This is a genomic window from Rhodoplanes sp. (assembly GCF_013377085.1).
Classification (GTDB): Bacteria; Pseudomonadota; Alphaproteobacteria; order Rhizobiales; family Xanthobacteraceae; genus Rhodoplanes.
The window spans coordinates 115344-171173 of record NZ_JACAAX010000003.1; the positions used below are offsets into that span (position 1 = coordinate 115344).

Below are 55830 nucleotides of genomic sequence, written 5' to 3' on the forward strand. Positions count from 1 at the left end.
ATGATCTTCGAGAAGGACGTGGCGGTGCCGGTCGGCGACGGCACGGTGCTGCGCGCCAATGTCTTTCGCCCCGATCGCGAGGGCCGCTTTCCGGTGGTGATGGCGCACGGGCTCTACGGCAAGGACGTGCATTTCGCCGATGGCTTTTCGCCCCAGTGGGAGCGGCTGAACGCGCTGCATCCGGACCTGTTCAGGACCGGCACCAGCGGCCGCTTCCTGCGCTGGGAGACGGTCGATCCCGAAACCTGGGTGCCGGACGGCTTCGTCGTCGTGCAGGTCGACTCCCGCGGCTCGGGAAAATCGCCCGGCTATCTCGACCCGCGCTCGCCGCGCGAGATCCAGGACTATTGCGAGGCGATCGAATGGGCCGGCACGCAGCCGTGGTCGAACGGCAAGGTCGGCCTGATCGGCATCTCCTACTACGCCTTCACGCAATGGGCCGTCGCCGCGCTGCAGCCGCCGCATCTCGCCGCCATCGTGCCGTGGGAGGGCTTCGTCGACTACTATCGCGACGCCTACCGGCACGGCGGCATCTTCAGCAACGGCTTCACCTCGGCGTGGTGGCCGCGCCAGGTGCTGGTCAACCAGCACGGCAACGGCGGCACGCGCTATCGCGACCGCGACACCGGCCTGCCCAACACCGGCCCGGCGCTGTCGCCGGATCTGCTCGCGGGCAACCGCACCGACTATGTCGGCGAGTTCCTGCGCCACCCGCTGTGCGATGCCTGGTACCGCGAGCGCACGCCGGATCTCTCCCGCATCACCGTGCCGGTGCTCTCGGCCGGCAACTGGGGCGGACCGGGGCTGCATCTGCGCGGCAATATCGACGGCTATCTGGGCGCCGCGAGCCCGCAGAAGTGGCTCTCCGTGCATGACGGCACGCATTTCGAGAGCTTTTACCTGCCCGCCTATGTCGCGCTGCAGAAGCGCTTCTTCGACCGCTTCCTGAAAGACGAGCGCAACGGCTTCGACGACGAGCCGCGCGTAAAGCTGTCGATCCGCAGCCCGTACGGCGCGATGCGGCGCGACGAGAGCGAGCTCCCGCTGGCGCGCACGCAGTGGATGCGGATGTATCTCGACGCGCAGGCGCGTGCGCTGCGCGCCACGCCGCCGGCGGCGGGCTCCGCCGTCTCCTACGACGCGCAGGGCGACGGCATCGACTTCGCCACCGCGCCGTTCGAGCGCGACACCGAGATCACCGGCTTCGTCTCGGTGCGGCTGTGGATCGCCTCGTCGACGACCGACATGGACATCTTTGCGGTGCTGCGCGCCTTCGGGCCGGACGGCAGCGAGGTGGTGTTCGACGGCGCCCACGAGAAGACGCCGGTGAGCCGCGGCTGGCTGCGCGCCTCGCATCGCCGGCTCGACCCCGGGCGCTCGCGGCCGTACCGGCCCGTGCCGGCGCATGATCGCATCGAGAAGCTCGAGCCGGGTCAGGCTTACCCCGTCGATCTCGAAATCTGGCCGACCAGCGTGGTGCTGCCGAAGGGGTTCCGGCTGGTGCTGACCCTGATGGGCAAGGACTTCGAGTATCCCGGCATCCCTGGCCGGATGCGGCACGACCATCCGCAGGACCGTGGCGGCCCGGAGTTCTCGGGCTCCAGCACGATATTTTCGGGCGGCGAGCGCGAGTCGTTCCTGCTGCTGCCCGTGATCCCGCCGCGGTGACGCGGCCGCGCTAACGCCGCGTTTCGGGCGAACGTTTCACCTTCGTCATTCCGGAAGCGTTGCGGAGCGACGCTGTCCGGAATCCATAACCCCGGTCTGGGACTATGGATTCCGGACAGCGTCGCTGCGCGGCGCCCCGGAATGACGGCGAGCTGATCACCCGACTCCCGTGTCACGCCGCCGTGGCGCCGTAGACCCGCGCAAAGGCCGCGTCGTCGAAGTGTCGGGCCGGCACGTCCAGCACCAGCCGGCCGGCGCGCAGCGCGACGATGCGGTCGGCGTAGTCGCGGGCGAAGTCGACCTGGTGGAGCGCGCACAACACGCCGATGCGGTGCTCGCGCGCGATGTCGCGCAAGACCCCGATCACGTTGGCGGCAGAGCTCGGATCGAGGCTCGACACCGGCTCGTCGGCGAGCACCACGCGCGACTGCTGGGCCAGGACGCGGGCGATGGCGACGCGCTGCTGCTGGCCGCCGGAAAGAGAATCCGCGCGCTGATAGGCTTTCTCCAGCAGGCCGACACGGTCGAGCGCGGCGAGCGCGATCTGCCGGTCCTCGGCCGGGAACAGGCGGGTCGCGACGCGGAGCGTCGAGACATGGCCGAGCCTGCCGGCCAGCACGTTGTCGAGCGCCGAGAGCCGGCCGATCAGGTTGAACTGCTGGAAGATCAGGCCGATTCTTCGACGCACCTCGCGCAAGCGCGAGCCGCGGAGATCGTCGAGCCTCGTGCCCAGCACCGCGACATGCCCGGCGTCGGCCGTGACGAGGCGGGTCAGGCAGCGGAACACGGTCGACTTGCCGGCGCCCGACGGACCGACCAGCGCGACCAGCTCGCCGGGGTGCACCATGAAGGAGACGTCGTCGAGCGCCAGCGTCTCCCGGTAGCGCTTGGTGACGCCGGCGAGCGACAGCGCCGGCGGCGCGAGCGGTTCGGCGTGCGTCTCGGCGAGCGGCGTGCCCATGATGGGCTCCGCGGTGAGCGGCAGATGCGGATGCGCGGTCATGGAGAATGCTCCTCAGACCAGCCGGCGGCGCAGCCAGGCCGAGAGCTGGTCGATCACCGTCACCATGATCAGCACGATCGCCGAGAGGGTGAGCAGCTTCTGGAAATCGAGTAGGTCGATGGCGGCCTTGATCTCGATGCCGATGCCGCCGGCCCCGACGATGCCGAGGATGGTCGAGGTGCGCACGTTCGACTCCCAGACATAGAGCGATACCGAGGCGAGGCTCGGCAGCACCGAGGGCAGCATCGCATAGGTGACGATCTTGGTGCGGTTGGCGCCCGACATCGCCGCCGCCTCGAGCGGCGCCCCCGGGATGGTCTCGATCGCCTCGGCATAGAGCTTGGTGATGACGCCGACCGAGTGGACGATCATGCCGAGCACGCCGGCGAACGGGCCGAGCCCGACCGCGGTGACGAACAGCAGCGCGAACACCACCGTGTCGATGGCCCGGAACGCGTTGACGATCCAGCGCACCGGGAACGACAGCACGGGCGAAGGCGTCACGTTGCGGGCGACGAACACGGCGAGCGGGAAGGCGATCAGGGTCGCGGCGACGGTGCCGACGGTGGCGATCGCCACCGTCTCGACGGCCCGGTAGGCGAACACGTCGAGGTCGTCGAGATAGGGCGGCCAGCCCTTGCCGGCCCATGCGACGAGGCGCGGGAAGCCGCGCACCAGCGCCGCCGGATCGACCTCGGCGAGGCGCAGGCAGGCGACGAAGGCGCCGGCGAGCACCAGCGCGACCAGCGCCCGCGCGATCACGTCGCGCGAGAGCGGATCGAGCCGCGGCTCGATGTAGCGGCCGTCGGCGCCGCGGACGGGAAGATTGGACAAAGGGGGACTCCTGGACTGGTCGTTCCGGGCCGGCGCAACGCGCCGGACCCGCAATCCAGCCGCCGTGACGGTGTCTGCCGCTGGAGTCCGGGTTCGCGAGCCTTCGGCTCGCGCCCCGGACCGACCTTCATCTGATTACGACGCTTTCAGCACGCCGAGGTCGCGGCCCATCTTCTCCAGAACCTCGTAGGGCGCGTGCTCGGCCGGCACGAAGCCGGTGTAGGGCCAGGGCAGCAGCTTGCGCTCGTCCTCGTTCAGCCCGGTGAGGGCATCGCGCAGCTTCACGCGCATCTCCTCCGGAAAGCCGCGGCGCACCGCCACCACCTCGTTGGGCAGCGGATCCGACTGCCACACCACGGTGTTGGAGTCCTCGCGGATGGTGCCGTTGCGGATCATGGTGTTGCGGTGAATGTCCCAGCCGGTGGCGAGGTCGACCTGGCCGTTGGCGGCGGCGACCTGAGCGGCGGCGGCCGAGGCGCCCTCGGCATAGCGGCCGAAGAAGGTCTTCGGCTCGATGCCGCGCTGGCGGAACCAGTGGGTCGGCACCATCCAGCCGGTGGTCGAGCCGACGTCGAGCATCTGCATGGAGAGGCCGCGGGCGCCCTCCGGCCAGCTCTCGATCTTCAGGCCCGGGCGGGCGACGATGACGGCCCGATAGGTCGGCTCGCCGTTCACCAGCATGGTGCAGGCGATCTTCGCCTCGCCCTTGGCGCGGGCCAGCACGTAGCCCCACGGACCCATCTGGGTGGCGTCGATCTGCTCGCTCGCCAGCGCCACCGAGATGCCGGCCCAGTCGTTGGCGACCGTGAGGTCGAGCCCGACGCCCATGCGGTCGGCGACGAGCCGATAGAGCGGCTCCCACACCTTCCGGGTCTCGGCCTGCGTCGCCTGCTGGGGCGCGAGGCCGATCTTGATGGTCTGGCGCGTCTGGCCCAGCACGGCGGGGGCGGCCAGCGCGGTGCCGGCGGCGACCGTGGTGGCGAGGAAGCGGCGGCGGTGCATCATGTCTCGGCGTCTCCGGATGAACGGGCCCGGGACGCCTGCGGCCGACGGCCCGCGCGGGCTGCTGGCGCGCCGGCATTCGGGCGACTTGTCTAGTCTAGGTGGACAAGCTGACGGACATGTGACACCCGGCCGCGGCGGCTGCGCCGGCCGGTGCCGATTGCCGTCGCATGCCGCCGTCGCATGCCGCCGTCACGGACTGTCGATGCGGATGCGCAGCTTGCCGTTCGGGAAGACCGCAGTGCCGAACAGGATCGGGGCGCCGTCGCGGTCGGCGTCGACATAGCTCATCACCATCACGGGCGAGTCGAACGGGATCGCCAGCGCGCGTGCCTCGTCGGCGCGCGGCAACCGGCAGTCGATCCAGGTCGAGGTGCGGAAGAAGCTCGGATGGCCGAACTCGGCGAGCGCCGGCGTGTAGCTGCGCAGCCGCTTGAACGCCGCGTCGATGCCGAGGAAGCGCGTGCGCTCGAACACATGGTAGCAGTACGCGGCGACGCCGGAGCCGGCCCGCCGCAGCGTCTCGACCATCAGGAGCTCGGTGCCGGGCGCCAACGCCAGAAGGCCGGCGAGCTCGGCATTGGCGGTGCGCAGCGAGGAGCGCAGCAGCCGGCCGTCCGGGCTGGCGCTGAGCCGCTGCTCGAACTCGCTCCATTTCGATTCGCGGGTGACGGCGTACTCGACCGGACGCTGCGCCACGAACACGCCCTTGCCCTGGCGGGCCACCACCAGACCGGCGGCCGCGAGCCGGGCGAGGGCGGGCCGCACCGTGTGGCGGTGAACGCCATAGGCGTGCGCGAGCTCGGCCTCCGACGGCAGCCGGTCGCCCGGACCGTAGAAGCCGGTGCGGATCTCGAAGGTCAGGTCGATCTCGATCTGCCGCCAGACCGGAACGGGTTCGCCCCGGCGCACGCGGCGGCGCGGCAGAACCAACATGTCGCCTCCCTGCGGTGCCGGACGGGTTGTGGCACGGAACGGCGTCGCCGGAAACCGCCGGCTGCGCGGCGCGCGAAGGTCGCGCTACGGCGCGGCCTTCACGCCGATCATCTTGCGCAGCAGGTAGACGAGGGCGACGCGCTCCACCGGCTCGAGCTCGCCCATGGTCAGCTCGGTGATCTCGTGCGCGCACGGCACCATGCGGTCGAGCGCCGCCGCGCCCTGCTGTGTGAGATGCACGATCACCTTGCGGCGGTCCTCGCCGTCGTTCGACAGCACGACGAGACCGCGCGCCTTCAGCCGGTCGATGATGCCGCGGATGGTGCCCTGGTCCACCGCGGTGGCGCGCACCAGCGCGCTCTGCGAGCTCGGGCCCTGCTCCCGCAGCGTGCACAAGGTGACGAACTGCACCGCGGTGAGCTGCGGATCGGCGGCGGTGTGCTGGAAGATCGCGACATGGCGCTGATAGGCGCGGCGCAGCAGGTGCCCGACCTGCTCGCGGAAGTCATAGCTGCCGCGCACGGCAGGCGCCGGTCGCTTTCCGCGCGGCGGTTGCGGCGGTGCCGAAGCCTTGGCGGACATGCGTGACGGCTCTCCCGTGATGCCGGACAGGCGGGCGTTTGCGTCGCGGCGGGCCGACGCGGCGCAACCGGACGGCGCACACGCCGCCGCCGCCGCACCCCCAACAATAGTGTACACGCTTCGCTCTGCACAAGACGCCGCGGCTTGACGGCGTGACCGGATTCCGGTCCGATTGCTCTGCTCGTCACCATGGCCTGCACAAAATATGTGAGATCGGGGCGGACTTTCCGGTTGGTCCGCCCGGGTCGGCCCGATAAAGTGAGTACACTCTTCTTTGACCACCGGTCCGGTGGCGTGTCGGTGCCCGAAACGCGGCCCGCCGCCGCGCCACGAGACAGGAGCGAGATCGGGCATGCGCCTGCGACGTGACGAGTCTTCTCGGCTCGGTCGTGACCGCGGACGCAAAACCATCCATCGTCGCGGCGCCTGGCGCCCGCGGCGCTCAGCGGCAACCCCCACCGTGAAGAGATCGATGATGTCGTTGTCCAAAACATTCCGATCCGTTCTGTCCGCGGCCGTTCTGCTCGCCGCCGCGCCGGCGCTCGCCGAGGAAATCTCGGTGACCCAGTGGGGCACCAGCATGTACGGCGCGCCCTATGCGGTGGCGATGTCGGAGGGCCTGTTCAAGAAGGCGGGCGTCGACATCACCTCGATCATCGGCTCGGGCGGTGGCGGCACCACGGTGCGCAACCTGCTCGCCAGCGAGACGCCCTATGGCGACGTCGCCATCGCGGCGGCGCTCGCCGCGCAGCGCCAAGGCCTCGACGTGATCATCGTCAACACCGGCACGCGCTCGACCGCCGAGGCGTCGCTGGTGACGATGCCGGATTCTCCGATCAAGTCGCTCAAGGATCTCGAGGGCAAGAAGGTCGCCGTGACGTCGCCCAAGGGCGTCTCCGAGATGCTGCTCTTGATGGCGCTCAAGGCCGAGGGCGTCGACGCTTCGAAAGTCGAGCGCGTCGCCTCGGGCGGCTACGTCAACGGCCTCACCATGCTGGAGCAGGGCGCGGTCGCGGCCGCCGCGCTGATCGAGCCCTTGTCGATCATGCGCGCGGCGAAGTACCGCACCGTCGCCAACTACGGAAAAATCCTGCCGCCGATGACGACCTCGGTCGGCATCACCACGCGCGCCTTCGCCAAGGCCAATCCCGACAAGCTGAAGGCCATCATCGCCGGCCGCGCCGCCGGCGTCGAGGCGCTCTATGCGGACCCGGCCAAGGCGGCCGAGATCATCGGCAAAGCGTTCAAGCTGGAGCCGGCGATCGCCAAGGTCGCGGTCGACAACATGCTGGGTCCGCGGATGTGGAGCACCGGTGCGTTCGATTTGGCCGAGATGGACCGCACGGTCGACGGCCTGCGCCTGATCGGCGAGATCACCGACCCGGTCGACTGGTCGAAGCTGATCGACCCGTCCTTCCTGCCGCCCGCCGCCCAGGGCGCGAAATGAGCGTCGCCCTCGCGGAGCCCGCGGTCGTGGCCGCCGTCGCCGATCCTCACGTGCGCCTCACCGGCGTCACGCGGGTGTTCAGCCGGCGCGGCTCGACCGAGAGCGTGCACGCGCTCGGGCCCATCGATCTCGATCTGATGCGCGGCGAGTTCTTCTCCGTGGTCGGTCCCTCCGGCTGCGGCAAGTCGACCCTGCTGGACGTGCTGGCGGGTCTAGCCAAGCCGACCGAGGGGACGGCCGAGTTCGAAGGTCGCCCGATCGACGGCGTGCCGGCCGGCGTCGGCGTCGTCTTCCAGGAGGATGCCTCGTTCCCCTGGCTCACGGTCGAGGACAACGTCGCCTTCGGGTTGCGTCGCGCCGGCGTCGATCCGGCCGAGATCGCGCGACGGGTCGACTACGCGATCGGCTTCGTCGGCCTGCGCGGCTTCGTCGACGCCTATCCGGCGCAGCTCTCCGGCGGCATGCGCCAGCGCGTCTGCATCGCCCGCACCCTGGTGACGCAGCCGCGCCTGATCCTGCTCGACGAGCCGTTCGGCGCGCTCGACCAGCAGACCCGCCTGCTGATGGGCGACGAGCTTCTGCGCCTGTGGCGCGAGACCGCCGCCACCGTGCTGCTGATCACCCACGCGCTCGACGAGGCGGCCATGCTGTCCGACCGCGTCGGCGTGATGTCGGCCCGCCCCGGCGTGTTCATCGACATCGTCGAGACCGGCTGGGACGCCGAGCGCGACAGCCGCATCGTCTCGCATCCGCGCTTCGGCGATCTCACCGGCCATCTGTGGGAGAAGCTGCGCACCGAATCCCTCAAGCACCTGCGCGACGGGTGAGCGGGGATGCATCCGATCGCTTCCCACGCTTTCAGCCTTTCTCGGCCTCATGGTGAGGAGCGCTCCGGCGGAGCGCGTCTCGAACCATGGGCCGCCCGTCCTTCGAGACGCGGCCTGCGGCCGCTCCTCAGGACGAGGCGGAGCGAGTCGCCAATCACGGGTCGCAGCCGATGACCCGCGCCGGCTGGATACGCCTTCTCGTCATTGCCGCCGCCGTGGCGGTGCTGGAGATCGCCTGCCGGGTCGGCTGGATCCCCGTCACCGTGGTGATCCCGCCCTCCGCCATGGCGACGAGCCTCTATGACATCATCGCCTCCGGCACCCACTGGAACGACATCCTGGTGAGCCTGCGCAGCGTCGTCGCCGCCGCCGTAATCGCGGTTCTGCTCGGCTTCCTGGTCGGCGCCGTGATCCATGCATTCCCGGTGGTGCGCGGCGCCGTCGAGCCGCTGCTGGCGAGCTACTACGCGGTGCCGACATTCATGTTCTATCCCGTCTTCATCATTCTGTTCGGGGTCGGGTCGGGCGCCATCATCGCCATCGCGGTGCTGCTCGCCATCGTCGCGATGATCTCGGCGACCCTGACGGGCCTCGACCGCATCCCGACCGTGCTCGGCAAGACGGCGCGCATCATGCGCCTCGGCCCGGTGGAGCGCGCCTTCCGGATCAGCCTGCCGGCGGCGATGCCGTATCTGTTCACCGGCGTGAAGCTCGCGGTCGCCTACGCCTTCATCGGCGTCATCGCCTCGGAGTTCATCCTGTCGGGCGCCGGCATGGGCTACGCCATCGCCTACGCCTACAACAATTTCAACAATCGCGAGATGTACGGCCTGATGCTGCTGATCGTGCTGGTGGTGACGGTGGTGAACACGGCGCTCGACACGGTCGACCGCCGTCTCCAGGCCCGGCTGAGGCGTTGACATGAAGAGCGCCATCGGGTCCGCCGCCGTCCTCCTCGTGCTCATGCTCTTTTGGCAGGGGCTGCACCTCGCCGTCGCCAACAGCTCCCTGCCGTCGCCCGTCACCACGCTGGTTCAGCTCGTCGCGCTGTTCGGCGATCCGGACTTCTGGAAGCAGACCTCGCAGACCGCGCAGGCGTTCGGCGCCGCCGTGGTGCTCTCCACGGTCGGCGGCATCGCGCTCGGCGTGCTTTTGGGGATGAACCGCACCGCCGGCAGCGTCTCCGAGCCGATCTTGGTGAACCTCTACTCGCTGCCCAAGGTGACGCTCTATCCGGTCGTGCTGCTGGTGTTCGGGCTCGGCATCTCGGCCCGCATCGCCTTCGGCGTCATGCACGGCATGATCCCGCTGACGCTGTTCACCATGAACGCCATCCTGCAGATGAAGCCGGTCTATCGCCGCAGCGCCGCCGTGATGGGGCTGTCGCCGTGGCAGACCTCGGTGACGGTCGTGCTGCCGGCGATCCTGCCCGAGGTGATCACCGGGGCGCGGCTCGGCGTCTCGCTCTGCCTGCTCGGCGTGCTGATCGGCGAGATGTTCGCCGCGCGCAACGGGCTCGGCTACATGGTGATGCACGCGATGGAGCGCGGCGACATGGCGACCGTGCTGGCGGTCGCGCTTTTGCTGGCGATCTTCGCCCTGCTGGTCAATTCCGCGCTGCTCGCCCTCGACCGGGCATGGCGCCACTGACGCGGCGCTCCGGCCGGCCGTGGGCCCGCGCGCGCCGCGCGTGGACACGCGGCCCGGCCGGGTCGCACCCCTGACACAGACTCAGCGGAAAGGTTCGACCATGTACGACAGCTTCGCCGTCGATCGCCTGATCGATCTGTGGCTCACCGAGGACATCGGCTATTGCGACCTGACGGCGCAGACCATGATCGAGCCGGACGAGACAGGGCATTTCGCCATGAACGCCCGCCAGCCCATGACGGTCGCCGGCATCGACATCGCGGCCGCGGTGTTCCGCCGCTACGAGCCGCGCCTCGATGTGGTGGTCAAGGTGAAGGACGGCGACACGGCGCAGAAGGGCGACATCCTGCTCACCGTGAAGGGGCCGGCACGCGGCATCCTGACGGGCGAGCGCACGGCGCTCAACATCGTCCAGCACATGTCGGCGATCGCCACCGAGACGGCCCGCTATATCGCCATGGTCTCCCACACCAAGGCGCGGCTGATCGACACCCGCAAGACGACGCCCGGCCTGCGGATGATCGAGAAGCACGCCGTGACGTGCGGCGGCGGGCTCAACCACCGGCTCGGCCTCGACAACGGCGTGATGATCAAGGACAACCACATCGCGGTCTGCGGCGGCATCGCGCCGGCGGTGGCGCGGGCCAAGAAGAAGCTGCCGACGCTCACCAAGATCGAGGTGGAGTGCGACCGGCTGGAACAGGTGACCGAGGCGCTCGCCGCCGGCGCCGACGTGATCATGCTCGACAACATGTCGTGCGAGGAGATGAGCAAGGCCGTCAAGCTGGTCGCCGGCAAGGTGCCGCTGGAGGCGTCGGGCGGCATAAGGCTCGACACCATCAAGGCGATCGCCGAGACCGGCGTCGACTACATCTCCACCAGCAAGATCACCCAAGCGGCCCCGGCCGTCGACATCGGCCTCGACGAGGCGTGAGGCGGGTATCGATCGATGCTTGTTGATGCTCCCCACCCAGGCACGGCGCCTGCTCCCCTTCTCCCCGCGCGCGGGGAGAAGGTCGGGATGAGGGGGCGTCTCCTTATCCCCGAAGCGCCCCCTCACCCGGAGTCCGCGCTGGGCGCGCGGACTCCGACCTCTCCCCGCGCAGCGGGGAGAGGTGAAGGGGACATGCGGGAGTTCCTCCGATGACTCCGGGCGTCCTGTTCTTCGTCGTCGGGCCGAGCGGGTCGGGCAAGGACACGCTGCTGGACGGTGCGCGCGCGGCGCTGGGCGGCTCGGGCCGGTTCGTGTTCGCGCGGCGCGTGATCACGCGGCCGGCCGACGCCGGCGGCGAGGCGCACGAGGCCGTGGACGCGGCGACGTTTTCGCGCATGAAGCAGGCGGGCGCCTTCCTGATCGACTGGTCGGCGCACGGGCTTTCTTACGGCGTGCCGGTGGGCGTGCTCGACGAGCTCGTTCGCGGCAAGCATGTCGTCGCCAACGGCTCGCGCGCCGTGGTGGCGGAGCTGCTATCCCGCGTGCCCGATCTGGTCGTCGTCGAGATCACGGCGCCCGCAGACATTCTGGCGGCGCGTCTCGCCGGGCGTGGGCGCGAGACGGACGAGGTGATCCGCGCCCGGCTCGATCGCAAGACGCCGGCGTTTCCGGCGAACGCGACCGTGGTGCGGGTGGGGAACGAGTCCACCCCGAACGTAGGCATCGAGCGTTTCGTCGCCGCGCTGGAATCCCAGACGGTGCGGCTGCGGCTGACCAAATTGCCGATCGCGGCGGGGCAGCGGGCGCTCGCCGTGCTGCCGTGCGATTCCTCCGTGGTGTCGGCCGCCGATTATATCGGCCCCGGCCGGATCGACCTCGCGGCGCGCGGCAAGAGCGTGCGGGCCGAGGTGGCGCTCGCCGAGCCCGGGCTGGTGCCGGCGGACGCGGTCGGTCTCACGGACGAGGTGTTCAAACGGCTCGGCCTGCCGGAGGGAACCCCGGTCGTTCTCACCCGCACGCCGACGCCGGCCAGTCGCGCAGCGTTGCGCAAGAAGATCCGCGGTGGAGTGCTGGACGAGGCCGACTATGCGCGCGTCGTCGGCGACATCGTCGAGGGCCGCTATCCGGACAGCGAGGTGGCGGGCTTCCTGGTCGCCGCCGACCGCGGCCTCGACGACGCCGAGGTTCTGGCGCTGGCGAAGGTGCGGGCGAGCTTCGCCTCGAAGATCAAATGGGACGAGCCGATCGTCGCCGACAAGCATTCGATGGGCGGCATCCCGGGCTCGCGCGTCACCATGGTGCTGGTGCCGATCATCGCGGCGCACGGCCTGGCGATCCCCAAGACGTCGTCGCGTGCCATCACGTCGGCGGCCGGCACGGCGGACGCGATGGAGACTTTGGCGCGCGTCGATCTCGATGCCGACGACGTGCGGCGCGTGGTCGGCGCGGCGCGCGGCTGCATCGCCTGGAACGGCCGCCTCAACCATTCGACCCTCGACGACGTGATGAACGCCATCACGCGGCCGCTGGGCCTGGAGTCCAGCCGCTGGTCGGTCGCCTCGATCCTGTCGAAGAAGCTGGCGGCCGGCGCCACTCACGTCGTGGTCGATCTGCCGCACGGGCCGCGCGCCCGCATCAAGAGCGCCGCCGAGGCGGCGACGCTGGCGCGGCTGTTCGAGAGCGTCGGGGCGGGACTGGGGCTGTTCGTCGAGGCGGTGCCGACCGACGGCACGGCGCCGATCGGCCGCGGCATCGGTCCGGCGCTGGAGGCGCGCGACGTGCTGTGGGTGCTGGAGAACAACCCCGAGGCCCCCTCTGATCTGCGCGAAAAGGTGCTGCACTTCGCCAGCCGCATCCTCGCCTGGGATCCTTCGGTCGGTGGACCGGAGGCGGCGCGTCGCCGCGCCGAGGATCTCCTGTCGTCCGGTGCCGCGCGGGAATCGCTGGACCGGATCATCCAGGCGCAGGGCGCGCAGGCCGAGCCGGTGCGGCCGGGCCGGCTCACCGCCGCGGTCGTGGCGGAGCGCGCCGGCATCGTCGCCGACATCGACGGCTTCGCGGTCGCCGGCATCGCCCGGGTGGCGGGTGCGCCGCTCGACAAGAGCGCCGGCATCGATCTTCGCGCCCGCCTCGGCGACACGGTGTCGGCCGGCGATGCGCTGTTCGTGATTCACGCCGGCGCCGCCTCGGATCTCGACGCGGCGGCGCGGCTCGCGGCACAGTTCTCCGGCTTCACCATCGCCGAGGCGCGGGCGGCGTCCGCCGGCTGACGGACAGCGCGACCGCTGCCGCCGCCGCGGCAAGAACGAGCACCCACGCCGACGAGCCCAGCGTGAAGAGCGTCGCGGCGGCGATCAGGCTCCACAGCGCCGGGATGATCATCAGGACGATACGCGCACCGCCGCCGATCGCGGCGAGCAGCGCCAGCGTGGCGAGCGCAGTCGGATCGGGGACGAGGCCGAACACCTCGGCGGCGTCGAACGGGCGGCCGAAAAGCGGTGCCAGCAGCGGCCAGCCGAGCACGATCGCGACGAGCAGGGCGGCAGCCGCGATCGCGCCGGCGCTTCGTGTCGCCGGAAACGAGAGCCGTCCCGAGAGTCCGGCTGCGATCAGCACCACGCCCTGCAGCGCAAAGGCCGGTGCCGCATAGAGGGCGCCCCAGTTGATGGTGGCGTAGCGCTCCCACAAGAAAGCCCAGGCGACGAGGGTCCACAGCACGCCGAGGGCGGCGGGGACCAGTCGTTCACGCCCACGCATCGGCACCAGCAGCAGCGCCGCAGCCGCGAGGCCGAGTGCGATCGTCACGACCTGGGCCGGCCACATCGCGGCATTGTACGCGGCGAGCAGCCGGACATAGACCCGCGGCGAGAACATCAGAAAATCGGACAGCTCGTAGGTCCACCACTCGGACATTGTTCAGTGTCCTGACGATTACCCGGCGGTCATTCCGGGACGATGCGAAGCATCGGACCCGGAATCCAGCCACGAGTGCCGACCCTGTCGATGGAGCCCGGGTTTGCCCTTTCAGCGCGCCCCGGAATGACGGCGAACGGAGCTGCCGCATCAAGCATCAGATGTGCCCGATCGCTTCGGCGATGCGGCGGCGGAAGGCCTCGTCCGGCAGGGGGCCGGCGGCGGCCGCGAGGTTCTCCCGCACATGGTCGACCCGCGTGGTCGCCGGAATCGCGCAGGTGACGGAGGGGTGCGAGACGATGAATTTCAGCACGAGCTGCGCCCAGCTCATGGCGCCGATTTCGGCGGCCCAGCCGGGCAGGGGATGGCGCGCGAGTTTTCGGGTCAGCTCGCCCTCGCGGAACGGCCGGTTGACGATGACGGCGATGCCGCGCTCGCGGGCGAGCGGCAGGATGCGGGCCTCCAGCTCGCGGTCGACCGGGTTGTAGGTCGCCTGGACGAAATCGAGCGGCCGGCTCGCCATGATGGCCTCCATGTCGCGGTGGCGGCGGCCTTCCGACGTGGTGATGCCGACATGGCGGATCTGCTTCGCCTCCTTCATGGCGAGCAGCGTGTCGAGATGGGCCTCCCACGAGAGCAGGTTGTGCACCTGGACGAGATCGAAGCGCGGCACGCCCCAGGACGCGAGCGACTGGGCGATCTGCGGCGGCCCGTTGCGCGGGCTCGACGTCCACACCTTCTCGGCCGAGAACAGCGCCTCCGGCCGTCCGAGCTTTTGCAGGGCATAGCCGATGGTCGGCTGCGACGAGCCGTACATGGGCGAGGAGTCGATCAGCCGCCCGCCGGCCGCGAAGAACGCCGCCACCACGGCGGCGCACTCGTCCCGCAGCGCGGCATCATTGCCGACATTGAAGGTGATCCAGGTCCCGAGTCCGACCACCGGCAGCGCCTCGCCGCTCGACGGGATGCTTTTGGTCAGTGGAGCCGGGGCGGGGGCGGCCGGCTGGGCGCCGCCTGCACGCGACAAGGCGGCGATACCGCCCACCGCCATCGCGCCCGTCAGCAGGGTTCGCCGTGTGTGCATCGCGGCCTCCGATTTGGCCCATGATAGCCCAGGCGCGGGAGAAGCGGACAGGCGGTCGTCCTTCACCTCTCCCCGCGTGCGGGGAGAGGTCGGGGCCCGCGCGAGAAGCGCGGGCTCCGGGTGAGGGGGCGCTTCCGTATCCACGAGACGCCCCCTCACCCGTCTCGCCGCTCCGCGGCGAGCCACCCTCTCCCCGCGTGCGGGGAGAGGGAGCGCATGCGCTCTGCCTTCTCCCTGGGCGGTGGCTGCCTCTTCGCACTGCAAACGGCAGTTTGTTGCCGCTGTTCGCGGCAGGTTCGCGGCGTTCTCACGATCGCGTGGACGATGCGCTGCAGCATCAAACAAACAGTCGATCGGGGCGATCTTTTTCGTTAGTATACGAATGAAGAGCGCGCCCGAAAGAGTCCTGCCCGAGACCATGACGTTACGCGACCCGACCATCCGCCTGACCGTCAACGGGGAGACGCATGCGTTGCGGCTGCCCGGGGCGACGCCGCTGCTCGCCGTGCTGCGCAACGATCTCGGCCTCAACGGCCCGAAATTCGGCTGCGGCATCGGCGAATGCGGGAGCTGCACCGTGCTGGTCGACGGCGTCGCGGCGCGCGCCTGCGTGCTGCACATCGCCGACGTCGACGGCCGCGATATCCGCACGCTGGAAGGGCTCGGCACGCCGGAGGCGCTGCATCCGGTGCAGGCGGCCTTCGTCGAGACGGCCGGCGCGCAGTGCGGCTACTGCCTCAACGGCATGATCATGACGACGGCGGCGCTGCTCGACGCTAACCCCGATCCGAGCGAGGAGCAGATCCGCGAGGCGCTGCGCTTCAATCTGTGCCGCTGCGGCACCCATGTGGAGATCCTCGCGGCCGTGCGGCTCGCTGCCGAGCGGCTCGCCGCGCAGCGCCTCGCTGCGGGCCGGTCCGCTGCGCAGCGTCCCGCTGCGCCGGGGAGGCGCCGGTGATGCTGCAGCCGCAGGGCCTGAGCCGTACCGATTACCTGACGCGGCCCGGCAGCCTCGCCGTGGTGCGGCCGCAGGCCGGCGCCGGTCCGGATGTCGCTGCCGCCGATCCCGAAACGCTCGAGCCCTTCGTGCTGGTGGAGGCGAGCGGCGCCGTCACGGCGTTCAACGGTCATGTCGATCTCGGGACCGGCATCCGCACGGCGCTGGCCCAGATCGTCGCCGAGGAGCTCGACGTCGGGTTTGGGCGCGTGTCCATGGTGCTGGGCGACACTGCGGTGACGCCCGACCAGGGGCCGACCATCGCCAGCGAGACCATCCAGATCACGGCGCCCGCCTTGCGACGCGCCGCCGCGCAAGCGCGGCAGTTCCTGGTCGCGCGCGCCGCGGCGAAGCTCGGCGTGCCGGCGCAGGATCTGGTCGTCGAGGACGGCGTCATCGGCCGGCGAATGGCGGCCGCGGGCGGCTCCGGCGAGACCGTGGCCGACGCGCCGCCGAGCGGCGACAACCGCTTCGTCACCTATGGCGAGCTGTTGGCCGACGACTGCATCCGGCTCGCGCTCGCCGACGACGTCGCGGTCAAGCCCGTGTCGGAGCATCGCATCGTCGGCCGCTCGCAGCCGCGCGTCGACCTGCCGTCGAAGGCGACCGGCGGCCTCGTCTATGTCCACGACATGCGCGTGCCCGGCATGCTGCACGGCCGCGTGGTGCGGCCGCCCTATGCGGGCGTCGATGTCGGCGACTTCGTCGGCACCAGTCTGCTGAACGTCGACGAAAGCTCGATCGCCCACATCCCCGGCATCGTCGCCGTGGTGACGCTCGGCGATTTCATCGGCGTGGTCGCCGAGCGCGAGGAGAATGCCGAGGCGGCGCTGCGGGCGTTGCGGGTGGCCTGGAAGCCGACGCCGAAACTCCCCGATCTCGACGACCTCGCCGGGGCGCTCAGCAAAAATCCGTCGACGCCGCGGGTGCTGCTCGACACCGGTGACGTCGATGCGGCGCTGGCCGGGGCGGTCAAGCGCATGCCGCGGCAGTATGTCTGGCCGTATCAGATGCACGGCTCGATCGGTCCGTCCTGCGCGGTCGCCGATTATTCCGGGGGCCGGGTGCGGGCGTGGTCCGGCACCCAGAACCCGGTTCCGCTGCGCGCCGATCTGGCGAAGCTCCTCGATCTGCCGCAAGACGCCGTCGAGATCGTTCGGCTGGAGGCGGCGGGCTGCTACGGCCGCAACTGCGCCGACGACGTGACGGCCGACGCGGCGCTTCTCTCGCGCGCGGTGGGACGGCCCGTGCGGGTGCAGCTCACCCGCGACCAGGAGCACGCCTGGGAGCCGAAGGGCGCGGCGCAGCTCATGACGGTCGACGGCGGGCTCGACGCCTCCGGCGGCGTCGCAGCCTACGATTTCCAGACGCGCTATCCGTCCAACGCCTCGACCACGCTGGCGCTGCTGCTGACCGGCAAGGTCGCGGCCGGCCCGGTCGTGCTGCAGATGGGCGACCGCACCGCGATCGGCCCCTACGACTTCGATCACAAGCGCATCGTCTGCCACGACATGCCGCCGATCGTGCGGGCCGCCTGGCTGCGCGGCGTCTCGGCGTTGCCCAACACGTTTGCGCACGAGTGCTACATCGACGAGCTGGCGGCGGAGGCCGGCGTCGACCCGATCGCGTACCGGCTGCGCTATCTGAAAGAGTCTCGCGCCCGCGACCTCGTCCAAAAGCTCGCCGAGCGGGCGCAGTGGGAGCCGCATGTCGGGCCGCGGCTGCGTGAGGACTCTGAAGGCGTCATGCGCGGGCGCGGCTTCGCTTACGCGCTCTACGTCCACTCGAAGTTCCCCGGTTATGGTGCCGCGTGGTCGGCCTGGGTCGCCGACGTCGCGGTGAACAAGCACACGGGCGAGGTGGCGCTCACGAAGATCACGGTCGGGCAGGACTCCGGCCTGATGATCAATCCGGACGGCGTGCGCCATCAGATCCAGGGCAACGTCATCCAGTCGACCAGCCGGGTGCTGAAGGAGGAGGTGACGTTCTCGGACATCGCGGTGGCGAGCCGCGAGTGGGGCGCCTATCCGATTCTCTCCTTCCCCGAGCTGCCGCCGATCGACGTCATGATGGTGCCGCGGCCGGACGACGAGCCGCTCGGCGTCGGCGAGTCCGCCTCGGTGCCGAGCGCCGCCGCCATCGCCAACGCCATCTATGATGCGACAGGCGTCCGTTTCCGCGAGCTGCCGCTCACGCCCGAGCGGGTGCTCGCGGGCCTGCGCGCCGCCGGCGTCTCCCCGCAGGCGTCGGCGGCCGCGCTGGCGCTCCCGGCATGCGCGTCGTCCGGAAAACCCTCACGTCTGAAGACCGTGGTGATGCCGCTCGTGGCCGCCGCGCTCGGCGCCGTCGGCTCGCTCGGCGTCATGACGCTGCCGTGGCGGGGCGCCATTGCGCCGATCCCGCGGCCCGACCCGGCGGTGTTCTCCGCCGCCACCATCGAGCGCGGCCGCGTGCTCGCCCATCTCGGCGCCTGCTTCGTCTGCCACACGGCGGAGGGCGGCGCGCCGCTCGCCGGCGGTCTGAAGATCGAGACGCCGTTCGGCGTCATCACGGCGACCAACATCACGCCCGACGTCGAGACCGGCATCGGCGCGTGGTCCTATCCGGCCTTCGAGCGCGCCATGCGCGAGGGCCTGCACCGCGACGGTCGCCATCTCTATCCGGCGTTTCCTTACACCTCCTATGCGAAGACCAGCGACGCGGATCTGCAGGCCCTCTATGGGTTCCTGATGTCGGTCCCGGCGGTGCGCAGCGTCACGCCGGCGCCGGACTTCAAGTTTCCGTTCAATCAGCGGCCCCTGATGGCGCTGTGGAACACCATGTTCCATCGGGCCGCGCCGTTCGTCGCCGATCCGGCGCGCTCGGCGCTGTGGAACCGCGGCGCGTATCTGGTGGAAGGGCTCGGCCACTGCTCGGCCTGCCACACGCCGCGCAACGCGATGGGGGCCGAGGAGAAGGGCGCGCTGCATCTTTCCGGCGGCATCGCCGAGGGCTGGGAGGCGCCGGCCTTGACGCGGGCGAGCCGCGCGCCGGTGCCGTGGGACGAGACGGCGTTCTACGATTATCTGCGCACCGGCTGGTCGCGCCACCACGGCGCCGTCGCCGGCCCGATGGCGCCCGTGGTCGCCGAGCTGAAGGCTTTGCCCGACGACGACATCCGCGCCATGGCGCACTATCTCGCCTCGTACGGCGATGCGCCCAAGAGCGCGGCCGAGATCCAGGCCCTGGCCGCGGCGCGCGAGGCCGCTACGGCCGTGCGCAAAAGCACGCCCGTGTCGGTGCCGGGCAGCCGCATGTTCGACGGCGCCTGCGCCATGTGCCACGAGCCGGGCCGGGGGCCGGCGCTCTACGGCACAAAACCGTCGCTGGCGCTGGTGACGGCCGTGCAGTCGGCGACGCCCGACACGGTGGTGCGCGTGATCCTGGAGGGCATCCATCCGCCGGGGCTGGGCACGCTCGGGGCGATGCCGTCCTTCGCCGACCATCTGTCCGACTGGCAGATCGCCGAGATCGCCCGCTACGTCCGCGGCCGCTTCGCCCCGGAACGTGCCGCCTGGCCCGACCTCGACGCCGCGGTGGCGCGGCTGCGGGCCCATGCGGGGGCGCGATGATGAGACGAGACGGCGCGGCGTGCACGGTCGTCACCTCTCCCCGCTGCGCGGGGAGAGGGTAAGTGCAGCGCCGTGCCGTACCGTACCTTGACAAGGATCGTGCGATGCAAGATCATTTGTACACTAACAAATGGCCGGTCGGGCGAAGCCGCGCGCGGCGCGACGCTCGGGTCGCGTGCACGATGCGATCCTGCGCCATGCTGACGGGCGACGCGCCGAGCGGCCGGACCTCACGAGAGACGACACGATGACGATTCAGCCCCCGCCGGCCGCCGACCAGAAAATCCGCTGCGACGCCTGTCCGGTCGCCTGCTGGATCCGCCCTGGCATGGCCGGCGCCTGCGACCGCTACGCCAACCGCGACGGCGAGCTGATCCGGGTCGATCCGCATGTGATTCTGGAGCGCACGCTCGACCAGGGCGGGCGGGTCGTGCCGTTCACGCAACGCAAGAGCGAGTGGGCCGGCGAGATCGTTCCCGAGGACACGCTGTTCGTCACTGCCATCGGCGCCGGCACCACCTATCCGGACTACAAGCCGGCGCCGTTCATCGTCTCGGCCGAGGTCGACGGCGTCGACATGGTGACGGTCGTTACCGAGGGCATCTTCAGCTACTGCGGCGTCAAGGTGAAGGTCGACACCGACCGCTTCCTCGGCCCCGAGCAGGCGACCGTGCGGGCGCAGGGCGAGGCGGTCGGCCACGTCACCACGGGCGAGTACGGCTCGCAGATGCTGTCGCTCGGCGGCGTGCATCATCTCACGGGCGGCTCCAAGAAGGAGGGCCGCGTCACCTGCGACACGCTCCTGGAGCTCTCCAACGGCAAGCCGGTGGAGCTGACCATCGAGGGCGGCTCCACCATCGTGGTCGAGGCCGGCAAGGCGCCGATCATCAACGGCGTTCCCGAGGAGCGCATGCGGGTGGGTTGCGGCTCGGCCACCATCGGCATCTTCGCCAAGCAGTGGTTCGGCAAGGTCGACGACGTGGTGGTGGTCGACGACCACATCACCGGCGTCCTGTCCGAGCACGCCTCCGGCAAGGTTTTGGGCGTCGCGCCGACCGGGATAAAGATGCGCGGGCGGCGCTCGACGCCGGGCCGCTATTTCCAGGTCGCCGATCCCGGCACCGGCTGGGGCGGCACCAGCATCACGGACCCGCTGTCGATTCTCGATCCCTTCGACAAGACCGTGGCGAAGCCCGGCATGACGCTGTTCATGGTGTCGACCACGGGCGAGCACGCCGCCTTCTTCCGGCTCGACGACAACCTGAAGCCGGTCGAGGCCGAGATGCCGGAGGCGCTGCGCGCCTCCACCGAGCGCATCAAGGAGAACTGCGAGCCGGCGCTCTCCACCGTGCTGTTCATCGCCGGCGCCGGCGGCTCGCTGCGCGCTGGCGTCACCGAGAACCCGGTGCGGCTGACGCGCTCGGTCAAGGACACGCTGACGCGCGTCACCTGCGGCGGCGCCCCGGTCTATGTCTGGCCGGGCGGCGGCATCACCTTCATGGTCGACGTCACGCGGCTGCCGGCCAACGCCTTCGGCTACGTGCCGACGCCGGCGCTGGTGGCGCCGATCGAGTTCACGCTGAAGCTCGAGGACTACGCGGCGCTCGGCGGCCACATGGACCACGTCCGCCCGCTCTCGACGCTCGGCGATCACGAGAGCCGCCTGGTGCCGCAGATCCAGGGGAACGTGTGGCCGTTCGGGCCCGAGGGCCCGCGCTGGGGACGCGAATGAGCGCGGCGGCGCCGGCCGTTGCGGACAGCGCGGCGCGGCGGCCGCTCGCCCGCCTGCTGCCCGACGGCCGTCGTCTGCACCTGCAGGACGGGCCGATCGATCTGATCATCGAGGCGTTCGGGCCGCCCGACGTGATCGAGACCGCGTATCGCGCAGCGCTGGGGCGGCTCACTGGGCTGTTGGACGAGCTGTGCGGCGAGCTTCCTGCGCTCAGACGACCTTTATCATCGACACACCATCAGCACAGGGAGTCCTGCCCCCCACCCCCGACCCCTCCCCGCTACGCGCTTCGCGCGCGGGAGGAGGGGAGGCGAGGCGCTGCGGCTCCCCTCCCCCCATTCGCGTCAGCGAATGGCGGGGAGGGGTTTGGCGCGCGAAGCGCGCCGGGGGTGGGGGGCTTTTGCCCCGAGCCGCAGGGCGAATTGTCCGGCCCTGTGGCCCGCCGGATGGCTGCGGCCGTCGCGCCGTATTCGAAAAAGATGTTCATCACGCCGATGGCGGCGGTGGCCGGCAGCGTCGCCGACGAAATTCTGTCCGCCATGCGGTCCGCCTGCGGCGACGCGTTGATCCGCGCCTATGTCAACAATGGCGGCGACATCGCGCTCTATCTGTCGCCCGGCACCCGCTTTACCACCGGCCTGATCGACCGTCCCGACAAGCCGAGCCTCTTTGCCACCGCCGCCATCGAGGCGGCCGATTCGGTGCGCGGCATCGCCACGTCGGGCGCCGGCGGGCGCAGCTTCTCGCTCGGCATCGCCGACGCCGTGACGATCCTTGCACGCGACGCCGCGAGCGCCGATGCGGCCGCGACGGTCGTCGCCAATGCCGTCGACATCGCCCATCCGGGCATTCTTCGCGTGCCGGCGCGTGATCTGCAGCCCGACAGCGACCTCGGCGACCGCCTGGTCACGCGCAGCGTGCCATCGCTGGCGGCACCCGAAGTCGACGCGGCGCTCGACGCCGGCGTCGCGGTGGCGCAATCGCTTCTCGACGAGGGCCTGATCGCCGCCGCCGCTCTGCACCTGCAGGGCACGACGCGGCTGGTCGGCTCGCTGATGCAGAATTCCGTTCCTCATCTCTCCCAGCCAACCTAACAGGGCATCCGTCCATGGCCGAAGTCTTGGTCCGAAAACGTCTCGTCACGGTGGAAGAGATCTTCCACGAAGGCGGTCCCGTCTCCGACCGGGTGATCAAGCGCGGCGCCGCCGTCGCCGTCATCAAGAACCCGTTCGCGGGACGATATGTCGAGGACATCGCCTTCTTCATGAAGGACCTCGAGCCGCTCGGCGTCTCGCTGGCGCAGCAGTTGCTCGATGCGCTCGGCGGCGACGCCAAGGCGGTCGAGGGCTACGGCAAGGGGGCGATCGTCGGCACGGCGGGCGAGATCGAGCACGGCGCGCTGTGGCACGTGCCGGGCGGCTACGCGATGCGCGACGTGCTGGGCAGCACCAAGGCGATCGTCCCCTCGACCAAGAAGGTCGGCGGTCCGGGCACGCGGCTCGACGTGCCGATCACCCACATCAACGCGTCTTACGTGCGCACGCACTACGATGCCATGGAGGTCGGCGTGCCGGACGCGCCGCGCGCCGACGAGATCGCGCTGGTGCTGGTGATGACCATGGGCGGACGCGTGCATGCGCGCCTCGGTGGCCTGTTGGCGCATCAGATCGAAAAATGGGATGGACTGCGATGAGTGCAAAGATCCGCAAGCTGGTGACGGTCGTCGACGAGACGTTGACCGAGATGGGCCGCGAGGTGTCGCCGCCGGTGCGCCGCGCCGCCGCCATCGCCGTGATCGAGAATCCCTACGCCGGCCAGTATGTCGAGGACCTGTCGCCACTGATCGAGATGGGCGAGGAGCTGGGAAAAATCCTCGCCGAGCGCGCCGTGGCGGCGCTCGGGGTGCCGGGCGACACCTGCGAGAGCTACGGCAAGGCGGCGCTGGTCGGCGTCGACGGCGAGCTGGAGCATGCGGCGGCGCTGCTGCATCCGAAGATGGGCGCGCCGGTGCGCAAGGCACTGGGCAAGGGCGCGGCCCTGATCCCGTCCTCGAAGAAGCGCGGCGGTCCCGGCGCCGAGCTCGACATTCCGCTCGGCCACAAGGACGCGGCTTTCGTGCGCAGCCATTTCGACGGCATGCAGGTGTCGATCAACGACGCGCCGCGTCCCGGCGAGATCATGGTCGCGGTCGCGGTGACGACCGGCGGACGCCCGCTGCCGCGCGTCGGCGGTCTCAAGACCAGCGAGATCAAGGGCGAGGACGGTCTGCGCTGAGGGTGATGACGCCGAGCGGAATGGCATGTGGGTGGTCATTCCGGGGCGCGCCGAAGGCGCGAGCCCGGAATCCATACTCACAGACCGGGGTTATGGATTCCAGGCTCGCGGGCTTTCAGCCCGCGCCCCGGAATGACGGAGGCGGGGTGTTCACTCTGATCGCGTCTCACGAGGGCACGGCATGAAGAAGGTCACGACCCAAAAGCCTCGCGCCGGCGCCTACTGCCTGGACGAGCAGGTCGGCTTCATCCTGCGCCAGGTGAACCAGCGCCACACCTCGATCTTCGCCGAAAAGATCGGCTGCGACCTCACCTCGATGCAGTGGGCCGTGTTGTCGAAGCTGCGCGAGATCGGCGCGACGTCGCAGAATCAACTCGGCCGCGACACCGCCATGGATGTCGCCACCGTCAAGGGCGTGGTCGACCGCCTCACCGGCCGCGGCCTGTGCCATATCGCGCCCGATCCCGACGACGCCCGCCGGCGCCTCGTCTCGCTGACGCCGAAGGGCTCCGCGCTGGTCGACGCCCATGTCGCCCAGGCGCGCGCCATCACCGACGAGACCCTGGCGCCGCTGTCGGCGAAAGACCGCGCCACCTTCATGGCGCTGCTGACCAAGCTGCGGTGAATTTCGTCATTCCGGGGCGCTGCGAAGCAGCGAGCCCGGAATCCATAATCACAGACCGGGGTTATGGATTCCGGGCTCGCGGGCTTTCAGCCCGCGCCCCGGAATGACTGCTTCTGTCACACCACCGCCGGCACGGTCGTCGCCGGCGGCGTGTTGCGGCTGCGGGTGGTGCGCACGATGCCGTCGATGATGGTCATGCCGATGCCGGGCAGGTCGCCGAGCCGGATCGACTCCAGAAAATCCTTGCCGGCGGAATGCTGCGCCTTGTCCATGATGACGAAGTCGGCGGCGCGGCCGACCTCGACCAGGCCGCAGTCGAGCGAGCGCATGCGCGCCGTGTTGCCGGTGGCGAAGCAGAAGGCGATCTCGGCCGGCACCTCGCCGAGCGCGGAGAGCATCGACACCATGCGGATGATGCCGAGCGGTTGCACGCCGGAGCCGGCGGGGCCGTCGGTGCCGAGGATGATGCGCTCCATCTGGTTCAGCTCACGGGCGGCGCGCAGCGTGTAGAGCGCGGCGCGCTCGTTGCCGTTGTGGACGATCTCCAGGCCACGGCGGCAGCCCTCGCAGATGCAGCGGATCTCGCGGTCCGGCAGCGCCGTGTGGCCGCCATTGATGTGGCCGACCACGTCGGTGTCGGCCTCCAGCACCATGTCGGCGCCGATCAGGCCGGAGCCCGGGATCGACGGGCCGCCGGTGTGGATGGTCGACTGGATGCCGTATTTTCTGGCCCACGCCACCATCTGGCGGGCGTTGGCGCCGTCCTTGACGCCGCCGAGCCCGACCTCGCCCAACAGCTTGACGCCGGCGGCGGCCAGTTCCCGAAAATCCTCCTCGACCATGCCGTGCTCCAGCACCGGCGCGCCGGCGTGCAGCTTGACGCCGGCGACCCGGAACGCATCGAAGCAGCGCTGCGCCGTGATGGCCATCGCCTTGAGGCCGACAATGTCGCGCGGCCGCCCGGGCGTGTGCACCTCGCCGGCCGAGATCATCGTGGTGACGCCGCCGTGCAGGCTGGAATCGATCCAGCCGAGCTGATTCTGGCGCGGCGTCCAGTCGCCGGCGACCGGATGCACGTGGCTGTCGATCAGTCCCGGCGTCACCACGGTGCCGTGCGCGTCGACCGTCGTGGTCGCGCCTTCGACGTCGACGTCCTTGGCGCGGCCGATCGCGGTGATCCTGCCGTCCACCGCGACGATGGTGTCGGCGTCGAGGATCGGGTTCTCCATCGCGCCCGACAGCAGCAGCCCGATATTGCGGATCACCAGCTTGGTCGGGCCGGCGGCTCCCGCCGGAGCATCGTGAGCCATGTCTTCTTCTCCTCGTTGCAGGGCGGACCCGTTCGTCTGCGTATCGGCCGCACGGGCCGTTGACAAGGTCGTCCGGGCTCCGCCATATTGTTAGTACACTAACGATCTCCGGCCGCCAAGCCGTACCCCTGGAATCCCTCGAAGGTTCGACCCATGAGCAATGTCTTCGAAGAGCAGGTTCTCGACGTCCGTCACTGGACCGACACGCTGTTCAGCTTCTCGACGACCCGTGACCCCGGCTGCCGCTTCAAGAGCGGCCAGTTCGTCATGCTGGGCCTGCCGGCCGAGGGCCTGCCGGGCGAAGGCCGGCCGCTGATGCGCGCCTACTCGATCGCGTCGCCGCACTATGCCGACGTGCTCGACTTCTTCTCCATCAAGGTGCCGAACGGGCCGCTGACCTCGAAGCTGCAGACGATCAGGCCGGGCGACCGCATCATCGTCGGCCGCAAGGCGACCGGCACGCTGGTGATCGACAACCTGAAGAGCGGCGCGACCCTGTATCTGCTGGCGACCGGCACCGGGCTGGCGCCGTTCCTCTCGACCATCCGGGATCCCGAGACCTACGAGCGATTCGACAAGGTCGTGCTGGTGCACGGCGTGCGGACGATCGCCGAGCTCGCCTATCGCGAGCTGATCGAGACCGAGCTGCCGAACGACGAGTTCCTGGGCGAGCTGATCACCGAGAAGCTCACCTACTACCCGACCGTGACCCGCGAGGAGTTCCGCAATCGCGGCCGCATCACCCATCTGATCACGTCCGGCAAGCTTTTCGACGACATCGGCCTGCCGGCGCTCGACCCCGGTCGCGACCGGGTGATGATGTGCGGCAGCCCGGCGCTGCTCGCCGACATGACGCCGATCCTGGAGCAGGCCGGCTTTGCCGAGGGCAACACCGGCGAGCCGGGCGACTACGTCGTCGAGAAGGCGTTTGCCGAGAGGTGAGGCGGCTGTCCGGTCGTTCCGGGGCGGCGCGCAAGCGCCGAGCCCGGAACCCATAACCCCTGTCTTTCGTGAGCCGCCGGCACCGGGGATATGGATTCCGGGCTCGCGGACCGGCGGTCCGCGCCCCGGAATGACGAAAGGTGCAAAGCGCTCCGCCGTAAGGTGACGGAGTACAGCGGCACGCGAGGTCCCACCGCCCCGAACGGCTGCAGTCGTCCCTTCGTTCTTCTCACACCGCCAGATAGGCATCGCGCACGTCCGGGCGCGCGTCGAGCTCGGCGAGCGTGCCGGTGAACTGAACCCGGCCCTTCTCGAGGATCACGGCGCGATCGGAGATCAGCCGGGCGAAGTGCAGGTTCTGCTCGGAGAGCAGGATCGACAGGCCCTCCTGCTTCATCGCCAGGATGGCGGCCGCCATCTGCTCGACGATTTTCGGGGCGAGGCCTTCCGACGGCTCGTCCAGCAGCACCAGCGACGGATTGCCCATCAGGGTGCGGGCGATGGTGAGCATCTGCTGCTCGCCGCCGCTCATCCGGCCGCCGGGGCGCTTGCGCATCTCGGCCAGGTTGGGGAACAGGCTGAAGAGCTTCTCGGGCTCCCAGGTCGGCGCCCCCTCGCGCGGCGCCTGGCGGCCGACCAGGAGGTTTTCCTCCACGGTCAGGTCCGAAAAGATGCGGCGGTTCTCCGGCACGAAGCCCAGCCCGCGGCGGGCGATCTCGTAGGTCGGCAGATGGGTGATCTCGTCGGCGTCGAACCACACCGTGCCGGTGCGGCGCGCCACCATGGCCATGATCGACAGGAACGTGGTCGACTTGCCGGCGCCGTTGCGGCCGAGCAGCGCCACCACCTCGCCGGTGTGCACCGTGAAGTCGACGTCGAACAGGATGTGGGCCTGCCCGTAGAAGGCGTTGAGACTGACGACGTCGAGCTGGGAGGTTCTGGGCCAGTTCATCGGTGCGCCTCCTCTGCGGCCGCACCCGGCGTGGCTGCGCCCAAATCCTGGTGGCGGGCGTCGTAGACCAGCCCTTCGCCGAGATAGATGGCCTGCACCTCGGGGTCGCGGCGCACCTCGGCCGGCGGCCCCTCGGCGATCAGCATGCCGCGGGACAGCACCATCATGCGGTCGGCATGCTCGAACACCACGTCCATGTCGTGCTCGGTGAACAGCACGCCGATGCCCTCGCGCCGGGCGATCTCGGCGGTGAGCCGCATCAGGCCGATGCGCTCCTTCGGCGCCATGCCGGCGGTCGGCTCGTCCATCAACAGGAGTTTCGGCGTGTTGGCGAGCGCGATGGCGAGCTCGAGCCGCTTGAGGTCGCCGTAGGCGAGCTCGGCGGCGGCGCGCTCGGCGTAGGATCCCATGCCGACCAGGTCGAGCAGCCGGTCGGCCTCGGCGGCTTGCGCGGCGCCGCCGTGGCCCCACCAGCGGGCGAGCGAGCGGGCGTGCGACAGCAGCGCCACCTGCACGTTCTCGCGCACCGTCATCGAGCCGAAGGTCGCGGTGATCTGGAAGGTGCGGCCGACGCCCATGCGCCATACGGCGCGTGGCGGCAGTCCGCGGGTCGAGACGCCGTCGATGCGGATCTCGCCGGCATCCGGTTTGATCTGGCCGTTGAGCATGTTGAAGCAGGTGCTCTTGCCCGCGCCGTTCGGCCCGATCAGCGCCAGGATCTCGCCGCGGTCGAGCGCGAAGGAGACGTCGCGGACGGCCTGGACGCCGGCATAGGACTTGGCGAGGCTCTCGACCTCCAGGAGGTGGGTCACGGCTTCGCCCTCCCGCTGACGGACTTCTTCGCGACGTCATCCGGGTCGGCGAACCGGCCGGAGATGCCGCCGGCGCCCGCCGCGGCCATCATGGCCGCCGCGCCCGGCGACGGCCTCGGGTCGCTGCGCCACTCGGCGAACCGCGCCCGCCAGTCCGACAGCGCGCCGACGATTCCCTTGGGGAAGGCCAGCACGATCACCACGATGGCGGCGCCGAGGATCAGCTTCGAATAGTCGGTCTGGCTGATCAGCCAGATCGACAGCGCCTTGAACACCACGGCGCCGGCGATCGGCCCCAGCACCGTCTCGATGCCGCCGAGCAGCACCATCACCAGCCCGTCGACCGAGGTCGGGATGCCCATCACGTCGGGGAAGACGCTGCCCTTGAGGAAGGCGAACAGCCCGCCGCCGAGGCCGGCCGCGGCGCCCGCCACCACGAAGGCGATCCACTGCACCCGCTTGCGGTCGATGCCGATCGCCTCGGCGCGCAGCTCGGAGTCGCGCGTGGCCCGCAGCGCGTAGCCGAAGGGCGAGAAGATCACCATGTGCAGGAACGCCAGCGCCGGCACCACGAAGGCCAGCGTCAGCCAGAAGAAGCCGGACGGGTGCGACGCGAAGGGGGCGGGCCAGATGCCGAGGATGCCGTTGTCGCCGCCCGTCACCGACACCCACTGGAAGGCGATCGACCAGACGATCTGCGAGAAGGCGAGCGTCAGCATGGCGAAATAGACGCCGGACAGCGACACCGCGAACCAGCCGACGATGGCGGCGCCGAAGGCGGCGAGCACCGGCCCGGCGAAGATCGCCAGCACCATGGGGAGGCCGGCGGCATGCACCCCGAAGGCGGCGCCGTAGCAGCCCAGCCCGAAATAGGCGGCATGGCCGAACGAGGCGAGGCCGCCGACCGTCATCAGAAGGTGCAGGCTGGCGGCGAACAGCGTGAAGATCAGGATCTCGCTGCCGACCGTGAGGGCGTAGTCGGACAGCCACAGCGGCTGCAGCGCGACGAACGCCACGACGATCCCGGCGATGATGAGCTCGGTCCGGTTGAGCGGCCGCCACGGCCGCACCGTGGTGCCGATCGCGGCCTGGGCGGGCGGCGGCATCTTGCCGAACAGGCCCCAGGGCCGCACCACCAGCACGATCGCCATCACGACGAACACCAGCACCAGCGAGATCTTCGGGAAGACCAGGATGCCGAAGGCGTTGAGCTCGGAGACGATGATGGCGGCGACGAAGGCGCCCGTGGTGGAGCCGAGCCCGCCGATCACCACGACGACGAAGGCCTCGACGATGATGCGGAGATCCATCGCGTGGTTGACGGCGTCGCGCGGGATCTGCAGCGCGCCGCCGAGCGCGGCGAGGAAGACGCCGAGCGCGAACACGCCGGTGAACAGCCATTTCTGATTGATGCCGAGCGCCGCCACCATGCCGCGGTCGAGGGTCGCGGCGCGCACCAGCACGCCCCAGCGGGTGCGATGGAACAGCACCCACAGGCCGGCCAGCACCAGCGGCCCGAGCACGATCAGGAACAGGTCGTAGGAGGGGATGCGCTTGCCGAACATCACCACGGCCCCGGCGAGGCCCGGGGCGCGCGGGCCGACCAGATCTTCCGGCCCCCAGATGATCAGCACCAGATCCTCGACCATCAGGGTGACGCCGAAGGTGGCGAGGAGCTGAAACAGCTCGGGCGCGTGATAGATGCGGCGCAGCAGCACCATCTCGAGCAGGCAGCCGAGCAGCGCCACGAACGCGGCGGCGGCCAGGAGCGCGAACCAGAATCCGAACACGCCGGTCAGGCGCTCGGTCAGCGTGTAGGCCACATAGGCGCCCAGCATGTAGAAGGCGCCGTGGGCGAAGTTCACGATGCGGGTGACGCCGAAGATGATCGACAGGCCCGAGGCGACCAGGAACAGCGAGGCCGCGCTGGCGAGGCCGGTCATGAACTGAACGAAGACGAGCTGCATCGGTGGTCACGGTCGGGTTGGCCGAGGGATTTCGGCAATCGTCCGCGACGCAGCCGCGGCTCGGGACGGGACGGCCCGTCGGTTCTTCCAATACGGTCTGTTGAATGATCGGCGATTGCGGCCCCGCCCATACCTCCCCCTGGAGGGGGGAAGTCGGACCGCGAAGCGGTCCGGGAGGGGGTGATCGGCGAAGCCGGTATGCGGGGCTTCACCCCACCCCGGTCGCGAGCTGCGCTCGCGCCCCACCCTCCCCCTCCAGGGGAGGGTGGTCATCGCGCCGCCGCTCAGTTTTGCGGACGCAGCTTCTTCACCTCGTCGTCGCTCGGCAGATACTTGGCGCCGTCCCGATAGCTGAAGTCGACCATCACGCCCTTGCCGTCCTTGACGGCGGTCTTGCCGACGAAGGCGCCGAGGGTCGACTGATGGTCGATGGCGCGGAACGTCACCTCGCCGAACGGCGTGCCGACCTTGAGGTTCTCGGTCGCCGTGATCAGCTTCTCGGTGTCGGTCGAGTTCGCCTTGGTGAGCACCGCGGCAGCCGACTTCATCAGGGCGTAGCCGACCACCGAGCCCAGCCGCGGATAGTCGTTGTACTTGGCTTGGTAGGCCTTGAGGAACGCCTGATGCTCGGGCGTGTCTATGCCGTACCAGGGATAGCCGGTGGTGAGCCAGCCTTCCGGCGTCTCAGCCTTCAGCGGATCGAGATATTCGGGCTCGCCGGTCAGGAAGCTGACCACGGTCTTGCCCTGGAACAGGCCGCGGGTGTTGCCCTCGCGCACGAACTTCACGAGATCGGGGCCGAACGTCACGTTGAGAATGGCTTCCGGCTTGGTCGCCTCGAGCGCCTCGGAGACGGCGCCGGCGTCGATCTTGCCCTGCGGCGGCCACTGCTCGCCGACCCACTCGATGTCGGGCCGCTTGGCCGAGAGGAGCTGCTTGAACACCGCGACGGCCGACTGGCCGTACTCGTAGTTCGGCGCCACCGTCGCCCAGCGCTTGGCCGGCAGCTTCGCCGCCTCCTCGGCCAGCATGGCGGCCTGCATGTAGTTGGAGGGGCGCAGGCGGAACGTGTAGCGGTTGCCCTTCGACCAGACGACCGCGTCGGTCAGCGGCTCGCCGGCCAGATAATAGATCTTCTTCTGCGCCGCGAAGTCGGAGATCGCCAGGCCGATATGGGAGAAGAACGCGCCGGTGAGCATCACCACGCCTTCCTTGGAGACCAGCTCGTTGGCCGCCGTCACGGCGTCGGCCGGCTTGCCGGCGTCGTCCTTGGAGATCACCACCAGGGTCTTGCCGTTGATGCCGCCCTTGGCGTTGATCTCCTCGACGGCGAGCTGCCATCCCTTGCGGTAAGGCTCGGTGAAGGCGGGCAGGCCCGAATAGCTGTTGATCTCGCCGATCTTGATGTCCTCGGCGAGGAGCTGGCCCGGCATCGCGAGGGCGAACGCGGCAGCGAGGATATGGCGGTAGGTCACGGTTTTCGGCACGGCGAGGGTCCCTCTTTTCGGTGCGATCGACCGGCCAGTGCGTGTCCGGTCTCCTGTGCGACCGGCCTCGCAGGCGGCCGGTCTTGAGCGGTCCTGGATACCGGGTCTCGGGCGCTCAATGCGTCGTCGAATCGGATCCGAAAGGTCCGCGATCGTCGCGAATTCATTTGCACACTAACGGTATCAACTCCGCGTCCGCGCGCAAGAACGAAACGCAGGCAGCGGCGGCGCATCATTGCATATTGTTTGGACGTGTCATCCGCCAAAAAACCCGCGGTTTCGCGCCGCGACAGCGACGGAATCGAGCGTGGCCGGCGGGGCGCTGCCTGATTTTGATCCAGCCGCGCTGCGCTGCAAAATTGGCGTCAGGGGCCGGATTTGCTGCGGCGTCCGGTCGCAAGTGGTCCGCGCAGGAGGCCGAGCCCGACCACGCCGGCGCTGACCGCGAGGCCGGTCAGCAGGGGATTGATGGGGAGGGGAACCAGCAGGCGCACCGCCACGGCAGCCGCCGTGCTGCCGATCATCGAGGCGATCGCCCACATGGCAGGCAGCCGGCCGGGACAGAAGATCGCCAGCGACAGCGGCAGGAACACGGCGGCCCCGCGCAGCGCCATCGACATGTAGTTCCAGTCCAGCACATAGGAGTCGAGGGCCGACAGCGCGATCAGCATCGCGGCCACCGTCACGGCGACGACGGTGGCGCGGTTGATGCGCAGCAGCGCCGCGTCGCTGCGCACGCCGACGAGGCCGCGGCCGATGTCGTTGGCCATCATGGTTCCGATGCCGAGCGCCAGGCCGGCGATCGATCCCACCACCGAGAGCAGGATGCCGGCCAGCCCGATGCCGCCGAGCCACCCCGGCAGATAGAGCATCAGATACATGGGCAGCGCCAGCACGGGCGCGAGCTCCGGATGGCGCGCATGCATGAGCATGCCGACCGCGATCGACGGCAGGCCGATCGGGATCGTGATCAGGGCCGCGGTGGCGGCCCCGACGGCGGCGACGCGCGTGTCCGAGGCCGCGTAGATCGCCTGCACATAGGTCTGGGTGCAGATCACGCCGACGATCAGCGACATCAGATTGTAGAGCGTCTCGCCGATGCCGCGGCCCCACAGGCTGAACCAGGGAAAGGCGGGAAACTGCGCGTCGAAATCCGGCATCTCGGCGAGCGACAGGCCGGCGGCGCCGCCGGCGATCCACAGCGTCGCCCACAGCACCGCCATCTTCAGGAGCCCCGAAACCCCGGCGCCCTTGAGGCCGCCGAAGGTCCCGTAGGCGAGCACGAGCGCGGCCAGCACGGCTGCGGCGATCAGCGGCGTCAGGCCGAACATCGCCACCATCAGGTGGATGCCGGCGAGCGCGCTCGCCACGGCGCTGAACAGAATCCCGAGCGACGATACCAGGCTGGCCAGCGGGCCGGCCGTCGGGCCGTAGGGGATCGCGAGATATTGCGGGATCGTCTCCAGCCCGCTCTTGCGCAGCGGGTGCGCGTAGAACACGGCGAGGACCAGCAGCGCGATGCCGGTGCCGAGCGTGAACCACCAGCCCGAGAGGCCGAAGGCGGCCGCCATCTGGGCGGTGCCGACCGTCGAGGCGCCGCCGACTGCGGTGCCCGAGATGCTGCCGGCGATCAGGATGGCGCCGGCCGAGCGGCCGTTCAGGCTGTAGCCCTGGGCGGAGCGGACCTTTCGCGACGACCAGGTGCCGATGCCGACGACGACCAGCACGGTGCCGGCGAGGCCGGCGAGCTGCAGAGCGGAGAGCGAGAGCATGCGGAACGCGGAGCTTGCGGGCGCGGGGGCGCGCAATTTTCACGTGCTCCGCCCGTGGGATGACGGCGCGACCATGCTCCCGCGGCCCCCGGCGGTCCAATGCTGTATTGCACTTTTTTAATCGCAGAAATGGATTAAACTCAAACGTCATTCCGGGACGCGCGCATGAGCGCGCGGGCCCGGAATCCATATCCCCGGCGCCGATGGTTTCTGAAACACAGGGGTTATGGGTTCCGGGCTCGGCGCTTCGCGCCGCCCCGGAACGACGGGTGTTGTGGAGCCCCGCATGGATCTCAAGCAGGTTCGCTGTTTCGTCGAGGTGGCGGAGCGGCTGCATTTCGGCCGGGCCGCCGAGCGGCTGCGGCTTGCCCAGTCGGTGGTCAGCCGGCAGGTGGCCCAGCTCGAGGAGACGCTGTCGGTGCGCCTCCTCGAACGCAACAAGCGGGCGCCGATCCGCCTCACGCCGGCCGGCGAGCTTTTCCTCGACGAGGCGCGGGCGGCGCTGGCGCAGTTCGACAAGGCGGAGCTGGTGGTGCGCCAGGCCGGGCGCGGCGAGCGCGGCCGCATCGAGATCGGCTACGTCGCGTCGGCGACCTATTCGGGCCTCTTGCCCTCCGCCGTGTTCGAGTTCCGGCGCGAGCGGCCGGGCATCACCGTCTCGCTCACCGAGATGGAGACCTGGCGCCAGCTCGAGGCGCTGTCGGAGGGCCGCATCGATGTCGGCTTTTTGCGGCCGCGGCCGGATACGCCGTCCGGCATCGTCGTGGTGCCGCAACTGCGCGAGCCGATCCTGGTGGCGCTGCGCGCCGACCATCCGCTCGCCGCCGGCGGCGGCCCGATCGCGGCGGCCCGGCTCGCCGGGGAGGACTTCATCGTGCCGCAGGCCGACGACCGCCTCGGCTTCGGCGGCCACACCCTGGCGATCGGCCGGGCCGGCAGCTTCACGCCACGCATCGTCCATCACGTGCGCGACTTCATCTCGGTCCTGAACCTGGTCGGCGTCGGCCTCGGCGTCGCCGCGGTGCCGTCCTCGCTGCAGCGGGTGCGGCTCGCCGATATCGCCTACCGGCCGCTTGCCGACTGCCTCGTCCATGCCGAGCTCGCCGCCGCCTGTCGGCGCAGCGGCAACGCCGCCGTGGTGCGCAGCTTGCTGAAGGTCCTGCGCCGGCGCGGCGAGACCGTGCTGCCGGTCGTGCTGGAATGACGGGGAAATTTTTCGCCCGCCCGGGCCTGGAGAGCAAACAAGCCGGGCGGCGAATCGGCCCGGCGTAGCCCGCTTGTTCTCCGTGTGCGATTTTGGTTGCCCGCCCGGCTTTGCGGCGGCAAACACGGGCGCCCCCTCCGGCTCCATCAGACCGATCCCGCCATGCCCGCCCGCTTCACCGCCCTCGTCGAGACCCTTCCCGCGACCGTGCCGTTCGTCGGCCCGGAAACCCAGGAGCGCGCCCGCGGAAAGCCGTTCCGGGCCCGCATCGGCGCCAACGAGAACGCTTTCGGGGCCTCGCCCGAGGCCATCGCGGCGATGGCCGCAGGCGCCGCCGAGGCGTGGAAATACTGCGATCCCGAGAACCACGACCTCGAGCGGGCGATCGCCGCGGCGCACGGCGTCGCGCCCGAGAACATTTTTGTGGGTGAGGGGATCGACGGCATCTTGGGGCTCGTCGTGCGCCTCTTGATCGAGCCCGGACAGCCGGTCGTCTCCTCGCTCGGCGCCTATCCGACCTTCAACTTCCATGTCGCCGGTTTTGGTGGGCGCCTCGTCACGGTGCCGTATCGCGACGATCGCGAGGATCCGCAGGCGCTGCTCGACGCCGTGCGGCGCGAGCGCGCCTCGCTCGTCTACATCGCCAATCCCGACAACCCGATGGGCACCTGGTGGCCGGCCGCCGAGATCGCCCGCATGGTCGACGCGATGCCGGACGACGCGCTGCTGCTGCTCGACGAGGCCTATGCGGAGTTCGCCCCCGACGGCGTCTCGCCGCGGCTCGATCCCGCCGACCCGCGGGTGCTGCGGCTGCGGACCTTCTCCAAGGCGCACGGCCTTGCCGGCATAAGGGTCGGCTACGCCATCGGGGCGCCGGCCCTGATCAAGGCCTTCGACAAGATCCGCAACCATTTCGGCGTCAACCGCATCGGCCAGGCTGGCGCGCTCGCCGCGATCGGCGATCCCGGCCATCTCGTCCGGGTCCGCGAAAAGGTCGAGTTTTCGCGCGCCCGCATCGGCGCGATCGCGCAACAGCACGGGCTCGCGCCGCTGCCGTCGGCGACCAATTTCGTCACGGTGGACTGCGGCCGTGACGGCGCCTATGCGCGCCGCGTGCTGAACGCGCTGATCGAGCGCGACGTCTTCGTGCGCATGCCCGGCGTCCCGCCGCTCGACCGCTGCATCCGCATCGGCTGCGGCCTGCCGGCCGAGCTCGACGTGCTGGAACAGGCGCTTCCGGGCGCGCTGGTCGAGGCCGCGTCTCGCGGCGAATAAGGCTCCGGGCAGTTCGTTCTCCGCCGTTCCGGGGCGCGGGCCGAAGGCGTCGTCCGCCCCGCGCGCTCAGGCGCCGTCGTCCTCGCGGCGTGGGCGCGGGCGCCGCTCCTGCGGCGGCAGGGTGCGGGCGAGATGCAGCACCAGGTCACGCGCCGCCGCATGGATGATGGCGCGCTCGGCTGCACCGATGCGCGATCCGGACCGCAGCTCGTGTCCGGCCGGCGCGCTGCGCGGCTTCGTCACGACGACACTGCCGCGGTTCGTCGCGACGGCAGACGGTCTCGACGGGGGTACGGCGTCATCGGCGTCCGGGTGCGCGGGTCCACGGTCGGGCTCCGTGCGGGCTGGTGTTTCCGCTCGAAACCGGCAAGTCTCGTGCCACACACGACGTAAGCCTGCGACCACGCGACCCATTCCAAGCTGCGGCTCCGGCGCCGAGGCCAAAGCCGACCCCGGTCGGTACGCCCCGGGTGATGACGGTTTCATGACGCCCGGAGAGAAGCCGCGCGCCGCGCCGCTTCATCTGGGCTGAAGCGGCTCTTCAGAACATTCAAATTTACCGATGTATGGGCGGCGCGCAAGCTGTCCGTCGCTCCCGGCCCCCCGGCGCTCCGTGTCGCGTCGCCCCGCCGGGGGCCGCCCAGTCCTGCCAGCCTCAGCGAGTGACCGCCATGATGCCCGTGATCGCGCCCTCGATCCTGTCCGCCGATTTCGCCCGTCTCGGCGCCGAGATCGCCGCCGTCGAGGCGGCCGGCGCCGACTGGATCCATTTCGACGTGATGGACAACCATTTCGTCCCGAACCTCACCTTCGGCCCGATGGTGCTGAAGGCGGTGCGGCCGCACACGGCGCTGCCGATCGACGTGCACCTGATGGTGCAGCCGGTCGACGCCCTGATCGAGGGATTCGCGGCGGCCGGCGCCGACCTGATCTCGGTCCATGTCGAGGCCTGCCCGCATCTCGACCGCAGCCTCCAGCTCATCCGCGCCAACGGCAAGCAGACCGGCGTCGTGCTCAACCCGTCGACCCCGGCCGCGGCGCTCGACTGCGTGTTGCCCGGGGTCGACCTCGTGCTGCTGATGACGGTCAATCCCGGCTTCGCCGGCCAGAGCTTCATCCGCCCGGTGCTGGAGAAAATCAAAACCGTACGGCGCATGATCGACGCCACCGGCAAGCCGATCCGGCTGCAGATCGACGGCGGCGTCACGCCTGCCACCATCGGCGAGGCGGCGGCGGCCGGGGCCGACACCTTCGTGGCCGGCAGCGCGATTTTTGGCGCGAAGGACTATGGCGAGGCCATCGCGGCGCTGCGCCGCGGCGCCGCCCTCGGGGCCGGGGCCGGGGACCTGCGGGTCGCCGTGTGAGGCCGATCACGGTCCGCCGGCGGCCCGGGGCGTAAATGGGGAGCGAGGAGCTTCCCGATGTCGCGCCGCTCGTCCGCCCTGGTGTTCGCCGTCCTGTGGACGGGGGCTATGCCGTGGACGGCCCTTCCGGGCGATATCGGGCCGGCGGCCGCGCTGATCGTTCTGATCGCGCTGATCATTCTGGGCGTCCTCGCCGGCCTGATCTGCTACCGACTGTCGGGGCCGACCTGGGTCGACGCCGACACTCGCTCGTCTCGGACCGGCGAGGCCCAGCGGCCGTCCGGCTCGCCGGGTTGCGGTTTATCAAAGCTGACGCATTCGTAGCCCCGCATGCTTGTCCGGCACGGCCCCCGAGGGCCGCGGAGGCGTGGCACGCGTGGATCTGATCACGATCATCGAAACCTTGGGCGATGGCCCCGTGCTGGCGCTCGGCGGCGTCGCCGTCGGGGCGGCCTTCGGGTTCGCGGCGCAAAGGAGCCGCTTCTGCCTGCGCGCCGCGTCGATCGAGTTCTTTCACGGCCATGTCGGCCAGAAGGTCGCGATCTGGCTGATGGCCTTCGCCACCGCGGTGGTGTGGACGCAAGCCTTCATCCTGCTCGGCCTGCTGGATGTCTCCGAGGCGCGCCAGCTCGCCCAGCGCGGCAGCCTGTCGGGCGCCGTCGTCGGCGGCCTGATGTTCGGCGCCGGTATGATCATGACGCGCGGCTGCGCCAGCCGCCTGCTGGTGCTGTCGGCGACCGGAAACCTGCGGGCGCTGCTCTCCGGCCTGGTGATGGCCGTGACGGCGCAGTCGGCGTTCCGCGGGGCGTTGGCGCCGCTGCGCGAAATCATCACGGGCTGGTGGACCATCGACGGCGCCGGCGCCCGCGATCTGCTGGTGGTGCTAGGCCTCGGCCACGGGCACGCGCTTGCGGTCGGGCTGGTGTGGTGCGCGGCGGCGTATTTCTATGCGGTGAAAAGCAAGTTGCCGGCCGGCACCTGGTTCACGGCCTCGGGCGTCGGCGGCATGGTGGCGGTCGGCTGGCTGTTCACCTATGGGATCTCGCAGGCGAGCTTCGCGCCGACCCGGATCACCAGCATCACGTTCACGGGTCCGTCGGCCGACACGCTGATGTTCGTGCTCGACCAGTCGCGGATGATCTGGAACTTCGACATCGGCCTGGTGCCGGGCGTCTTTCTCGGCTCGCTCGCCGGCGCGCTGCTGTTCAAGGAGTTCGAGCTGCAGGGGTTTCGCGATGCGCTCGGCATGCGGCGCTACATCGTCGGCGCCGTGCTGATGGGCTTCGGCGGCATGCTGGCGGGCGGCTGCGCGGTCGGCGCCGGCGTGTCGGGCGGGGCCATCTTCGCCCTGACCGCCTGGGTGACGCTCGCCTGCATCTGGGCGGCCGCCGGCATCACGGATTTCCTGATGGACCGCGAGGCCCCGCTGCCGGCCGCCGAGCCGGCCTCCGGCCGGGCCGGGTGATCACTCCGCCGGCAGCAGCTCCAAAAGCTTGTCGAGGCGGGCCCAGAAAAACTCCTCGCCCGGATAGCCTTCGATGCGGCCGATCTCGGCGTCGCCGATCGTGAGCACGAAGGTCGGGGTGTAGCGGATCGGGCGGGTGAGCTTCAGGCTCGATGTCGGCACGTCCCGCTTCTCGATCTCGCGGATCGGCGCGCGGCGGGCCTCCGGCGTCTTGCCGTAGACCGGGCCGATGCGCGCATCCCACTCCCGGCAATAGGGGCAGCCGACCTCGCGGACGTACACCAGCGCGACCGCGGGCGCCGCCGTCGCCACGCCGGCGAACGGCATGGCGACGGCGCCGCCGGCGATCAGCAGGGCAGTCCGGCGGCTCACGGGTCGCGGGCTCGATTGTCGCTGCGTCATGGATGCACGATATCTTATATTTGCAAAGACGGCTGCGTTCGGGTCACCATACGCATCATACGACGAATGGCTGCGGGGCACACCCGCGGTGTGGGGGGACTGCGCATGACCTTGGAGGTCGGGCTCGCCGCGGCCGCGATGGCGGGCCTCTTGTCGTTCCTCAGTCCGTGCGTGCTGCCGCTGGTGCCGCCCTATCTCACTTGGCTGGCCGGCGCGTCGCTCGACGAGATCGCCGGCGACGCGCCCCGTCCCGGCACCACGGCCCGGGCGTTCTTGCGCGCGCTGTTCTTCGTGGCGGGCTTCTCGGCCGTGTTCGTCGCGCTCGGCGCCAGCGCCTCGCTGCTCGGCCGGCTGCTGGTCGATCATCTGGCGCTGTTGTCGCGAATCGCCGGTGTCGTCATCGTGGTGCTCGGGCTGCATTTCGTCGGGCTGTTGAGAATCCCGCTGCTCTATCGCGAGGCGCGGTTCGGCCTGGGTGGCCAGTCCGCGGGACTTTTGGGCGCCTTTGTGATGGGGCTCGCCTTCGCGTTCGGCTGGACGCCCTGCGTCGGCCCGGTGCTCGCCTCGATCCTGCTGATCGCCGGCACCGAGGATTCGGCCGGGCAGGGCGCAGCACTGCTCGCCGCCTACGCGGCCGGCATCGGCGTGCCGTTCCTGCTCGCCGCCCTGTTCGTGCGGCCGTTCCTCGGCTTCCTCGAGCGGTTCCGCCGCCATCTCGGGGCGATCGAGAAGGCCATCGGCGTGATGCTGATCGTCACCGGCGTGCTGGTCTTCACCGGCGCCATGGCCGATGTCGCCGGCTGGCTGCTCGACGCGGTGCCGGCGCTGGGGCGCATCGGATGAGGTCAGCCGTAGCGGAAGCGCAAAAGCTGCTCGAAGGCGCGCAGCTCGATGAGAAAGCGATGCAGCAGCTCGCCGTCGCCGGCCGCAACCGCCGCCGGCAGGCGGTCGAGCGAGGCGCGGGCGCCGTCGACCAGGCGGCGGAAATCCGGATCGGTCTTCACGGCCGCCGGCGCCTCGCCGTCGCAGCGAGCAAAGGCTGCATCGCTCGCCGCCGCAGCCGACGTGATCGCGGCGCGCAGGCTGCCGTCGCCGAGATCGGGGGCACGCGTGCGGTGCTGGTCGAGCGCCGCATAGATGTCGACGAGCTCGCCCACGCAGTCGGCCAGCACGCGCCGGCCGGCGGCGCGGCGGGCCGCGGCGAGATCGGCGGCGAGCGCCTCGGTCTCCTGGCCGGCAGCTTGGAGGTCGCCGTCGTCGACTGCCGCCAGCGCCGCTTTTGCGCGCGCCGCATAGGGCTGGCCGAGGGATTTCATCAGCCGCTCCAGCGCCAGCGCGGCGAGATCGGCATTGCCGGTGCGGATGTAGCCGGCGGCGAGCCGGCGGTCGGCCAGCACGGACTCGTCGGCGGCGGGGAGCGGCGTTTGTGCGAAGACCGGGCCGGCTGTCGCGATGAGCAACACCGTCATGATCAGCACCACGACGGTCCGCAGCCTCCGATCGTCCCCGCGAAGGCCGGGATCCTGGGGTCGGGACAAGGGCTGGATCCCCGCTTGCGCGAGGATGAGCGGCGTGCTGGTGCGAGACCGACGAAATTGCGGTAGCATTCGAAAAAAGCTCATGAGGGAAACGTCCATGCTGTCACGCCGTCTCTTGCTCGCCGCCGCTCTGGCGGGTTCGGGCCTCGCCGGCCGGCCGGGTTTTGCCGAGGAGCTGACGCTCGGCGAGGACGGGCTGCCGCATGTCGAGTGGTTCCTGCAGAGCCTGCTCGAGCTCGCCGACGACGTCACGCTTGCGGGCCAGAACGGCAAGCGCCTCGCCGTGATGTGGGAGCTGCGCGGCTGTCCCTATTGCCGCGAGACCCATGTCAAGAATCTCGGCGACCCGGCGATCAGCGGCTACATCCGCGAGCACTTCGAGGTGCTTCAGCTCAACATCACGGGCGCCCGCACCGTGGTCGACTTCGACGGCGAGAAGCTCACCGAGAAGGCGCTCGCCGACAAGTACGGCGTGCGCTTCACCCCGACCTTCCAGTTCTTCGGCGAAAGCGCCGACGCCATGAAGGCGAAAAAGCCGCGCGATCGCGAGGTGGCGCGGGCGCAGGGCTATCTCGAGCCGAAGCATTTTGTCGCACTCTTCCGCTTCGTCGCCGACAAGGCCTACGAGAAGGGCTCTCTGCGGGATTACCTGCGCACGCAAGGGGCGTGAAGACTGCGGCATCTCTCTTCTTCACCTCTCCCCGCAAGCGGGGAGAGGTGAAGAGGGTGCCGCGTGCGCCCGGAATGACGGCTCAGGCGGATCCGTCCCCTCACTTGTTCACCGGCGACTCCGGGTCGAGCAGGAACGCCACCGCGTCCTTGATCTGCTCGATGGTGAGGAACTTGTTGTGCCCGAAGCGCGGCATGTTCGAGCATGCGAACACGGCCTGGGCGTTGAACACCCGCTCGTAGACCTCCTTCTGGGCCTCGGCCGAGTTGCCCTTCAGCTTGCCGTAGCCCAGCAGGCTCGGGCCGAGCGTGCCGTAGCTGATCTCGGCCGGCGCGAGCTGGTGGCAGGCGTAGCAGTTGCCGCCGTTGGCGAGCTTGGGGTTGTCGCCCATGCGGCCGCCGAAGCCGGAGAGCGCGATCTTCTCGCCCTCCTTCCAGTTGCCCAGCAGCTTGCCGTCTCCCGGATAGACGACGGTCTTCTTCTCTCGCACCAGGATGGCGTCCGCATCGGCCTGCGGTGGCGTGTTGCGATATTGCGAGCACACCCGCATGGTGTCGTCCTGCGTCACGCGCGCCTGCATGTCGGGCGGCAGGCCCGCCCAGGCAGCGGCGACGGCCTGCTCAAGGCGGTCGCGGCCGATGCCGGGCGCGACCTCGCCGGGCTTCGCCCCGGCAACGGGCTTTTCGTCGGCGGCCGAGACCGGAGCCGACAGGAGGAGAGCCGCGACGAATGTCGCGTAAAAGATCCTGATCATCGGGGGTCCTCAGCGCTTGATGGAGGGTACTTCGATGGTGCCGCCCTCGGCCTTCTTGGTGAGATAGGCGGCGAGCGCGACGGTGACGTCGGAGGCGTAGCCGACATCCGGCATGCGCATCTGCCAGAAGCAGTCCCAGATGCGGTGTTGCATGGTCCGCAGCGACGCCTGCGACACCCGGTAGGTCGGCCACGAGCCCATGGTCGCCCGGGCGTTCTTGGGATTCTCGAAATAGGGCAGGGTCTGCAGGCGAATGCGCTGGCCCTCCTGGCCGTGACAGGTCTGGCAGGAGAAGTCGTTGACGCTGGAGCGCCGATAGAACAGCGCCTCGCCGAGCGCCACCATCTCGCGCTCCTTGGGGTGCTCCATCTTGGCCGCGTAGGGGAAGCCGTTCGATTTGTTGGAGACGTAGGCGACCAGCGCCTCGATCTCGGTCGCCGGATTGCCGCCCGACGAGGCGAACGGCTTCTTGCGGATCGGCGCCGTGTCGATGCCCTGGACCGTCTCCATGCACCACAGAATGCGCGATTCGGCGTCCATCACGCGGTCGACGTCGGCGAAATACCGCGGCATCTCCGCATAGGCGCCGTCGACCTTGCCGGGGCCCTTGCCGAGATCGCAGGTTTCGAGCGTGGCGTTCTTCGGCCCGCGCGCCGTCGTCCACAGCGTCTCGCCGGTGTCGACCGCGAGATAGCCCGGGTTCGACATCGGGTCCGAGATCATGGCCCGGTATTTTTCCAAGAGCTTGTCGGCATCTTCCTCGGCGGCAGCCGCCGGAGCGGGGGTTTGCGCGGCGGCGACCGACAGCGTCGCCGCGACAGACGCGACCGTGACGACGGCGCGCGCCAGGGTCTTCAGTCCTGGGATCATGTTTCCTCCGACCATGGGAACGCGCGGCGGCCGGCCATTGCCGGTCTTGTGAGGCGTCGCGCGCCTGATCAGCTTATATTCTCGAAGACGAATGAAAAGTGCTTTCTTCTCCTTTCGACGATAGTAGGAGGACAACTTGTCACGGTTCGCTGCGCTGCAGCAACAAATGCACTGTCGTTCGCCTTTTCGCCTATTGCGTCCTTTCGTCGGACCGGCTACTAGTTTCAAAAAAGTGAATGTATGGAGGACGCTGGTTCCGGCGGCGCTGAACGCGCCGGCTCCGGCATCGACGCAAACACCCAGGTACGGCGCGCCCGCGGGCTCCGCCGAGAGGAGAGGGTCTCGATGACGACGACTGTGAGCCGACGCGAGGCGTTCGCGCTGGGTGCCGGTGTGGTGGCGGTTCTGGCGCTCGGTGGCGCCGACAAGGCGTTCGCCAAGAACGATTCGGACGACCTGATCAAGGCGTTCACGGGCGGCAAGGCGCCGGTGAAGGGCAAGGTCAAGCTCGACCTGCCGGACATCGCCGAGAACGGCAACACGGTGCCGCTCGCCTTCACGGTCGAGAGCCCGATGACCGAGGCCTCTCACGTCACCGACGTGCTGATCGTCGCCGAAGGCAATCCGCGCGGCGGCCTCGCCACCTTCCACTTCTCCCCGCGCTCCGGCGTCGCCGAGGCGGCGACCCGCATCCGTCTCGCCGAGACCCAAAACGTGATCGCGATCGCCAAGATGAACGACGGCACGCTGTTCATGGACACGCGGCAGGTGAAGGTCACCATCGGCGGCTGCGGCGGCTGATCGCCCAAAAGTCTCAGAAAATCCAGGGGAGAGTGCCATGTCGACACCCGCGCCGCGGCCGCGCATCCGTCTCGACAAGAAGGAGGCCAAGAAGGGCGACCTCGTCGAGGTCAAGGCCCTGGTGGCCCACATCATGGAGTCGGGTCAGCGCAAGGACAAGGACGGCAACGTCATCCCGCGCAAGATCATCAACAAGTTCACCTGCGAGGTGAACGGCCAGCTCGTCTTCGCCGTCGATCTGGAGCCGGCCATCTCGGCCAATCCCTACCTGCAGTTCAAGTTCAAGGCCGAGGAGAGCGGCAAGGTCGTGCTCACCTGGGTCGACGACGACGGCACCAAGATCGTCGGCGAAGACACGATCACGGTGACCTGACGGCGGCGCAGCCGCCCCGGCACTGCAACGATCGGATATTTGGAAACGTCGGGCCGCCGGAGCCTTGCTCCGGCGCGGGAGGACGCGCGCCATGACGACGCGACGAGATCTGCTGCAGTTTTCCGCGGCGGCGGCCGCCGCATTCGCCGCCACGGGCCTCGGCACCGGCGGCTTGACGCGCGCCTTCGCGCAGCAGCGGGTGGGCGAGGCCGATCTGCTCGCTTTCGAGCCGCTCGGCAACGTGACGCTGGTGCATGTCACCGACATCCATGCCCAGCTCATGCCGGTCTATTTCCGCGAGCCGACCTTCAATCTCGGCGTCGGCGACGCCAAGGGCGTGCCGCCGCACGTCACCGGCAAGGCGCTGCTCGAGACCTACAAGATCCCGCCCGGCAGCCCGCTCGCCTATGCGCTCGCCGATATCGATTTCGAGGCGCTGGCGAAGAGCTATGGCCGGGTCGGCGGGCTCGACCGGGTCGCCACCGTCATCGAGTCGATCCGGGCCGCGCGCGGCGACCGCGTCGTGCTGCTCGACGGCGGCGACACCTGGCAGAACTCCTACACGTCGCTGGCCACCAAGGGCCAGGACATGGTCGACTGCATGGCGCTCCTGAAGCCCGACGCCATGACGGCCCACTGGGAGTTCACGCTCGGCGAGGAGCGCGTCAAGGAGATCGTCGAGAAGCTCGGCTTCCCGTTCCTGTGCCAGAACGTCCGCGAGAGCGAGTTCCAGGACGAGGTGTTCAAGCCCTCGACCATGATCGAGCGCGGTGGCGTCAAGATCGCCGTGATCGGTCAGGCGCTGCCCTACACGCCGATCGCCAATCCGCGCTGGATGATCCCGAACTGGACGTTCGGCATCCGCGAGAAGGAGCTGCAGGCCGAGGTCGACAAGGTGCGGGCCGCCGGCGCCGGCCTCGTGGTGCTGCTCTCCCACAACGGCTTCGACGTCGACCGCAAGCTGGCGAGCCGCGTGACCGGCATCGACGTGATCCTCACGGCGCACACCCACGACGCGCTGCCGGCGCCCGTCAAGGTCGGCAAAACGCTGCTGATCGCCTCGGGCAGCCACGGCAAGTTCGTCTCGCGGCTCGATCTCGACGTGCGAGACGGCACGGTGCGGGACTTCCGCTACCGGCTGATCCCGGTTCTGTCCGACGTGATCAAGCCGAACGCCGCTGTCGCCGCGACCATCGCCAAGCATCGCGCGCCGCATGAAAAGATGCTGGGCGAGGTGGTGGGCAAGACCGACACCACGCTGTACCGGCGCGGCAATTTCAACGGCACCCTCGACGACGTGATCTGCGACGCGCTCCTGGCCGAGCGCGATGCCGAGATCGCGCTGTCGCCGGGCTTCCGCTGGGGCCCGTCGTTGCTGCCGGGCCAAAGCATCACCCGCGAGGACGTCTACAACGCCACCGCGATGACGTATCCGGCGGCCTACCGCATGGCCATGACGGGCACGCGGCTCAAGGAGATCCTCGAGGACGTCGCCGACAACATCTTCAATCCGGACCCCTATCTGCAGCAGGGCGGCGACATGGTTCGGGTCGGCGGCCTCTCCTACACGATCGACATCGGCAAGCCGATCGGCAGCCGCATCGGCGACCTGACGCTGGCGCGCACCGGTGCGTCGCTCGCCCCCGACAAGGACTACACGGTCGCCGGCTGGGCGAGCGTCAACGAGGGCACCGAGGGCCCGGCCATCTGGGACGTGGTGTTCGACCATCTGAAGAAGAAACCGACCGTGGCGCCGACGGGCGCCTCGACGGTGAAGATTCTTGGAGCGTGAGGCCCTCTTCACCCTCCCCTGGAGGGGGAGGGTCGCCGACCGAAGGTCGGCGGGGTGGGGTGACAGCGGTGCCGGAGCGTGTGGCTTCACCCCACCCCGGAGCGCGCTGTCGCGCGCCCCGACCCTCCCCCTCCAGGAGAGGGTGAAGGCGAGGGTCATATGCGCCGGCAAGCAACGAACCGGAGAGCGTGAATGCTGAACAAGGACAAAGATCGGCCAGCCGACGTCTCGCGGCGGTCGCTCCTCGGCCGGGGCCTCGCGCTGGGCGGTGCTGCGGCGCTGGCCGGTGCCGGTGGTGCGAAAGCCGCCGAATCCGGCAACCCGCAGAACCTGCCGCCGAACGTGCCCGAGTGGTCGAAGACGCTGGGCGACGGTGTTGCGGTGCGGGCCTACGGCAAGCCGTCGAAGCACGAGGCGCACGTCATCCGGCGCGACGTCGAATGGCTCACCGCGTCGCGGGAGAGCTCGGTGTCGTTCACGCCGTTGCACGAGCTCGACGGCATCATCACGCCGAACGGCCTGTGCTTCGAGCGTCACCACTCCGGCATCGCCGAGCTCGATCCGCACGACTACCGGCTGATGATCCACGGCCTGGTCGACAAGCCGCTGATGTTCACGCTCGAGGATCTGGAGCGGCTGCCGCGGGTGAACCGCATCTACTTCGCCGAATGCGCCGCGAACTCCGGCATGGAGTGGCGCGGCGCCCAGATGAACGCCTGCCAGTTCACCCACGGCATGATCCACAACGTCATGTACACGGGCGTGCCGCTGAAGGTGCTGCTGGAGGAGGCGGGCCTCAAGACCAACGCCAAGTGGCTGCTGCTCGAAGGCGCCGACGCCGCCGCGATGACGCGCTCGCTGCCGCTGCAGAAGGCGCTCGACGACTGCGTGATCGCGTTCCGCATGAACGGCGAGCGGCTGCGCCCCGAGAACGGCTATCCGGTCCGCATCGTGGTGCCGGGCTGGGAAGCCAACATGTGGGTCAAGTGGTTGCGCCGCATCGAGGTCGGCGACGAGCCCTGGCACCATCGCGAGGAGACGTCGAAATACACGGACCTCCTGGAGAACGGCAAGGCGCGCCGCTTCACCTATGTGATGGACGCCAAGTCCGTGATCACCAATCCGAGCCCGCAGGCGCCGCTCAAGCATCGCAAGGGCATCACGATCGTCTCCGGCATCGCCTGGTCGGGCCGCGGCAAGATCGCCCGGGTCGACGTGACGCTCGACGGCGGCCGCAACTGGCGCACCGCGCGGCTGGACGGGCCGGTGCTCGACCGCTCGATGGCGCGCTTCTACGTGGAGTTCGACTGGGACGGCCGCGAGCTGTTCCTGCAGTCGCGCGCCATGGACGAGACCGGCTACGTGCAGCCGACCAAGGACGAGCTGCGCAAGGTGCGCGGCGTCAACTCCGTCTACCACAACAACGGCATCCAGACCTGGCGGGTGTCGCCCGAGGGCGAGGTGGAAAATGTCGAGATCGCGTGAGATCGCCGCTCTCCTCGCTGCGGTCCTGATCGGCACCGCGTCGGTCGCCGTGGCGCAGAGCGGCAAGCCCGCGGCGAAGGAGACGTCGGCGAAGCCGACCGCCAAGGACGCGCCGGCCAAGGATGCGGCCAAGCCGGCGCCGGCCGGTCCCGCGGCTGCGGCCGGGGCTGCCGCGGCGGCGGTTGCGACGGCGGCTGCTCCTGCAAAAGTTCATTTCGGCATCGGTCGCGAGGCGAAGCCGGACGAGATCGCCGGCTGGGACATCGACGTGCGCCCGGACGGACAGGGGTTGCCGCCCGGCAAAGGCACGGCCCGCAAGGGCGAGGAGCTGTTCGTCGCGCAATGCGCCGCCTGCCACGGCGAGTTCGGCGAGAGCGCCGGCCGTTGGCCGGTGCTGGCCGGCGGAGCCGGCTCGCTCGCCAGCCACGATCCGGTGAAGACCATCGGCTCGTACTGGCCTTACGCTTCGACCGTGATCGACTATGTGCGCCGCGCGATGCCGTTCGGCAACGCGCAGTCGCTGTCCGGCGACGAGCTGTATTCGATCGTCGCCTATCTGCTCTACCTGAACGACGTGATCACGGACCAGGACCAGGAGCTGTCGGACAAGACGTTCCCCACGGTGAAGCTCACCAACGAGGACAATTTCTTCGACGACGACCGCGAGGTCGCCGAGAAGTCCTTCTGGAAGAAGGAGCCGTGCATGAGCAATTGCGTGGCGGGCACGCCGAAGGTTCTCGGACGCGCGCGTGCCATCGACGTCACCCCCGAGGACGGCAAGGGGCCGCGGGTCGAATGACGCCGCGCCCTGCGCCCGCCGTGCTTGCAGCCGCTGCCGCGATCGCGGCGCTGGCGGTGGCTGCGGTCGCGGTCGCGGTGGCGGCCGACGGGGTCAAGGGCGATCGCGAGCTCGGCCAGTATCTCTCGTCGGAATGCGTCACCTGCCACCAGATCAGCGGGCGCTACGACGGCATCCCGCCGATCGTCGGCTGGCCGGAGGACAGTTTCGTCGAGATTCTCGACGAGTATCGCGCCAAGAAACGCGAGAACCAGGTGATGCGCAGCATCGCCGTGAAATTCTCGGACGAGGAGATCGCGGCGCTGGCCGCCTATTTCGGCAGCCTGAAGCCGAAGACGGATTGAGGGCGGGCTTCTTCACCTCCCCCTGGAGGGGGGAGGTCGCCGCGCGCAGCGCGGCGGGAGGGGGTGATCGGCGAAGCCGGCGTTTGCGGCTTCACCCCACCCCGGTGCGCGCTGTCGCGCGCCCCGACCCTCCCCCTCCAGGGGAGGGTGCAAACAGGCCGCGATTGAAGGGACGATCGGGCCATGAAACGAAAAGAGATTGGGAGGGACGACAGATGATTGCCATCACCCGACGGGGATTTTCCGCTGCGGCGCTCGCCGGCGCCGCGACGCTGGCGCTGCCGGCCGTGCTGCGCGCCCAGGCGAAGCCGCGCCTGGTCGTGATCGGCGGCGGGCCGGCCGGCGCCACCGTCGCCAAATACGTCGCCAAGGACTCCAATGGCGCCGTCGACGTCACGCTGGTCGAGCCGTTGCCGAAATTCGTCACCTGCTTCCACTCGAACCTCTATCTCGGCGGCTTCAAGCCCTGGGACGCGCTCGCCCAGGACTACAAGCTCGCCGGCTACGGGGTGAAGAAGGTGAACCAGATGGCGAGCGCCATCGACCGCGACAAGAAGGAGGTGCGGCTCGCCGACGGCACGGTGCTGCCCTACGACCGCCTCGTCGTCGCGCCCGGCATCGACATCGACTTCGCCTCGGTGCCCGGCTGGTCCGCGGAGGCGGCCGAGATCATGCCGCACGCCTGGAAGCCGGGCGCGCAGACCCAGCTCCTGAAGAAGCAGCTCGACGCCCTGCAGGACGGCGCCACCATCGTGATGATCGCGCCGCCGAACCCGTATCGCTGCCCGCCGGGGCCGTACGAGCGCGTCTCCTGCATGGCGCACATCCTCAAGACCAAGGGCCATTCGAAGTCGCGCATCGTGGTGATCGATCCCAAGGACCGCTTCTCCAAGATGGCGCTGTTCCAGGAGGGCTGGCAGAATCACTATCCGGGCATGGTCGAGTGGATGGACCCGAAGATGCACGGCGGCCTGAAGAACGTCGACCCCAAGGCCATGACGGTGACGACCGATCTCGAGACCATCAAGGCCGATCTGGTCAACGTCATCCCCAAGCAGATGGCCGGCAAGATCGCCCGCGACGCCGGCCTCGCCAATGCGTCCGGCTTCTGCCCGGTCGATCCGACCAACATGAAGTCCAGCCAGGATCCGAGCATCTTCGTGCTCGGCGACGCGGCGATCGCCGGCGCCATGCCGAAGTCGGCCTTCGCGGCCAACAGCCAGGCCAAGGTGGTGGCGATGGCGGCGCGCGGCGAGCTGACCGGGGCGCGCACCTTCCCGGCCCGTTACGCCAACACCTGCTGGTCGATCATCGCGCCCGACGACACCGTCAAGGTCGGCGGCCGCTACGAGGCCAAGGACGGCGCCATCGCCGAGGTCGAGGGTTTCGTCTCCAAGACCGGCGAGACGGCGGATGTCCGCCGCCAGACCAGCGAGGAGAACATGGGCTGGTACTCCGGCATCGTCGCCGACGTTTTTGCGTGAGCATGCTGGACAACGTCATGCGCGGGCTCGACCCGCGCATCCATCGAACGAGAAGAGCTTTTCATTCGGATGGATCGCCGGGTCGAGCCCGGCGATGACACCGAGTGAGGGGAGCACGCCTTGACCCGAAAAGCCCGCGCGACGAAGACAAGTGCCGTGATCGATCGACGCAGTTTCGTTCGCGGGACCCTGGCCGCCTCGCTCGCGGCTCCGGCCATGGCTGCGCCGGCCGTCGCGCAGGCGCGGCCGCGGGTGGTGGTGATCGGCGGCGGCGCGGGCGGTGCCACCGCGGCGAAGTATCTGGTCACGGGCGGGGCCGAGCTCGACGTCACCCTGATCGAGCAGAACCACAACTTCGTCACGCCGTTCACCTCGAACCTGTTCCTGGCCGGGCTGAAGCCCTACGAGCAGCTCGTCTTCGGCTACGACAACCTGATCGGCCGCGGGGTGCGGCCGGTGTTCGGCCGCGTCGTCGCGATCGAGCGGACGGCGCGCCGCGTCCGGCTCGAGGATGGCACGCTGGTTCCCTACGACCGGCTGGTGCTGTCGCCTGGCATCGATTTCCGCTGGGGCGACGTACCCGGCTGGTCGGAGGAGGCGGCGGAGCGCATGCCGCATGCGTGGCGCGGCGGCGACCAGATTCGTCTGCTCGAGCGACAGCTCCGCGCCGTGCCGGACGGCGGCGTGATCGTCATCATCGCGCCACCCAATCCCTATCGCTGCCCGCCGGCCCCCTACGAGCGCGCCTCGATGATGGCGTATGCCCTGAAGGCGCGCGGCGTCGGCGGTGCCCGCATCGTCATCCTCGACACCAAGGATCACTTCCCGATGCAGCCGCTGTTCGAGGACGGCTGGGACCGCCACTACACCGGGATGATCGAGTGGCAGGATCCGGGCGTGCACGGCGGCATCAAGGCGGTCGATCCCAAGGCCATGACGGTGACGACCGACCTGGAGACCCACAAGGCGGCGCTGGTCAACGTCATCCCGCCCCAGATCGCCGGAAAGCTCGGCCGCGACGCCGGCCTCACCGACGAGAGCGGCTTTTGCCCGGTCGACGCGTCGACGATGACGTCGCTCATCGACCCCGACATCCATGTGATCGGCGACGCGGCGATCGGCGGCGATTTCCCCAAATCCGGCTTCGCGGCCAACAACGAGGCCAAGAACACTGCGATGGTGATCCGCCACATGCTGCTCGGCGCACGCCTGCTGCCGGTGCGCTTCACCAATCACTGCTGGAGCACGATCGCGCCCGAGGATGCGATCAAGAACGGCGCCCGCTACGAGCCGCGCGACGGCAAGATCGTCATGCTCGATCCCTACACGTCGCAGCGCGACGAGAGCGCGGAGTTGCGCGCCAAGCAGGCGCACGAGGCGGCCGGCTGGTACCGCGGCATGACGACCGACATTTTCGGGTAGGGAGCGGCCGTCTTACCCCACATGGCTCGACCCGCGATACGGGGCCGGCGCCGCGGCGACGACCGCCCCCGATGTCGCTGCGCTCCGTCCGGGTTCCTGCGGCCGCGATCGCGAGCCGCCCTCAATCGTGGTGGTTGTTTCGCGAAGTGTCGCGGATCGCCAACAGCCCATCCTTGATGGCGTTGCGGATGCCTTCCTCGATCAGGGTGCGGGCGACGCCCGGCACGCTGGTGCCATGGGTGCCCTGGCGCACCAGGCGCTCCATAAAGCCGATCGTCGCCAGCGACAGCGTGATCGGAATCCGGTCGGTCTCGGCTTTCTCGGTGGCCATGAACGAAACGTTAACCCGGCCGGCGGGGTACGGAAAAGACTCATTTTCGACTCTTCAACGAATACCGATCGCGAGGCCGGCGACCTGCGGACGAGGGTGAACCGCCGCGGCAGGAGCCACACGAAACTCTCGGCCGGGCTCGTGGCCCCGGCCGGCGCCAGGCGCCCGGCATTGCGCGACCAGCGGCGGACGGCTACAGAGTCTTGAATATGTTCAAAGCCGGAACGACGGAGACCGAGATGGCCGGAAGCGTCAAGGAGATGATCGCGGCAGCCAACGCCGTGGTGCCGAAGATCACGCCGGACCAGGCGCGCGAGATGATGGCCGCCGGCGGCGTGCTGGTGGTCGACGTGCGCGACGCGCCCGAGGTGGAGAAGAGCGGCAAGGTGGCGGGTGCCGTGCACGTCTCGCGCGGCATGCTGGAGTTCCGCGCCGATCCCGAGTCGCCCTATCACGACAAGGCGTTCGACAAGAGCAAGCCCGTGATCCTCTACTGCGCCTCCGGCGGCCGCTCGGCGCTGGCCGGCAAGGTGCTGAAGGATTTCGGCTACGCCCGCGTCTTCAATCTCGGCGCGTTCAAAGACTGGGCCGACAGCGGCGGCGCCGTGGAGACGCCGATCGAGCAGGGGATGTGAGGGGCAGGACGAACGGCCGGATTTGGTCTCACCCGTAGCGCCGCTTCGCCTCGATGGTGAGGCCGAGGCCGACGGCGCCGAAGCGGTCGCCGTCGATCACGGCGGCGTCGGGCAGCACGCTGCGCACCGCGGCGCGCACGCTCGGCACCAGGCTGCCGCCGCCGGTGAAGAACACCGCGTCGATGTTTTCGGGCACCAGGCCGGCCGTGGCGATGCAGCCGTGCACCGTCGCCTTCAGCCGATCGGCGAGCGGGGCGGTCGCCTGCTCCAGCATGGGGCGGGTCGCCGGCGGCGTCAGGCCGGCTTCCAGCCAGTCGAGCGGGATGCTGGTCTCGCTCTGGTCCGACAGCGCGATCTTGCCGCGCTCCACCTCGATCAGCACCGAGTGGCCGCGCCGCATCTCGATCAGATGGATCAGCCGGTCGAGCAGCTCCGGTTTTTGGGCGTCGCGCCGCACCAGCTTCAGCTCCGGCACCACCTTCTTGTCGTAGAGCCGGTTGACGGTCGCCCAGGTGGCGAGATCGAAATAGGGCCCCGACGGCACCTCGATATCGCCGCGCGTCATCAGGGTGCGGAAGCCGAGCGCCGGCGTCACGGCGGCGAGCGCCAGGGCGCGGTCGTAGTCGGTGCCGCCGAGCCGGGTGCCGCCGCTGGCGAGAATGTCGCTGGCGCGGTCGTCGCGATCGCGGCGCGCCGGGCCGAGCCGCACCACCGAAAAGTCCGAGGTGCCGCCGCCGACATCGGCGACCAGCGCCAGCGTCTCAGCCGCGATGCCGCGCTCGTACTCGAAGGCGGCCGCCACCGGCTCGTACTGGAACGACACCTCGCGAAAGCCGGCCTGGCGGGCGATCTCGACGAGGGTCGCCTCGGCGCGGGCGTCGGCCGCCGGGTCGGCGTCGACGAAGTGGACCGGGCGGCCGTGCACGACGCGGTCGAGCACGCAGCCGGCCTGCGCCTCGGCGCGGTGCTTGAGCGCCTCGACATAGCGCCGCACGATCTCCTGGAAGGTGATGCGCCGGCGAAAGACGTGGGTCTTCTCGTCGATCAGGGCGGTGCCGAGGATCGACTTCAGCGAGCGCATGAAGCGGCCCGAGACGCCGTCCACATAGGCCGCGACGGCGTCGCGGCCGATCACGAAGGCATGGTCGTGGTCGAGGCCGAAGAACACGGCGCTCGGCACCGTGGTGCTGCCGTGGTCGAGCGCCAGCAGCGCCGGCGCGCCGTCCGTCACCACGCCGAGCGTCGAGTTGGAGGTGCCGAAGTCGAGCCCGCAGGCGCGATGCGGGGTTTTCGCTGAAGGCTTCATGCCGGCTCCGGACAAAGGACTCGGTCATTCCGGGGCGCGGGCCGCAGGCCCGCGAGCCCGGAATCCATACGCACGGACAGGGGGTATGGATTCTGGGCTCGCCGCTGCGCGGCGCCCCGGAATGACGGAGGAACGAGTCCGGGTGCGGACTCGCGACAGCTTTGGATCGGTCAGACGATCCGAGGGCCGGGTTGGATAGTCGATGTCGGCCGCGGCAGCAACCCGGGGCGAGGACACGCTCAGAACAGCGAGCCCTGGTCGGGCGCGCCCTTGGGTTTTTGGGCGCGGCGTGGCGGGGTGGCTGGCTTTGCCGCCGGCTTCGCCGGTGCGGGCAAGGGCGCGGTTGAGTCCGCCGCGGGCGTCAGCCGTGCCAGCAGGTCGGGCGAATCGTTTGCCGTGCGGTTGACGGCGGTCGACACCTCCCAGGCCTCCAGGAGCCCGTCCGGGGCCGGCGCGATCAGGGCCGAGGCCGTGAGGGCGTCGACATGGTCGGCGTCGAGCCACAGGTCGAACCCCTCGGGCGGCACGATCACGGGCATGCGGTCGTGGATCGGCGCGAGCGTGTGGTTGGCCCGGGTGGTGACGATGCAGACGGTCTCCATCTCCTCGCCGTTCGGCCCCATCCAGGCCTCCCACAGGCCCGCGAAGGCGAGCGCGCCGCCGCCCCGTTTCCGGATGAAGAACGGCCGCTTGGATCCCTTGGGCCCCTCGGGCCCGGTGGGGCCGCCGGTCGCCTGCCACTCGAAGAAGCCGTCGGCCGGCAGCAGGCAGCGCCGCCGCTTCATGGCGTTGCGGAACGCCGGCTTGTCGCAGACCGACTCGCCCCGCGCGTTGATCAGCAGCGAGAAGCCGCGCGGGTCCTTCACCCAGGCCGGGATCAGGCCCCAGCGCAGCAGCGCGAACTGGCGGACGCCGTCGGCCAGCCGCACCACCGGGACCGGCTGGGTCGGCGCCACGTTGTGGCGCGGCGGGAAGTTCGGCTGCTCACCGTAACGGAATAGGGCCCTAATCGCTTCGGGCGAGGATGTGATGGCGTAGCGACCGCACATGGCTCGATTGCCGTTCCCTTGTGCAACTTTTAATGCGCCCTTAACCGGCCCAGCCGACAGTTTTCTGAAAAGCACGCGCACTTGTCATCGATGAACCCGCAACCCAGACCATCATCGGCCGACCTGCGCGCTCAGGCCCTCGATCCGGCCGTGCTGGCGCGCGCCAACATCAATCCGCTGACCCGGCTCGCGACCGATTATCTCAACCACTACAACGAAGTCATCATGCTGCTCGAGATGCTCGAGTCATGCCCGGAGTTCACCGAGGACATTCTCGGCTGGGAGCCGCGCGGCTACGTCGAGTATTTCGCGCGATCGACCTTCAAGGACCGCGAGCTGGCGCGGGCGGCCTGGGACTTCGCCGACCCGGCGTCCCGCAGCGAGCTCGAGGCCGTGATCGACCACATGAACGCCATCCTGGCCGCGACGCTCGACGCCCTGCGGCACGACCTGTCGCCGACCGCCTGCGCCAAGCTCGGCACCGAGGCGTCGGGCTGGCTGAAGCCGCTGGTGGCCAAGGCCGGCTCGGTGATCAACGGCGAGCACATCATGCCGGCCACCACGTCCGACGAGACGGGCCGCCAGGCGATGGTCGACGCCGTGTTCGAGCGCGGCGCGTGAGCGGGCGTCGCGCGTGAGCGAGGCCCGCACCTATCCGACCCGCCCGTTCCTGGCCGTCAGCGCGGCGGTGTTCCGGGCCGGCCGTGTCCTGCTGGTGCGGCGCGCCAAGGCGCCGTCGACGGGGCCATGGACGCTGCCGGGCGGCGCCGTCGAGACGGGCGAGACGCTGCACGAGGCGGTGCTGCGCGAGGTTTTCGAGGAGACGGCCCTGCGGGTGGCGCCGGCCGGCCTCGCCGGGCACCGCGAGGTGATCCTGCACGACGCCGAGGGGCGGGTGGAGCGCCATTTCGTCGTGCTGGCCTTCGCGGCGCGCTGGCTCGCCGGCGAGCCGGTCCTCGACGCCGAGCACGCCGCCTTCGCCTGGCACCCACCCGACGCGGTCGCCGGCCTCGACACCACCGAGGGGCTGGCCGAGATCGTCGCGGCCGCCCAGGCCCTGGTGGGGGAGGGGTAGCGCTTCGCCTGCGTCGTCGCCGGGCTCGACC

The 55830-nt window shown here is 69.8% G+C and carries 54 protein-coding genes (1 of these 54 cut by a window edge); 33 read left to right on the top strand and 21 right to left on the bottom strand.

Features of this window, described 5'->3' with window-relative positions:
- Window positions 1-1668 carry the 3' portion of a CocE/NonD family hydrolase gene (locus tag HXX10_RS03695; protein ID WP_296520175.1) on the top strand. 93 nt of this gene lie to the left of the window's left edge, so 1668 of the gene's 1761 nt are visible here — the last part of the coding sequence; its start codon lies beyond the left edge, outside the window; its stop codon occupies window positions 1666-1668.
- 172 nt (window positions 1669-1840) lie between these two features.
- On the opposite strand, the gene phnC is transcribed toward HXX10_RS03695, so the two are convergent.
- From phnC to HXX10_RS03720, 5 genes are all read right to left on the bottom strand, one after another.
- A complete protein-coding gene (phnC, locus tag HXX10_RS03700) occupies window positions 1841-2671 on the bottom strand; it encodes a phosphonate ABC transporter ATP-binding protein (RefSeq protein WP_296520176.1) in 831 nt (276 codons plus the stop codon).
- Window positions 2672-2683: 12 nt separating this feature from the next.
- A complete protein-coding gene (phnE, locus tag HXX10_RS03705; protein ID WP_296520178.1) occupies window positions 2684-3505 on the bottom strand; it encodes a phosphonate ABC transporter, permease protein PhnE in 822 nt (273 codons plus the stop codon).
- A gap of 135 nt (window positions 3506-3640) precedes the next feature.
- The gene (locus HXX10_RS03710) at window positions 3641-4510 is read right to left on the bottom strand and encodes a phosphate/phosphite/phosphonate ABC transporter substrate-binding protein (RefSeq protein WP_296520179.1); all 870 of its coding nucleotides are present in this window, start codon (window positions 4508-4510) and stop codon (window positions 3641-3643) included.
- A gap of 189 nt (window positions 4511-4699) precedes the next feature.
- Complete coding sequence (gene phnF, locus HXX10_RS03715) at window positions 4700-5443, bottom strand: phosphonate metabolism transcriptional regulator PhnF (protein WP_296520181.1); 744 nt, start codon at window positions 5441-5443, stop codon at window positions 4700-4702.
- A gap of 84 nt (window positions 5444-5527) precedes the next feature.
- Window positions 5528-6025 (bottom strand): MarR family transcriptional regulator, encoded by a 498-nt coding sequence (locus HXX10_RS03720; protein ID WP_296520182.1) that lies wholly within the window; start codon window positions 6023-6025, stop codon window positions 5528-5530.
- 475 nt (window positions 6026-6500) lie between these two features.
- Here HXX10_RS03720 and HXX10_RS03725 point away from each other — a divergent pair, with 475 nt between their 5' ends.
- The 6 genes from HXX10_RS03725 (at window position 6501) to phnN (ending at window position 13153) form a co-directional block, all read left to right on the top strand.
- Window positions 6501-7472 carry an ABC transporter substrate-binding protein gene (locus HXX10_RS03725; protein ID WP_296520183.1) on the top strand — a complete coding sequence of 324 codons (972 nt, stop codon included), beginning with the start codon at window positions 6501-6503 and terminating at the stop codon, window positions 7470-7472.
- Window positions 7469-8299, top strand: coding sequence for an ABC transporter ATP-binding protein (locus HXX10_RS03730; protein ID WP_296520184.1), 831 nt, complete (start codon window positions 7469-7471; stop codon window positions 8297-8299). Before HXX10_RS03725 ends, HXX10_RS03730 begins: the two co-directional genes overlap by 4 nt.
- An 86-nt stretch (window positions 8300-8385) precedes the next feature.
- Window positions 8386-9219 carry an ABC transporter permease gene (locus HXX10_RS03735; protein WP_296520185.1) on the top strand — a complete coding sequence of 278 codons (834 nt, stop codon included), beginning with the start codon at window positions 8386-8388 and terminating at the stop codon, window positions 9217-9219.
- 1 nt (window position 9220) lies between these two features.
- Window positions 9221-9949 (top strand): ABC transporter permease, encoded by a 729-nt coding sequence (locus HXX10_RS03740; RefSeq protein ID WP_296520186.1) that lies wholly within the window; start codon window positions 9221-9223, stop codon window positions 9947-9949.
- Window positions 9950-10049: 100 nt separating this feature from the next.
- The gene (nadC, locus tag HXX10_RS03745; protein ID WP_296520187.1) at window positions 10050-10883 is read left to right on the top strand and encodes a carboxylating nicotinate-nucleotide diphosphorylase; all 834 of its coding nucleotides are present in this window, start codon (window positions 10050-10052) and stop codon (window positions 10881-10883) included.
- Between the two features lie 209 nt (window positions 10884-11092).
- On the top strand, window positions 11093-13153 hold the full coding sequence (phnN, locus tag HXX10_RS03750; protein ID WP_296520188.1) for a phosphonate metabolism protein/1,5-bisphosphokinase (PRPP-forming) PhnN: 2061 nt from the start codon (window positions 11093-11095) through the stop codon (window positions 13151-13153).
- Here phnN and HXX10_RS03755 read toward each other — a convergent pair.
- Window positions 13116-13796 (bottom strand): DUF6064 family protein, encoded by a 681-nt coding sequence (locus HXX10_RS03755; protein WP_296520189.1) that lies wholly within the window; start codon window positions 13794-13796, stop codon window positions 13116-13118. The two genes, phnN and HXX10_RS03755, sit on opposite strands and share 38 nt — an antisense overlap.
- A gap of 157 nt (window positions 13797-13953) precedes the next feature.
- Window positions 13954-14847, bottom strand: coding sequence for an aldo/keto reductase (locus HXX10_RS03760; RefSeq protein WP_296520328.1), 894 nt, complete (start codon window positions 14845-14847; stop codon window positions 13954-13956).
- Window positions 14848-15298: 451 nt separating this feature from the next.
- On the opposite strand from HXX10_RS03760, the gene HXX10_RS03765 reads away from it, so the two are divergent.
- The 7 genes from HXX10_RS03765 (at window position 15299) to HXX10_RS03795 (ending at window position 24119) form a co-directional block, all read left to right on the top strand.
- Window positions 15299-15838 carry a (2Fe-2S)-binding protein gene (locus tag HXX10_RS03765; RefSeq protein WP_296520190.1) on the top strand — a complete coding sequence of 180 codons (540 nt, stop codon included), beginning with the start codon at window positions 15299-15301 and terminating at the stop codon, window positions 15836-15838.
- Window positions 15838-19488 carry a molybdopterin cofactor-binding domain-containing protein gene (locus HXX10_RS03770; RefSeq protein ID WP_296520191.1) on the top strand — a complete coding sequence of 1217 codons (3651 nt, stop codon included), beginning with the start codon at window positions 15838-15840 and terminating at the stop codon, window positions 19486-19488. Before HXX10_RS03765 ends, HXX10_RS03770 begins: the two co-directional genes overlap by 1 nt.
- Before the next feature lie 247 nt (window positions 19489-19735).
- Complete coding sequence (locus HXX10_RS03775) at window positions 19736-21220, top strand: 6-hydroxynicotinate reductase (protein WP_296520192.1); 1485 nt, start codon at window positions 19736-19738, stop codon at window positions 21218-21220.
- On the top strand, window positions 21217-22314 hold the full coding sequence (locus HXX10_RS03780) for a UPF0280 family protein (RefSeq protein ID WP_296520193.1): 1098 nt from the start codon (window positions 21217-21219) through the stop codon (window positions 22312-22314). Before HXX10_RS03775 ends, HXX10_RS03780 begins: the two co-directional genes overlap by 4 nt.
- 14 nt (window positions 22315-22328) lie before the next feature.
- A complete protein-coding gene (locus HXX10_RS03785) occupies window positions 22329-22913 on the top strand; it encodes an amino acid synthesis family protein (RefSeq protein WP_296520194.1) in 585 nt (194 codons plus the stop codon).
- Window positions 22910-23494, top strand: a complete 585-nt coding sequence (locus HXX10_RS03790) for an amino acid synthesis family protein (RefSeq protein WP_296520195.1) — start codon at window positions 22910-22912, stop codon at window positions 23492-23494. Before HXX10_RS03785 ends, HXX10_RS03790 begins: the two co-directional genes overlap by 4 nt.
- Window positions 23495-23675: 181 nt before the next feature.
- Window positions 23676-24119, top strand: coding sequence for a MarR family transcriptional regulator (locus HXX10_RS03795; RefSeq protein WP_296520196.1), 444 nt, complete (start codon window positions 23676-23678; stop codon window positions 24117-24119).
- Between the two features lie 116 nt (window positions 24120-24235).
- Here HXX10_RS03795 and HXX10_RS03800 read toward each other — a convergent pair whose 3' ends face one another.
- Entirely contained in the window at window positions 24236-25429 is a 1194-nt protein-coding gene (locus HXX10_RS03800) for an amidohydrolase family protein (RefSeq protein ID WP_296520197.1), read from the bottom strand.
- Between the two features lie 153 nt (window positions 25430-25582).
- Here HXX10_RS03800 and HXX10_RS03805 point away from each other — a divergent pair, with 153 nt between their 5' ends.
- Window positions 25583-26371, top strand: coding sequence for a ferredoxin--NADP reductase (locus HXX10_RS03805; protein ID WP_296520198.1), 789 nt, complete (start codon window positions 25583-25585; stop codon window positions 26369-26371).
- 229 nt (window positions 26372-26600) lie between these two features.
- Here the strand turns inward: HXX10_RS03805 and HXX10_RS03810 are convergent, their stop codons facing one another.
- From HXX10_RS03810 to HXX10_RS03830, 5 genes are all read right to left on the bottom strand, one after another.
- Entirely contained in the window at window positions 26601-27323 is a 723-nt protein-coding gene (locus HXX10_RS03810) for an ABC transporter ATP-binding protein (RefSeq protein ID WP_296520199.1), read from the bottom strand.
- Window positions 27320-28135 carry an ABC transporter ATP-binding protein gene (locus HXX10_RS03815; RefSeq protein WP_296520200.1) on the bottom strand — a complete coding sequence of 272 codons (816 nt, stop codon included), beginning with the start codon at window positions 28133-28135 and terminating at the stop codon, window positions 27320-27322. Before HXX10_RS03815 ends, HXX10_RS03810 begins: the two co-directional genes overlap by 4 nt.
- Window positions 28132-30102, bottom strand: coding sequence for an ABC transporter permease (locus HXX10_RS03820; protein ID WP_296520201.1), 1971 nt, complete (start codon window positions 30100-30102; stop codon window positions 28132-28134). Before HXX10_RS03820 ends, HXX10_RS03815 begins: the two co-directional genes overlap by 4 nt.
- A 284-nt stretch (window positions 30103-30386) precedes the next feature.
- Window positions 30387-31535, bottom strand: a complete 1149-nt coding sequence (locus tag HXX10_RS03825) for an ABC transporter substrate-binding protein (protein WP_296520329.1) — start codon at window positions 31533-31535, stop codon at window positions 30387-30389.
- 419 nt (window positions 31536-31954) lie between these two features.
- Window positions 31955-33361: a hypothetical protein gene (locus tag HXX10_RS03830; RefSeq protein ID WP_296520202.1), complete on the bottom strand. Its 1407-nt coding sequence runs from the start codon at window positions 33359-33361 to the stop codon at window positions 31955-31957.
- A gap of 286 nt (window positions 33362-33647) precedes the next feature.
- Here HXX10_RS03830 and HXX10_RS03835 point away from each other — a divergent pair, with 286 nt between their 5' ends.
- Window positions 33648-34565, top strand: coding sequence for a LysR substrate-binding domain-containing protein (locus HXX10_RS03835; RefSeq protein WP_296520203.1), 918 nt, complete (start codon window positions 33648-33650; stop codon window positions 34563-34565).
- Between the two features lie 162 nt (window positions 34566-34727).
- Window positions 34728-35840 carry a pyridoxal phosphate-dependent aminotransferase gene (locus HXX10_RS03840; RefSeq protein WP_296520204.1) on the top strand — a complete coding sequence of 371 codons (1113 nt, stop codon included), beginning with the start codon at window positions 34728-34730 and terminating at the stop codon, window positions 35838-35840.
- 66 nt (window positions 35841-35906) lie between these two features.
- On the opposite strand, the gene HXX10_RS03845 is transcribed toward HXX10_RS03840, so the two are convergent.
- On the bottom strand, window positions 35907-36083 hold the full coding sequence (locus tag HXX10_RS03845) for a hypothetical protein (RefSeq protein ID WP_296520205.1): 177 nt from the start codon (window positions 36081-36083) through the stop codon (window positions 35907-35909).
- A 428-nt stretch (window positions 36084-36511) separates the two neighbouring features.
- On the opposite strand from HXX10_RS03845, the gene rpe reads away from it, so the two are divergent.
- Genes rpe through HXX10_RS03860 form a run of 3 tightly spaced genes read left to right on the top strand, consistent with a single transcriptional unit; the run spans window position 36512 to window position 38669 of the window.
- Window positions 36512-37204 carry a ribulose-phosphate 3-epimerase gene (rpe, locus tag HXX10_RS03850; RefSeq protein ID WP_296520206.1) on the top strand — a complete coding sequence of 231 codons (693 nt, stop codon included), beginning with the start codon at window positions 36512-36514 and terminating at the stop codon, window positions 37202-37204.
- 57 nt (window positions 37205-37261) lie between these two features.
- Window positions 37262-37528 carry a hypothetical protein gene (locus HXX10_RS03855; RefSeq protein WP_296520207.1) on the top strand — a complete coding sequence of 89 codons (267 nt, stop codon included), beginning with the start codon at window positions 37262-37264 and terminating at the stop codon, window positions 37526-37528.
- Between the two features lie 52 nt (window positions 37529-37580).
- Window positions 37581-38669, top strand: coding sequence for a YeeE/YedE family protein (locus tag HXX10_RS03860; protein WP_296520208.1), 1089 nt, complete (start codon window positions 37581-37583; stop codon window positions 38667-38669).
- Here the strand turns inward: HXX10_RS03860 and HXX10_RS03865 are convergent, their stop codons facing one another.
- Window positions 38670-39041, bottom strand: a complete 372-nt coding sequence (locus HXX10_RS03865) for a thioredoxin family protein (RefSeq protein ID WP_296520209.1) — start codon at window positions 39039-39041, stop codon at window positions 38670-38672.
- A gap of 135 nt (window positions 39042-39176) precedes the next feature.
- Between HXX10_RS03865 and HXX10_RS03870 the strand changes: the two genes are divergently transcribed.
- Entirely contained in the window at window positions 39177-39914 is a 738-nt protein-coding gene (locus HXX10_RS03870) for a cytochrome c biogenesis protein CcdA (protein WP_296520210.1), read from the top strand.
- Between the two features lie 2 nt (window positions 39915-39916).
- Here HXX10_RS03870 and HXX10_RS03875 read toward each other — a convergent pair whose 3' ends face one another.
- On the bottom strand, window positions 39917-40540 hold the full coding sequence (locus tag HXX10_RS03875) for a hypothetical protein (RefSeq protein ID WP_296520211.1): 624 nt from the start codon (window positions 40538-40540) through the stop codon (window positions 39917-39919).
- A 166-nt stretch (window positions 40541-40706) separates the two neighbouring features.
- Here HXX10_RS03875 and HXX10_RS03880 point away from each other — a divergent pair, with 166 nt between their 5' ends.
- Entirely contained in the window at window positions 40707-41279 is a 573-nt protein-coding gene (locus tag HXX10_RS03880) for a thioredoxin family protein (protein ID WP_296520212.1), read from the top strand.
- Window positions 41280-41379: 100 nt separating this feature from the next.
- Here HXX10_RS03880 and soxX read toward each other — a convergent pair whose 3' ends face one another.
- Both soxX and soxA read right to left on the bottom strand, forming a co-directional pair.
- Window positions 41380-42033, bottom strand: coding sequence for a sulfur oxidation c-type cytochrome SoxX (gene soxX / locus HXX10_RS03885; RefSeq protein WP_296520213.1), 654 nt, complete (start codon window positions 42031-42033; stop codon window positions 41380-41382).
- A 9-nt stretch (window positions 42034-42042) separates the two neighbouring features.
- A complete protein-coding gene (gene soxA, locus HXX10_RS03890; RefSeq protein WP_296520214.1) occupies window positions 42043-42903 on the bottom strand; it encodes a sulfur oxidation c-type cytochrome SoxA in 861 nt (286 codons plus the stop codon).
- A 345-nt stretch (window positions 42904-43248) separates the two neighbouring features.
- On the opposite strand from soxA, the gene soxY reads away from it, so the two are divergent.
- From soxY to HXX10_RS03930, 8 genes are all read left to right on the top strand, one after another.
- Window positions 43249-43704 (top strand): thiosulfate oxidation carrier protein SoxY, encoded by a 456-nt coding sequence (gene soxY / locus HXX10_RS03895; protein WP_296520215.1) that lies wholly within the window; start codon window positions 43249-43251, stop codon window positions 43702-43704.
- A gap of 37 nt (window positions 43705-43741) precedes the next feature.
- A complete protein-coding gene (gene soxZ, locus HXX10_RS03900; protein WP_296520216.1) occupies window positions 43742-44077 on the top strand; it encodes a thiosulfate oxidation carrier complex protein SoxZ in 336 nt (111 codons plus the stop codon).
- Window positions 44078-44168: 91 nt separating this feature from the next.
- Window positions 44169-45869: a thiosulfohydrolase SoxB gene (gene soxB / locus HXX10_RS03905; RefSeq protein ID WP_296520217.1), complete on the top strand. Its 1701-nt coding sequence runs from the start codon at window positions 44169-44171 to the stop codon at window positions 45867-45869.
- Between the two features lie 192 nt (window positions 45870-46061).
- Window positions 46062-47354, top strand: coding sequence for a sulfite dehydrogenase (soxC, locus tag HXX10_RS03910; RefSeq protein ID WP_296520218.1), 1293 nt, complete (start codon window positions 46062-46064; stop codon window positions 47352-47354).
- Window positions 47338-48153 carry a cytochrome c gene (locus HXX10_RS03915; protein WP_296520219.1) on the top strand — a complete coding sequence of 272 codons (816 nt, stop codon included), beginning with the start codon at window positions 47338-47340 and terminating at the stop codon, window positions 48151-48153. Before soxC ends, HXX10_RS03915 begins: the two co-directional genes overlap by 17 nt.
- Window positions 48150-48497 carry a c-type cytochrome gene (locus HXX10_RS03920; RefSeq protein ID WP_296520220.1) on the top strand — a complete coding sequence of 116 codons (348 nt, stop codon included), beginning with the start codon at window positions 48150-48152 and terminating at the stop codon, window positions 48495-48497. The genes HXX10_RS03915 and HXX10_RS03920 overlap by 4 nt, the downstream gene beginning before the upstream one ends.
- A 218-nt stretch (window positions 48498-48715) precedes the next feature.
- Entirely contained in the window at window positions 48716-49981 is a 1266-nt protein-coding gene (locus HXX10_RS03925; protein WP_296520330.1) for an NAD(P)/FAD-dependent oxidoreductase, read from the top strand.
- Between the two features lie 216 nt (window positions 49982-50197).
- Window positions 50198-51403, top strand: coding sequence for an NAD(P)/FAD-dependent oxidoreductase (locus HXX10_RS03930; RefSeq protein WP_296520331.1), 1206 nt, complete (start codon window positions 50198-50200; stop codon window positions 51401-51403).
- A gap of 121 nt (window positions 51404-51524) precedes the next feature.
- On the opposite strand, the gene HXX10_RS03935 is transcribed toward HXX10_RS03930, so the two are convergent.
- A complete protein-coding gene (locus HXX10_RS03935) occupies window positions 51525-51734 on the bottom strand; it encodes a hypothetical protein (RefSeq protein ID WP_296520221.1) in 210 nt (69 codons plus the stop codon).
- Between the two features lie 239 nt (window positions 51735-51973).
- On the opposite strand from HXX10_RS03935, the gene HXX10_RS03940 reads away from it, so the two are divergent.
- Window positions 51974-52369 carry a rhodanese-like domain-containing protein gene (locus tag HXX10_RS03940; protein WP_296520222.1) on the top strand — a complete coding sequence of 132 codons (396 nt, stop codon included), beginning with the start codon at window positions 51974-51976 and terminating at the stop codon, window positions 52367-52369.
- Window positions 52370-52397: 28 nt separating this feature from the next.
- On the opposite strand, the gene HXX10_RS03945 is transcribed toward HXX10_RS03940, so the two are convergent.
- Together HXX10_RS03945 and HXX10_RS03950 are read right to left on the bottom strand one after the other, a co-directional pair.
- Window positions 52398-53675 carry an Hsp70 family protein gene (locus HXX10_RS03945; RefSeq protein ID WP_296520223.1) on the bottom strand — a complete coding sequence of 426 codons (1278 nt, stop codon included), beginning with the start codon at window positions 53673-53675 and terminating at the stop codon, window positions 52398-52400.
- A 239-nt stretch (window positions 53676-53914) separates the two neighbouring features.
- On the bottom strand, window positions 53915-54724 hold the full coding sequence (locus HXX10_RS03950; protein ID WP_296520224.1) for an SOS response-associated peptidase: 810 nt from the start codon (window positions 54722-54724) through the stop codon (window positions 53915-53917).
- A 90-nt stretch (window positions 54725-54814) separates the two neighbouring features.
- Here HXX10_RS03950 and HXX10_RS03955 point away from each other — a divergent pair, with 90 nt between their 5' ends.
- On the top strand, window positions 54815-55345 hold the full coding sequence (locus HXX10_RS03955; protein ID WP_296520225.1) for a hypothetical protein: 531 nt from the start codon (window positions 54815-54817) through the stop codon (window positions 55343-55345).
- Window positions 55346-55358: 13 nt separating this feature from the next.
- Complete coding sequence (locus HXX10_RS03960) at window positions 55359-55799, top strand: NUDIX hydrolase (RefSeq protein WP_296520226.1); 441 nt, start codon at window positions 55359-55361, stop codon at window positions 55797-55799.
- The last annotated feature ends 31 nt before the right edge of the window (window positions 55800-55830 follow it).

Coding starts and splice junctions, on each gene's coding strand:
- phnC (WP_296520176.1), bottom strand. CDS start 2,671: ATGACCGCGCATCCGCATCTGCCGCTCACCGCGGAGCCCATCATGGGC.
- HXX10_RS03710 (WP_296520179.1), bottom strand. CDS start 4,510: ATGATGCACCGCCGCCGCTTCCTCGCCACCACGGTCGCCGCCGGCACC.
- phnF (WP_296520181.1), bottom strand. CDS start 5,443: ATGTTGGTTCTGCCGCGCCGCCGCGTGCGCCGGGGCGAACCCGTTCCG.
- HXX10_RS03720 (WP_296520182.1), bottom strand. CDS start 6,025: ATGTCCGCCAAGGCTTCGGCACCGCCGCAACCGCCGCGCGGAAAGCGA.
- HXX10_RS03725 (WP_296520183.1), top strand. CDS start 6,501: ATGTCGTTGTCCAAAACATTCCGATCCGTTCTGTCCGCGGCCGTTCTG.
- HXX10_RS03730 (WP_296520184.1), top strand. CDS start 7,469: ATGAGCGTCGCCCTCGCGGAGCCCGCGGTCGTGGCCGCCGTCGCCGAT.
- HXX10_RS03735 (WP_296520185.1), top strand. CDS start 8,386: ATGGGCCGCCCGTCCTTCGAGACGCGGCCTGCGGCCGCTCCTCAGGAC.
- HXX10_RS03740 (WP_296520186.1), top strand. CDS start 9,221: ATGAAGAGCGCCATCGGGTCCGCCGCCGTCCTCCTCGTGCTCATGCTC.
- nadC (WP_296520187.1), top strand. CDS start 10,050: ATGTACGACAGCTTCGCCGTCGATCGCCTGATCGATCTGTGGCTCACC.
- phnN (WP_296520188.1), top strand. CDS start 11,093: ATGACTCCGGGCGTCCTGTTCTTCGTCGTCGGGCCGAGCGGGTCGGGC.
- HXX10_RS03755 (WP_296520189.1), bottom strand. CDS start 13,796: ATGTCCGAGTGGTGGACCTACGAGCTGTCCGATTTTCTGATGTTCTCG.
- HXX10_RS03760 (WP_296520328.1), bottom strand. CDS start 14,847: ATGGCGGTGGGCGGTATCGCCGCCTTGTCGCGTGCAGGCGGCGCCCAG.
- HXX10_RS03765 (WP_296520190.1), top strand. CDS start 15,299: ATGACGTTACGCGACCCGACCATCCGCCTGACCGTCAACGGGGAGACG.
- HXX10_RS03770 (WP_296520191.1), top strand. CDS start 15,838: ATGCTGCAGCCGCAGGGCCTGAGCCGTACCGATTACCTGACGCGGCCC.
- HXX10_RS03775 (WP_296520192.1), top strand. CDS start 19,736: ATGACGATTCAGCCCCCGCCGGCCGCCGACCAGAAAATCCGCTGCGAC.
- HXX10_RS03780 (WP_296520193.1), top strand. CDS start 21,217: ATGAGCGCGGCGGCGCCGGCCGTTGCGGACAGCGCGGCGCGGCGGCCG.
- HXX10_RS03785 (WP_296520194.1), top strand. CDS start 22,329: ATGGCCGAAGTCTTGGTCCGAAAACGTCTCGTCACGGTGGAAGAGATC.
- HXX10_RS03790 (WP_296520195.1), top strand. CDS start 22,910: ATGAGTGCAAAGATCCGCAAGCTGGTGACGGTCGTCGACGAGACGTTG.
- HXX10_RS03795 (WP_296520196.1), top strand. CDS start 23,676: ATGAAGAAGGTCACGACCCAAAAGCCTCGCGCCGGCGCCTACTGCCTG.
- HXX10_RS03800 (WP_296520197.1), bottom strand. CDS start 25,429: ATGGCTCACGATGCTCCGGCGGGAGCCGCCGGCCCGACCAAGCTGGTG.
- HXX10_RS03805 (WP_296520198.1), top strand. CDS start 25,583: ATGAGCAATGTCTTCGAAGAGCAGGTTCTCGACGTCCGTCACTGGACC.
- HXX10_RS03810 (WP_296520199.1), bottom strand. CDS start 27,323: ATGAACTGGCCCAGAACCTCCCAGCTCGACGTCGTCAGTCTCAACGCC.
- HXX10_RS03820 (WP_296520201.1), bottom strand. CDS start 30,102: ATGCAGCTCGTCTTCGTTCAGTTCATGACCGGCCTCGCCAGCGCGGCC.
- HXX10_RS03825 (WP_296520329.1), bottom strand. CDS start 31,535: ATGCCGGGCCAGCTCCTCGCCGAGGACATCAAGATCGGCGAGATCAAC.
- HXX10_RS03830 (WP_296520202.1), bottom strand. CDS start 33,361: ATGCTCTCGCTCTCCGCTCTGCAGCTCGCCGGCCTCGCCGGCACCGTG.
- HXX10_RS03835 (WP_296520203.1), top strand. CDS start 33,648: ATGGATCTCAAGCAGGTTCGCTGTTTCGTCGAGGTGGCGGAGCGGCTG.
- HXX10_RS03840 (WP_296520204.1), top strand. CDS start 34,728: ATGCCCGCCCGCTTCACCGCCCTCGTCGAGACCCTTCCCGCGACCGTG.
- rpe (WP_296520206.1), top strand. CDS start 36,512: ATGATGCCCGTGATCGCGCCCTCGATCCTGTCCGCCGATTTCGCCCGT.
- HXX10_RS03855 (WP_296520207.1), top strand. CDS start 37,262: ATGTCGCGCCGCTCGTCCGCCCTGGTGTTCGCCGTCCTGTGGACGGGG.
- HXX10_RS03870 (WP_296520210.1), top strand. CDS start 39,177: ATGACCTTGGAGGTCGGGCTCGCCGCGGCCGCGATGGCGGGCCTCTTG.
- HXX10_RS03875 (WP_296520211.1), bottom strand. CDS start 40,540: ATGACGGTGTTGCTCATCGCGACAGCCGGCCCGGTCTTCGCACAAACG.
- HXX10_RS03880 (WP_296520212.1), top strand. CDS start 40,707: ATGCTGTCACGCCGTCTCTTGCTCGCCGCCGCTCTGGCGGGTTCGGGC.
- soxX (WP_296520213.1), bottom strand. CDS start 42,033: ATGATCAGGATCTTTTACGCGACATTCGTCGCGGCTCTCCTCCTGTCG.
- soxA (WP_296520214.1), bottom strand. CDS start 42,903: ATGATCCCAGGACTGAAGACCCTGGCGCGCGCCGTCGTCACGGTCGCG.
- soxY (WP_296520215.1), top strand. CDS start 43,249: ATGACGACGACTGTGAGCCGACGCGAGGCGTTCGCGCTGGGTGCCGGT.
- soxZ (WP_296520216.1), top strand. CDS start 43,742: ATGTCGACACCCGCGCCGCGGCCGCGCATCCGTCTCGACAAGAAGGAG.
- soxB (WP_296520217.1), top strand. CDS start 44,169: ATGACGACGCGACGAGATCTGCTGCAGTTTTCCGCGGCGGCGGCCGCC.
- soxC (WP_296520218.1), top strand. CDS start 46,062: ATGCTGAACAAGGACAAAGATCGGCCAGCCGACGTCTCGCGGCGGTCG.
- HXX10_RS03915 (WP_296520219.1), top strand. CDS start 47,338: ATGTCGAGATCGCGTGAGATCGCCGCTCTCCTCGCTGCGGTCCTGATC.
- HXX10_RS03920 (WP_296520220.1), top strand. CDS start 48,150: ATGACGCCGCGCCCTGCGCCCGCCGTGCTTGCAGCCGCTGCCGCGATC.
- HXX10_RS03930 (WP_296520331.1), top strand. CDS start 50,198: ATGGCTGCGCCGGCCGTCGCGCAGGCGCGGCCGCGGGTGGTGGTGATC.
- HXX10_RS03935 (WP_296520221.1), bottom strand. CDS start 51,734: ATGGCCACCGAGAAAGCCGAGACCGACCGGATTCCGATCACGCTGTCG.
- HXX10_RS03940 (WP_296520222.1), top strand. CDS start 51,974: ATGGCCGGAAGCGTCAAGGAGATGATCGCGGCAGCCAACGCCGTGGTG.
- HXX10_RS03945 (WP_296520223.1), bottom strand. CDS start 53,675: ATGAAGCCTTCAGCGAAAACCCCGCATCGCGCCTGCGGGCTCGACTTC.
- HXX10_RS03950 (WP_296520224.1), bottom strand. CDS start 54,724: ATGTGCGGTCGCTACGCCATCACATCCTCGCCCGAAGCGATTAGGGCC.
- HXX10_RS03955 (WP_296520225.1), top strand. CDS start 54,815: ATGAACCCGCAACCCAGACCATCATCGGCCGACCTGCGCGCTCAGGCC.